We start from the raw sequence: 57,671 nt of genomic DNA, 5'->3' as shown, positions 1-57,671 counted from the left end.
CCAATATGTCCTTAGAAGTTGCTTATCTATTGTATTTACTTTGTCCTTTTTCATCTTACCATCTAAAAATATAAAATAGTTACTCCTACCTAATACAGCTTTAGGTCTGCCATTTCCTTTTAACTCATCATAATCGAAAAACGCTGTATTTTTTTTACGATTTTCACCATAGATGTTTTTAGTTAAAAAAGATTTTAGTTCTTCATAATTTCCATGAACTACACTAAATAGGTCTCTAGTAGGAAAAAAACTATTGATTTCATCTAACTTTATTTCTATTTCTTCTAATGAGTTACCATAGTATTGTCTGTAAGACTCAGCTCCATTTTTTAATAACCATTTTGCAAACTCAATCTTTAAGTTTTCTTTGCTAGTCTTCTTGCTGTTGTCTATAGTGTATCCTAACTTTTCAAAAGGCTTGTTAGCTTTTCCTCCATATAAAGTCGATTCATCTATACTATAACCTTTAAGTTTAGCAATAATCCTAATAAAGTCTTTAGGAGGAAAGGGGTCATCATTTACTAACAAAGAGTACTTAGTTGATGGTTTTAAAACTATGTTGTTGTCTTTAATATGATCATAAGTCTCTTTAATAGAGTCATTATCTATTAGTTTAAAGAACTCTGAAGCTTTTATTGTCTTGAAGGTTTCTGGCATTTATTTCTTGTTTTTACTCAACTCATCTATTAATGTTCCTATCAAAGTACCTCCTGCAGCAGTTACTAAAAATAGAGGTAATCCTATTGCTCCTCCAAGTGCTGCTATTCCTGCACCAGAGCCACTAACTGTAAGTAATGCACCACTAGCTCCAATAACACCTAGTCTTTTAGCCCAAGAAGCATTCTTCCAAGATTTCTTAGTCTTGGTCTTTATTATTTTTCCAAGACTTATAAAAGCTGTTTTATTGTCGAGTTCTTTTAGAGACTTTATCTTGTCTTTAACATTAAGATTTTTATCATTCTGAATCTCTTTAACATTTTTAGCCCAAGCTAAAATTTCTTCTTTCTCTGAGGTGTTTAATTTCTCAACTATAACCAAAGTTTTCTCTTCCTTCATAACTTTAAAACTTAAAATATATATTAATCATCAATGTAATAGTTGTTATCTTTTAGATAATTATCAAATTCCTCTTTAGATCTTAACACATTAGGTTTACCATCTTCTTTTACAAAAAGATACTAACCTCTATTTTCTAAATAAGAAAGTTTTTTTTTCTCTTCTTTACTCATCTTTTAGTTTTATAGACTTGCTACTTGCATCAAAGGTATAATTAACAATATTCCCATTTATAATAAGCTGTACAGCTTCATCAATAACTTCAAAAGGGACAACAAACCATTCTCTAGGGTTTATGCGTTGTCCTTTCTCATTAGTGAATTCAATATCTAAACAAGTACTTGCAAAAAATCTGTGTAACAGGTTCTCAAGTTTATCTGCATTTCTATTATAAACGTTATAGGTTGCTATTTTCTTTACATCTGCATAAAGATAAGTAGCTTCTTTTCTTGCATTTTTTATTCTATCATCAACAGAGTTACTAGAGAAACCAATCTTATATAAATCCTTGATTTTAGAAATTTTTGGGTCTATAGACTTAGACTTTAAAACATAAATCCAACCTGTTTGAACATCCTCCTCTTTTACTAAGCCTGAGTTTACAAACAGTTCATTTTCTGCATAATCATTAGAGTTGGTTATAAGTTTACCATTCTTTTGAATTTGCTTGCCTAAAGACCTGAATAGCATGTTGCTATATGTGCCATTTTCAAAAACAGTTCTTGTTCTACCTTCAAGTCTAATTCTATTCCCAGATTTCAATTCTATTTCTGACTCTTCAAGGTTAGCAGATTCTAAATAAAGTAGAATACCATCCATAATGTAATAGTTGCCTACATGAAGGTTCTTCTCAGTGTTTTTGTAAGGCTTAATTTCTCTCTTGCCTTCTTTTATTTCTTTGTGTACCTTTTGAAACAGACCTTCATAAGGCTTAAAGTCTTTTTCTTTTAAAGGAGTTCTCTGTGCTATAAAGTCTGCATCAGCTCTATCTTCTTGTTTTGGTGTATGTTTAAAAGTGAAAATAGATAGGTCTTTATCTGTGTCTAATAGACCTAAATCATCATCATTTAAAATGTCTTCTAAACTTTGTTTTTCCATTTCTACATAGCCTAACAAATTGTGTCTATCAAATGGCTTTACTATTTTTTTCTTTGTATCGTCTTCTCTAAAGTTTTTAAGTACAGCTAGAAGTCCATATTCAGACATACTAGATTTATTAGGTTCTCTATTATTCTTATCTATAAATATATTAATCTCTTCAAAAGAATCTATGAGTCTGTCTTCTTCAGTTTTTACAGTTGAAGTTTTTGCTTTTGAATCTAATAGTCCAAACTCATCATCATTAAAGATGTCATCTAGTGTTGGCTTCTTTTTACTCATCTTGCATCCTTTTACGTTTCAATTCTCTTAAGAAAATGATAGCTTCTGCCATTCTTTTTTCTTTATGGTCAAAAGCTTGTAGGTTAGGTTGCTCTCCTGTTTTTGTAACCCAATCTTTTATTTTAGGCCATAGTAAAATGGCTTCTTCTTCAGTCATTTCAATTTTAGTAGACTGTATGTGGTCATCTATTAATTTTAAGGTTTGAGCAGTAACAGCTTTAGATAGTATTTCAAAAGCTTTTTGGAATGGATTTACTTGGTCAATTAAGTCTATATGTATATCATCAATGTTGATAAAACTATTAGCCATTCTAATAAACTTTTTATCTCCTTGCTCTTCTATAGTGCTATTTTTAATTACAGAATCTAAAACCACATGTTGTCTCACAGCTTCTAGGTCTTCTTCATCTAAATCAGGATAAACTTCTCTTATTATTTTAGGTATAAGAATGGTGTTTATCGTTTCAGCATTTAAATTACCAGGCATTGCTTTCAGCATTTGGTCATCTTGTAAAATTCTAGCCTTAAGGTCATTTAAATCTGTTTCAATGATATCTTTAGCTCTTTGTGAAGTAGGTAATTTGAAACCTCCATTTTTAGGGTTTATAATTATTGTAAACTCATCATCTTCGCTTTCATCTTCATCATCTCTTTTTAATTTGAACTTAAAATTAGGCGCTAATACTTGTTCCATTAATAATGATGCTGTAATAGCTTTAAGCATATTGTTTACTGCAACTTTCACATCATCATTTTCTGCATCAGGTTCAGCTACTAAATTTGTAAACTGTGCATGAGTTTTGTTATTACTATCTCTAGTTGCTCTACCAATTATTTGTATAATTTCTGTTAATGAACCTCGATAACCAATAGTTAAAGCATGCTGGCAATAAGGCCAATCAAAGCCTTCTTTTGCCATACCTAAAGCAATAATAATGTCTATATCTTCTGGAGCTTTAACCTCTCTTAAATAGGCTGTAATCTTGTCTCTTGATTTTGGGTCATCATTTACTAAGTTGGCAACTTTAAGTGTTCTGTTTGCTTTTTTACTTTTTACATAAATAACTCCAGTTTTTTCATCTTGATAATCTATTTCACCCAATACGTCAATAACATGTGCTACCTCATCATGCTTTTCTTTTGAAGATTCTGCTGAGGTTACACTTGGTATATGAACAATTGTCTTTAAATTAGGGTCTAAAACTTCTTCTAAAGCAGACATTTCTTTATCAGGTTGTTTTTTATAATATCTACCTGTGTAAAAATGATAGCCAATACCTAAAGATTTTAAAAATTCATAACCATTTAACTGTTGGTAATAGTTGTAGGTTACTTTAGTAAACTTTGCTTCATCTTCTGGCATTAGTACAGGTATGTTGTCACCTCTAAAATAAGAACCTGTCATAGCTACAATGTGAGCACTAGATTTAGCCATGATGTTTTTTAAAACTTCACCTAATCTGTTATCGCCTTCAGCAGAAACATGATGAAACTCATCAATAGCCACTAAAGTATTATTTAATTTTTCTTCATCTAAGCCTTTAAAAGCATTCCGTAGAGTAGCATGTGAGCATATAAGGATTTTTTCCTCCGTATCTAAAAATTCTAAAAAAGCAGTTACCTTACTTTTTTCTGGTCCAGGAGTACATAAATTGTATTTAGGATTTGGGGACCAATCTGCAAAGAAGCCATATTTTTTTAATTCTGTAGTACCAAAAGAAGCACCAATAGCTTTTTCTGGAACAGCGACTATCACTTTTTTAATGCCTTGTTTATGTAGCTTTTCTAAAGCAATAAACATTAAAGCTCTAGACTTACCAGAAGCAGGTGGAGCTTTAATTAGTAAATACTGTGCAGAGTTTGCTTTAAATGCTTCTGCTTGCATTTCTCGCATACCAAAAGGATTTGTTTTTTTACTTTGTCCTGTTTGTTTATAGGTTACTTCTACTAAATTAGGCATATCTTATTTTTTACTTTTGGTCTTTCTTTTTTTCTTTTGTTTAGCAAATAGCGTGTCCTTTTTTATCATAGTTTCATAGAGCTTAAAAAGGTACTCTAAACGCTCTGTGTCATTTTTAAATTCTTGCAATCTATAACACTTCTCTATGGCTTCATCTAGGTTTTTATGTGCTTGCTTTAACCCCTCAGGCATGGTGTCTGGGTTGTATAACCAAGCCATAGTTTTACCTGTATGTTTAGCTCTTTCATCTAAAATATCAAATACATATTGATTTAAAGTTTCTTTTTGTTTGTTATTAAGGTCTGGGAAAGGAAATGTATTATAGCACAATTTAGCAGAATATCTATACCTTGTTTCTAATTTGCCTCCAATATTTTTTACCCATACCATATGCATTCTACTTGTTAAAACAGCAAATAGCCATGATTGAGCATTATATACAGCCATTGCAGAATCAGCTATAATAGTTTCAGGGTTTAAAAAGCCAATAGGAATATAATCTCTTGATTCTGATGAATGCCTAGGGATTATTAAAGAATCTGAGTTTTGATGTCTTATTTCACCAAATAAATGAGGTGTTTTAGCTAATCTTTTAGTAGCTTCTCTTTTACTCTTTTCTCTAATTTCTTCAACCTTTTGTATCCTATTCTTTATTTTAGGAATGTTTTTTGCTTCATCTAAATTATTTACCAACCATAAACAATATCTTTTACTTCCTCTTACAAACTCTAAGCTGCCTATAAAGTCTTTAATATATTCTTTTGTCTTTGAATTTTGAGATATTAAATCATCTTTTTCTTCTTTATTTAAAATTAAAAATCCGCCATCATTAGCCATATTTCCAAAATTCATTTCTGGGAAATTTGAAATAGGTTTGCTTCTTCCCTTAACTATTATGTTAGTGGAATCTAATAAGTATGGGTTAATATTTTTCGCAATTTTTTTAAGGTTATCCGTAAAAAGGTGTTTAGTTTCACTAGAAGTATTTCTAAGTGCAACTATGATTACTGTAACACCTGCATTACCTTTTGCATTGTTAGTCCATTTGAAGGATTGGTGAGCAAAGTCTATTTCAATTTGTTCAGAAATTAAATGTGGCCATATTAAAGCCACTTGTTCTCCTTGGCAAATAGAATTAGTAGTAACTAATGCCACTCTAGCATTGAACCCATTTATATATTCCTTTGCTTTATAAAACCAACAAGCTATATAATCCATATTATTATAGCCCTTAATGGAATGAAAAACAATACTCATATCTTTTTTCTGTTCAGCATCTTGGAGTCTTGCTCCTAGATAAGGAGGGTTTCCAATGATGTAAACTTCACTTGCCAAATCAATAGGGCAAACTTCTTTCCAGTTCTCTCTAGTAGCATTTCCTTGTTTTATTTGCCCTGCTTCTTTTAAAGGTAGTATTGGTTCAGACTTACCATAGTCAAATAGCTGTTCTTCAAAGATTCTATTCATTTGGTGTTCTGCAAGCCATAGAGCTAGTATTGCCATTTCATGTGCAAAGTCATCTAGTTCAATACCATAAAATTGAGATAAGCGTATTTGGGTAAACTCTAATTGAGGAGTAGGAGATAAGTCTATAATTTGTTTTAAAATTTCAATCTCTAAAACTCTTATTTCTTTATAGGTAATAATTAAGAAGTTACCACTACCACAGGCAGGGTCAAAAAACTTAATCTTTGAGATTCTATTGATAAGCTTTCTTAATTGTGGTATGCTATTTTGGTGTTTTTCATATTCTTCATAAAGCTCATCTAAAAATAAAGGTTTAATCACTTTCAAGATATTAGGAACAGAGGTGTAGTGCATTCCTAAGTCACTACGATACTCATCTATAACCACAGCTTGAATCATAGACCCAAAAATATCTGGGTTAATGTCTTTCCAGTCTAAATCTCCCAACTCTAAAAGCACTTTTCTTGCTTTAGATGAAAATTTAGGGCTCTTAATAGGGTCTTTAAACAGACCTCCATTAACATAAGGGAAATCTATTAGGTAATCCGGTAAGCCATCTTTTTTTTCAGTATTAAGCCTTTTGAAAAGGTCATTTAAAAAAACATGTGTATCACTACCATTTGGGTTAGTTTGCTGTGCTAAAGTATTAGTAAAAATACTGTCTTCATCAAAAATCTCTGTGTCCTCAGCAAAGAAGCAAAATAATAATCTAGATAAGAAAATATTTAAACTGTGTATGCTCTCTTTTGATTTGTAAATTTCAGGATTTTCATCCCTTAGATAATCATAAAGTAAAGCCATTTTATAAGCAGCATCTCTATCTGCTTGATTGTCGTTACTAGAGTTGTAAACCTCACTACCTGAAAGAGGTAGAAAAAAGCTATGATGATTGGCTAATTCACTTATTTGAATGTCTTTAGTTGTGCCAAACCTTAAATCTTTAGCTACAAGTTGTTTGTAGTCTGTTAGTATAGCAAACTTTGGTTTGTGTTTGAGTATTCTATCTTCTTTAGAAATAGTATCAATGGAACTAAGAAGTTTACCAGATTCTTCAACTTTAAAAAAGACTTTGTTTTTAGATAGGACTTCACCTTCAATTTTAGAAAGGTTGTAATCTCCTTTTTTAAGCATGGTTGTTACGGTTTTAGTAACACCATAAGCCATTAAAAAATCATAGATAAACTCTTCCTTAGAAAAATTATCAACTATAGCTTGAACATTGTTTTGTATTTCTTTACTATTCATAGATTACTCTTCTTCGTTTTTCAATCTTTTTAAAGTCAGTTTAACAGCTTCGATAGCTAAATCTTCTCCTTTTACACCTTCATATACTTTTTCACTTAACCACAACTTTAAAAGTTTACTATGCTCAATATCTAAAGCAATAGCCAATTTGTCTATTTGCTCTCTGGTGGGTTTTCTATCTCCTTTTTCAATTTTACTTATTAAGGCAGTATCTGTGTCTATCATAGAAGCTACTTCTCGCAGTAACAGGTTTTTAGTTTCTCTTTTAGATTTTAGTAATTCAGAGAGTATCATTTGGTAGTCAAATTAGTTCTTGTCAAAGATTGTCTAAATCTAATTAGAAATTTTGTCATAAAAAATTTTTGGAAAATATATTTTTTAAATGCTTTGTGAGAGCTTAAGATACCTTGTGCAAAACCCCCACTAAGTTCTGGGGATAAAGATGCCCCTACCATTTTATATAGTAAAGAAGATTTTCTGGCAGAGTTAATAAATTCAAGGTGATAGTTGAGATTTATATGCTGTTGGTAATTGATTTTCTGTGTGTGGTATACTACAACTCAAAAACTTTTAGAAACATGGTTAGAATCGTAAATTACAAAGAGAGACAGAAAGAGGATGGTACTTCATTCTTCGTTTTGGAACTACAAGGAGGCATTGAAATGGTATTAAGCAAGGTTACAGGTAACTTTTATGCTACTGCCAAGAAAGCTTATATACCTTCAACATTTGATGAGCAGGTATGTACTGGACTTATTGGTACAGAAATGCCAGGAAGCATCATTAAAGAAGACTGTGAGCCTTTTGAATATGTTGTAAAGGAAACAGGAGAGGAAATTACATTATCCCACAGATGGGTTTATGTTACAGAAGATGCTGTAAAGCCAAAGCAAGAAACTTTTGTGCCTAAACATAATATTATAGCTAATTCTGATGTGTTTTCACAGAATGGTATTCTTGAGCATGCAGAGTAAAAATATAAGCCTAGTCTATGTAAATAGATTGGGCTTTTTTTTTTGAGTTTTAAAATACCCTTACAATATTGTGCTTGATTGCTTATACCTTCATAAATAAAAGATAGTCTAACTGTAGCTAGTTTACACTATTAATATAAGGATATATTATTAATCTTGAAGGTCGGTTGAAATACGCCTAATTGATTGAAATGTTAAAGTTCAAGTGTAAATTTCTTTAAGAATAATAGAGTTAAAAATAAAAAATACCACTTGTGTCAAAGTACTATACTATTGCTTGACATAGATGGTAAGTTATATTATGAAACTTTGTAGAAGACTTTCTAAGAAGTATTTGAGAAAGAAGCTTCTTTTTCTAAGGTATATAAAAAAAATAATTATCATGAAAATTTCAGAAATAAGTGTCTCATACTCAAATAACAGGAGTGATAGGCTAAAAATAAGTAATAGTAAGCAGTCTTATGATATTATAAGAGCTTGTTGGAGTGATTCTACTATAGAATTACAAGAGGAGTTTAAGATATTAATGATGAATAGAAGTAACCAGATTTTAGGTGTTTATCCACTTTCTAAAGGAGGTGTTTCTGCTACTGTGGTAGATGCAAAATTAGTGTTTAGTGTTGCACTTAAATGTAATGCTTCAAACATTATTATTGCTCATAATCATCCAAGTGGAAATTTAACACCAAGTGAAGCAGATAAAAATCTCACTCAAAAGCTAAAACAGGCAGGTCAGTATTTAGATATAGTACTGTTAGACCACTTAATAGTAACTAAAGATGATTTTTATAGTTTTAGTGATAATGGATTGATAAAGTAGTCCTCTTTTTTACTTTTCTATATATAGTGAATTGGAAAAAGTGGGACTTTTTGTCTTTTGTTGATGTATGAAAGAGTGTGTGAGTAGACTTTTTAGGTGGAAATTTTCAGTTTGAAAGTCCTATAGATTAGTATTAATAGCTAAATCTTACTTTTTATCCTCTAGGTTTACAATGTCACATAAAGTAATTCCTAAATTATCAGCAATCCTTTTTAAAGTGTATAAAGTAGGATTGGTTCCACCAGCTTCTAAACGACTAAAGTTAGATTTTTCAATATTACATTTAGCAGCAAGGTCTTGTTGAGCAATTCCTTGCTTTTCTCTTAACATTTTAACTCGCTTTCCAATTGCTATTTGAAGTTGGTCTTTATCATCCATTTTAAAACACATATTATGTAGTTGTCAAAAATGATAATTAAGTACAGTGTTTTGGTTATCATAAATGATAAAATAAGTATGTTTGTTAAATCTATTATCTATAAGTGTTTATGGCAATTTCAAAGTTTATAAATAAAATACTATGAAAGTAAAAATTTCAAAATTTCAAAATACAGGAATAACAGAAGCTGATTTTCATTTCAGTTTAGAACATAAATTGAGTAGTATTAAAGAGCAGATAAATTTAGAGTCAGATAGTTTTTGTTCTTATGAACTAGATAGGGGTAAGAGTTCTAAAGATAAGCTAGTTTTTAGAAATGTAAATCATTTAAAAATGTTGCACAAATATCTTATATCTAGTTATTTCTATGTCGCCTTGATTGCATTTCCAGTTTTAGTAGTTTTACATGAGAGCTCTAAGGATGTAGATAGTGATGGTAATCTAACAAGTAATTTTATATACATATTAATTAGTTTAGCATTCCTTTTCGGAACATTTAAAGGGCTTAAAGTTCCGTATAGGATAGTTATTGACCATTTAACCATTTCTGAACAGAACCTTTTTACTAGAAAAGTAGATGTTTTTTTTCCAAAAAGAATACTAACTACAAATGTTAATGAAATAGACTTCGTTGTTATTTCATCAGAAGAACAATCATTATTTATAATGGAGAATGAACAGTTTGAGGTTATTGAATTCCTAAAAAACTATCTCAAAAAATTTCGTTTTGAAAGTCACTTATAAATAAAAGTATAAAAGAGAATGGATGAAATTAGCAAAGATGAAAACAAAGAAAGCACTTCAGAATACAGGAATCATTTAGATGTTTCCAATCCGATTTGTGAATACAATACATTCAGCACTAAAAGTGTTTGTAAAATGAAGACTATAGTGTTATGGCTAGAAAGGTACAGAGGTCTCTGTGAAGATACAGTTACAATACTAGCTGATAAAAGATATGCTTCTAAGCTGAATTCGGTAGAGGTTTTAGTAAAAAAGGATTTTGAGGTCTTATATGGTAAGATGTCGATTTTAAGCAAACTTTATAATAAAGAAACATATTTTAAACAACAACTAAACAATTACAAGTTAGTTCAAGATAATGTTTTAGGAAGAGAAAATTGGTTTGACTATCAGCATAAAAACAAAAATGAATATCAATTATTTTCAGCTGTCTTTTATGATAGTAGAGAGCTTACGCACTTCAATTTAAAGATAGATAAATTAACATTAAACCCTGAAGATTTTAAGTACACACTTAAATATATGAGTATTATAGAGGAAGCTAAAGCTATCCATTTTGAAGGAACAATAAAATCAATTGACGCGCTAGAGATTTTTAAAAAAACGAAAACTAAAAGAGCATACTCAAGACGTGAAATAGTACTGTCTATTGATGATTTCTGTTGTAGTGAACTTCAAGTAGTTTTTACAGATGGAAGGGTAAAACACTTAGAGAATTTATGTGTAGGTCAGTTTGTGAAAGTATTTGCAAGACTAACAGGAGGAGAGCTGAAAAACTCAGAAGGAATTAATGAATATAAACATCATTTATATGGTTGGCGTTTAGAAAAAATTAATGCTAAACGAAATGTAGATGAAAACATAAAGGAGATGGATTTGTATTATAAATACATTTTACCATTACCATTTTAAATAAAAACTATGGAATTAACAGGAAAAATAAAAGTCTTAAATGATGTTCAAAACATAGGGAGCAATGGCTTCAGGAAAAGAGAAGTTGTTATTACCACAGAAGAACAGTATCCTCAACATATTTTAGTAGAGTTCATACAAGATAAGTGTGATTTACTAGATAGTTTTGTCGTAGGTCAAGAAGTGAAAATAGCACTTAATTTAAGGGGTAGAGAATGGATTAATCCTGAAGGTGTAGCAAAATACTTTAATGCTATTCAAGGTTGGAGAATAGAGCTTGTGAATAGTGAACAGCCTACAAATCAAACACAAACACAGCAAGAACCTGTTAGCTTTTTAGATGAAGCAGATAATGACTTGCCATTTTAATAAAAATCAATTAACTAATAAATAATAAATACTAAATTATGAAGAATATCTTTTTAACATTAATAGCGATTTTGTCATTAGTAGGTTGTTCTAGTGATGATGACAATCAGGGAGAAGAACAACACATTAGTCAATCTCATATACTAGAGTTTACAACAGGAACTCTTGAAAGTTGGGTATCTGTAGGGTTAACAACGACATTGACTTTAGAAGATGGTACAGAGTCGACAATTAATTCAGATTTCGATTATACTCAAAATATAGTTAGTGTAGAGATTCCAGAAAATACAGCAAGTTTTGAGTTGGATTTTTATATAGAAGATTCTTCTCAAGCTGAAATGCGTTTTTATGGTTCAGTAGATAGTGTTAATGTTCATCAAGAAACTATAAGCCAACAAAGTTATCAGTATCAATATACTTTTAATTAAGGTATGTGTAATTCCTTATTAAAAGAATTTCGCTTTAAGATTGGGGAACAGTATGAGTTAAACGAATTTAATCTTCAAACTTTAAAATCAACTTTTAGTAATGGATTAGAGTTTGAAAACTACAAGTATATAAAAGGAGATTTTGAAACTCTATTTAGAGTACCTTTTTCAGGTAATCCAATTTTACAATATAATGGAGATATACTCTATAGCGTAATTTGCGAATTTGAGTCATCTCATTACAGTTATCTAAAATCTAAAGTTAATCAGTGTACATTTAAAGAAGTAATTGTTGAGGTCTTAGTAAAAGACAAAAGTAGTTGTCAACTAATATTGATGAAAAAATAAAAGGCACACTTTTAGGCACACTATTTTAAATAGGCTAGAGGTGTACCTTATTTTAAAATCTACGGGCTCTTAGCTCAGCTGGATAGAGCACCTCCCTTCTAAGGAGGCGGTCTCAGGTTCGAATCCTGAAGGGCTCACTTAAAGCTTCACAGAAATGTGAGGCTTTTTTGTTTTATAAGGTTTTGTAATACTTCACAAAGGTTTTCTCTTAAAACTAAAACTTCAGAAGAATCGAGTATGTAATGGATTTATGCTTTTTAAGGCACACTTTTCGGTACACTATTTTTACTTCAGGCGTACGGTTTTTTGAATCTAAATAATCCAATTAATTTTTAATCTGAAATCATCTATTAAAAATCTTCCATACATGGCAATAAAAAAAGCTTTACATTTCTGCAAAGCTTTTACTGTAGTTTTTAAATAGGAGAGTAGCAAAGAATCAAATTGCTTCGCTACTATATTATAATTCGTTTTATTCAATCTCCTTCCTATACGTTTTTCTACGTTTTATAATTTCGGGATCAAAGTGTTTCCAGATTTGTTGAATAGCAATATTATCTGCTAATTCTGGAGTTCTAATACAGTTTTCAATACCTTTATCTTTAAGGGTATCGTAGCACTCATTAAATATGATAGCGGTGATCCCTTTGTTTTGGTATTCTGGAGCAATTCCTATTAAATAGAAAATAATATCCTTGCTCTCTTTTTTAGCTTTTAACATTTTTAAAAAACCGAAAGGGAAAAGTTTCCCTTCAATTTCTTGCAATACTTTAGCAAATGAAGGCATAAGAATAGCAAAAGCAATCATTTTATCGTCTTTATCAAAAACAAATTTTATGTATTCTGGATTTATAAAGCTGATAAACTTCTTTTTAAAATATGCTTTTTGAATGTCGGTAATCTCCACAAAAGAAGCTAACGAGGAATAAGAAGTGTTAAATAAATCAAACATTTCATCTGCATAAGGCATGACATCTTTAGTTTGCGTAAAGTTTCGAACACTTACTTGATAACGCTTTTTAATTAAGGTATTCGCTTTTGTAAAAGAATTGGGGTCAATGTTGCTAAAAGGGAATCTACTTTCTATCCATTCTTTTTCCGGACGATAATTAAGATTTTCTAAATGATTTACGTAGTACGGATGATTGTACCAAGTAATCATAGTACCAATTACATCAAAGCCTTCGGTTAAAACACCAACTTTATCTAAATTAGAAAATCCTACAGGACCTTCCACATATTCCAAATTATGTGCTTTACCTATTTCAGTCACTTTATCCAAAAGCGCTTTTGATACTTCAAAATCATCTATATAATCGAACCAGCCAAAACGCATTTTCTTTTCGCCTTGGTTTTTAACTTCTAACCAATTAATAATAGCTGCAACACGACCTACAATTTCTTCGCCTTTATAGGCTAGAAAAAAATACGCGTCTGCATCGTTAAAAACAGGGTTTTCGTTTTTGTCGAACGTTTTTATTTCTTGCGAAATTATTGGTGGAACCCAATATTTAGAATCTTTATAAAGCTGGAATGGAAATTTAACAAATGCTTTAAACTCTTTCTTTGTATGTACTTGTTTTATGGTAATCATAAAATCAATAGTGCTTTATTCTTCATCAAAATTCTGTTCTTGCTTTTGTCTGTTGTTCTTTTTAGATTTTCTAGACTTTTTATCTTCTTTACTTTTTTTCTTCTTTTTTGCCTTAGAGCCATCACCAAGTTCTCCGCCATTATCAATCTCTTTATCTTGATGAAAATCTAATCGGTAAGAAGCACCAATAGTTACTCCGAAAACAGACGGTGTATCTTTAGTATTTAGCGTTAAAGCGGTATCTAACTGAAAGTTTCTGCTCCAAAGATAAGCACCACCAAAACGGATTAAGTTATCGGCGTAAAAATCACTACTTATTCCTTGTGCTTCTCCAAATACCACCCATTCGGAGTTGATAGACTTGGTAAGTGTTAATATATATGAAAAATCAGATTGGTCTGTTCCAATTCTATCTTTTACAAAGTTCATTACATATACCCAACCGCCGGCAAAGTTATTTTGTGTGGCAATCATTACTTTCGGACTAAAACCTTCCACGCCATAGGCAGTGAACGGATTGTCTTTAGCATCATAATTCGCGCCAGCATAAACAGCAACAGCAGGAATTAAAGATTTCCATTTAAATTTATGGTTTGCATTCCAGCTATAGATGTTCGGTTTTTCTTCTCCTGCTTTTTTGTAAGGATCATAAACCAAATATTTTGCTCCTATAGTTAATGTTTTAAAATTGCTAAATTTGCCTTCATTAGCAACCGTATTTGTAAAAGTTCTTTTTGTGGACTGGTAGGTTCCTTCAATATTAAGTTCTAATTGTTCCCAAAGAAGGCCATATCTCGCAGTGAAATCTACTCCTAAACTTTTATCGTCACGGTTTAAACGCGAATGATTTTCGTTTAACATATATGGACCAGCTTCAAATTGTATCACATTTGTGCCTACAGAAAAGGCGCTTTTAGATACTCCAGGTCTGTTAGAGTTTATTACTTCCGTGTATTGCGAGTAACTGGTTAACGAAACAGAAAAAGCGAAAATTGCTAAGTAGAATTTTAAGAACTTCATGTTTGTGAATTTGTTTGAGTTCAAATATATATATTTTATACTTTTTTTAAGAATTTATACCATAAATTAAGACATAAGAATTGTATTTTTGTTAAAAAAGGATTTTATGTTGCAATTAGCGTCTGTTACTGGAGTTGTAAAAGTTATCTTAATCATACTTTTAATTTATTATGGTGTGAAGATTTTATCTAGATTATTTGCTCCTATATTATTAAAGTTTATCACTAAAAAAGCTGAACAGCGGTTTGGCGAACAGTTTGGTGGTTTTAGAAATCCACAACAAGCTAAAAATGAAGGCGAGATTACTATCGATAAAATGCCGGATAATAAATCTTCCAATAAAAATGTTGGCGAGTATGTAGATTACGAAGAAGTAGAATAAACTTTAATCTATACTTTCTAAAAATAATTAGCTTCCCTAAAATTGGTTAAGTTTAAAAAATTATGATTATTTTTCAGACTTATTGTTATATATACATTTCATGCAATTTTCTATAAAAAAAGTACTTCCTCATTTTCTTGTTTTTATTGGTTTTATACTACTCTCACTTGCTTATTTTAGTCCGGTTTTAAAAGGAAAACAGATTTATCAAAGTGATATTAAGCAGTATATTGGTATGTCTAAACAACAAACCGATTTTAAAACAAATACAGGGGAAGAAACCTATTGGACCAATAGTGCTTTTGGTGGTATGCCAACCTATCAACTCGGTGCAAAATATCCGCATAACTACATAAAAAAGCTAGATTTAGCTTTACGTTTCTTACCGAGGCCAGCAGATTATCTATTTCTATATTTTATAGGTTTTTACATACTTTTACTCGTTTTAAAAGTAGATTATAAACTTGCAGCACTTGGTGCATTAGCCTTTGGTTTTTCTACATATCTCATTATAATTTTAGGCGTTGGTCATAATAGTAAAGCGCATGCTATTGGGTATATGCCATTAGTTTTAAGCGGAATTATTCTCACATTTAGACGAAAATATATCCTCGGTTTTTTACTAACAACGGTTGCAATGGCGTTACAGTTAGTTGCTAATCACCCGCAAATGACCTACTATTTAATGCTATTGGTCATTGTTTTAGGAATTGCCTATTTAGTCGATGCTTATAACAAAAAACTGGTACCTCATTATTTTAAATCTGTTGGATTATTAGTGCTTGCTGTAATGCTAGCTTTAGGATTAAATGCCACAAGTATAATGGCTACCAAAGAGTATGCGAATCAAAGTACACGAAGTAAAAGTGAATTAACTATTAATGCGGATGGTTCACCAAAAGAAGCTAGTTCCGGACTTACCAAAGAATATATAACGGAATACAGTTACGGATTTCTAGAATCTTTTAATCTGTATATTTCACGAATAGTAGGAGGAGGAAACCACGAAGATGTTGGCAAAGATTCTGCATCATATGACTTTTTTATAGGGCAAGGTGTTCCTGCTTTGCAAGCTAAAGAATATGTGAAACAAACACCAACATATTGGGGAAGTCAGCCAATAGTAGAAGCACCAGCATATGTAGGTGCAGTTGTAATATTCTTATTTGTTTTTGCGCTTTTCTTAGTAAAAGGAAGATTAAAATGGTGGCTTGTAGGAGGAACAATACTGTCTTTATTGCTTTCCTACGGAAAAAATCTAGGTTTCCTTACAAACTTCTTTATAGATTATATACCATTATATGACAAGTTTAGAGCGGTAAGTTCTATTCAAGTGATTTTAGAATTATGTATTCCTATTTTGGCAATATTTGGTTTATCACGTTTGTTTAATAGTTTTGAAAAAGACGAAGAAAAACTGAAAGCCTTAAAATATACCGTCGGTATTACTGCAGGAATTGCTGTTTTATTCCTTGTATCTAAATCTGCTTTTAATTTTGCAGGTGCAAATGATGGCTATTACAAACAAAATTATGGTCAGATGTTTATGGATGCTTTGCGGGATGATAGAAAAATGTTATTCACACAAGACACCTTGAGAACACTAGTGCTAGTATTGCTTTCGGCGGGAACTATATTTATGTTCTTAAAGAAAAAACTTTCCGAAACACTTGTAATTGTTGCTTTCGCAGTTTTAATTCTTTTCGATTTGGTTTCTGTAGATAGACGTTACGTGAATAACGATAATTTTGTTTCCGCTTTGCAAGTAAAAAAACCATATCAAGCGAATAAAGCAGATGTAGAGATACTTAAAGATACTACGCATTTTAGAGTTTTCGATATAACAGACGGTACAGCAAGAGCTTCGTATTTTCATAATTCTTTAGGTGGTTATCATGCTGCAAAGCTGAAACGTTATAATGAGCTTTTCGACTTTCATATTGCTAGAAATAATATGAACGTTTTAAATATGCTGAACACCAAGTATATTATTGCCGAAGAGGAAGGTGAAATATTTCCATTTACCAATACAGATGCTAATGGAAATGCATGGTTTGTGGAAGAATTAGAAGAAATGCAAACTGCAAACCAAGAAATTAAAGCTTTAGATAGTTTGAATACCAGTAGAAAAGCGGTGTATCTTAAAACGGAAGCTATTAAAGCAAACAAAGGTTTTAAAGTAGATTCTTTAGCCAATATTACTTTAAAGGAATACAAACCAAACTATATTAAATACCAGTCTAATAATACAAATCCTGGTTTTGCTGTGTTTTCTGAAGTTTATTATGGTAAAGGATGGAATGCCTATATTAATGGAAACTTAGAAGATCACTACCAAGTAGATTATGTATTGCGTGGCATGGAAGTTCCTGTGGGAAAAAACACCATTGAATTTAAATTTGAACCGCAAGTAATACAAACGGGAAGTAGCATAGCACTTGCGAGTTCTATTCTTTTTGGATTGATACTTCTGGGTGGATTGTTTTTTAAGTTTAAGAAGGAGTAAATATCATTCCTGCAAAAGCAGGAATCTAAAGCATAGTTTCAATTTTTAAGATTCCTGCCTTCGCTGGAATAACAAAATGAATAAAAAAAAGGTACTTATTATTAGTTATTATTGGCCACCAGCTGGAGGTCCAGGAGTACAACGTTGGCTAAAATTTATAAAATATTTACCAGATTTTAATGTAGAACCTATTGTTTATATTCCAGCAAATCCAAGTTATCCATTAGTAGATGAAAGTTTAATTAGTGAGGTTTCCAAAGACCTTATCATTATTAAACAACCTATAAGCGAACCTTATAAACTAGCTGGATTTCTTTCTAAAAAGAATACCAAATCTATTAGTAAAGGTCTAATTCCAGAAGTGAAAAAACAAACTTTAATGGAACGTTTGTTATTACTTATTAGAGGGAACTTCTTTATTCCAGATGCAAGAAAAAATTGGGTTAAACCTTCGGTAAGATATCTCTCTACGTACATAAGAGATTTTAAAATAGATACCGTAATTACTACTGGTCCGCCACATAGTATGCATCTTATAGGTAAGCAACTTAAAGAAAGACTAGGAGTGAAGTGGATTGCAGATTTTAGAGATCCTTGGACAACCATTGGCTACCACAAAGAATTAAAGCTAACTAAAATAGCGAAGCAAAAACACATCGATTTAGAGCGAAAAGTTTTGCAAACAGCAGATCAAATTATAGTAACTAGTAAGGTTACAAAAGAAGAGTTTCGAGAAAAAACAGAACAACCAATTACAGTAATTACCAATGGTTATGATGTAGAGAAAACCGAAGTGATTTCTTTAGATAAAAAGTTTACTTTAGCACATATTGGTTCTTTACTGGCCAAAAGAAATCCAGAAATTTTATGGAAAGTACTGCAAGAGTTAACACGTGAAAACGGAGATTTCGGAAAACATTTTCAGTTAAAACTTGTTGGAGCGGTTAGCGAAAATGTTCTGAAAAGCATTAAGCTTAATAATTTAAGTTCCTATTTATGTGAGGTAGGTTATGTTTCTCATAATAAAGCAATTAAATTACAAAAGAAATCTCAGTTATTGTTGTTAATTGAAATCGATTCTGAAGAAACAAAATGCATTATTCCTGGGAAATTATTTGAGTATATGGTTTCTAATAGACCTATAGTTGCAATAGGTCCAAAGGGGTCAGATGTCGAAAAAATTATTATTGAAACCAACACAGGAAACTATTTTGATTATTCGGATTATGAAAACTTAAAAAGTGTAATTTTAGCACACTTTAATGCATTTCAAGAAAATACATTACAATCGCATGCAATAGGATTGCAAAAATATAGTAGGAGAGAACTAACCAGTAAATTGGCCACGCTGATTTAGTTTGAAAATTCTGGATAGTTAATAGATTTTATTATGTTTGTTTAATTCCAAGGCGACCTTTTAGAATTTAGTATTTTATTTATTAAAAATTTATGGGAATAGTTGCTTCACAATCTATTAAAAACACCATCATTACCTATTTAGGTTTTGGTGTTGGAGCAATTAATACCTTATTTTTATATACCGCATTTTTATCTGCAGACTATTTTGGTTTAGTGGTTTTTGTGCTTTCGACAGCAAATTTAATGATGCCAATCCTTATTTTTGGAGTAAACAACACATTAATAAAATTTTACTCATCGTACAAAACAAGAAGGCTTCAGAATAACTTTTTAACCTTCATGTTATTTTTACCTCTATTGGTTATTATTCCTGCAGGTATTTTAGGTTCTCTTTTTTACGAAACGATTGCTAGTTGGTTAGCAAAAGAAAATCAGATTATTAAAGACTATACGTGGTTAATGTTTGTATTAGCCGTAGCCTTTGCTTATTTCGAAATCTTTTTCTCGTGGAGTAAAATTCACTTTAAATCTGTGTTTGGTAATTTTATGCGAGAAGCATTCCATAGGTTAGGTACCATGGCTTTGTTGTTCGCGGTATACTTTAAACAGCTAACTGTAGATGAGTTTATTTACGCAGCAACCATCGTATATATTATACGTATGCTTATCATGATGGTTTATGCTTTTAGTATTCGCTTTCCTAAGTTAAGTTTTACTAAATCTTTTGATTATGTAACCGTTATAAAATACAGTTTCCTCATTATTATAGCAGGTTCAGTTTCTATGGTTTTACTCGATTTAGATAAGTTTATGATTGGCGAATTAATAGAAATAGAAAACATTGCATATTATAGTGTTGCTATTTTTATTGCCACTGTAATTGCGGTTCCTGCTAGAGCAATGCAACAAATTATAAACCCTTTAACCGCATCGTATTTAAACAATAAAAACCATTGGGATTTAGAGCAACTCTATAAAAAGAGTTCTATAAATTTATTTATAATTGGTGGTTTTATTTTTGTACTAATTATAGTAAATATCAACCAGTTATATGCGCTTTTAAAACCAGAATACGGTCAAGGTTTATTTATTGTTTTTGTGATTTCTATGGTGAAATTAATAGATAACCTTTTAGGAAATAATAGTGCGATTATTTTTAATTCCGATTATTACAGAGTCATTTTAACCTTCGGTTTTTGTATTGTAGTACTTGCTGTAGGTTTAAATTATGTACTTATACCTAAGTATGGAATAGATGGAGCCGCTATTGCAAGTCTAATTGCTTTTACTATTTACGATGGTTTAAAACTTTGGTATGTTAGTTTAAAATTCAAAATCCACCCATTTACTAAAAAAACGGGATACACATTAGTGCTTATTATTGCACTTTGTTTAGGTTTTTATTTCTGGGAGTTCCCTTTTCATCCTATTATAAATATAGTAGTAAAAAGTACAATAGTAGCTTTGTTGTACGCATTTGTAATGCTTAAATTTTCTTTATCTGAAGACATTACAGCACTCGTAAAAAAACTATTAAAAATTAAATAATTTTTCCCGTTTTAGTTTATAGATTTTGAAGTTAGCACGTCATTATCTATTTCTCTATTTTTATTTTCCAGCCTCGAATGATTCCTTTAAAATATTAAAAATTTAAGTGCAACCGAAAAATTCCGACTACAAACAACTTGATAGTCCTTAAAAGGTATCCCATAAAGAAAAACCCTATCACATTGCTTTGGGGCAAACGGTGATAGGGTTTTCAACTAACCAAATTCAATATTTTATCTTCCTCTTCTAGTGCTTGATGTAGCCCTTTTAGAGGTTGAAGTTCTTGTGTTGCTAGCAACTTTTCTATTGGATCTAGAAGAAGTACTAGTTACCTTTCTGTTGGATCTTGGAGCATTTGTAGATGCAGTAGATCTTTTTCTAGGTGTAGTTGTTACTCTAGGAGTAGATTTTGTTCTAGGCTTTGTAGAGACCGTAGATCTTGGTCTAGGCGTATTAGTCGTTGTTCTAGGTCTAGTAGTATTAGAAGATGTTGTAGCTCTCTTACTACCAGTGCTTCTAGGTTTTGTTGTGTTTGTTTTTACTCTCGGACTAGAATTATTCGATCTAGGCGTATTGGTTGTAACTCTAGGTCTTGATGTTGTGCTTCTAGGTGATGAAGTAGTTACGCCACTTCTAGGTCTGGTGGTATTTGCACGCACTTTATTTCTAGGTCTATCGTTTCCTCTAGTAGCCAAATCACTTCTTCTGTTAATCGTGTTTCCACGTCTGCTAGCAACTGCAGATCTACGTCTGTAGTTATCTGTAAAAGGTCTAGTGTATTGGTATCTTATTGGTCTGTAATTTTGTCTGTAAGGTCTGTTGAATACAACACAATGGTTGAATTGTGGAATTCTAAAATATGCATGCCAAGGTCTATACACATAAAAACGGTTGTACACATTTATAAAACCAGAGTGATGTGAAAAACGATTATGTCTATTATAATGTATGTATAAACCACCAACTTGTGTAACATAACCAAAGTTGTTATAGTTTACAAATACGTTACCAATTTGATTTACACGACCATAGTAATCGTAAAAAACAGGAACGTGTTCTATTTGTACTATTGCTCCAAACTCATCATATTGCACATAAGCGTTGTAATCATAACCAGAGTTAAAGCTAATGCTTGTATTACCATGATTTACGTTAATATTTACGTTTGGTCCATAATTACGCATGTAAAAATCGAACTGTCCATCAGGAAAGATGGAAAATTCTACACCTTGCTCTTCAAATATGAAAGAATTGCCGTAACCTCTCGAAGCTGTATTGGTGTTAATATCATCTAGTGTGGCGGTTGGGTTTGCGTTTGCAGTAAATCCTGAAAAAAGGAGTGCTGTAAAAATTGCTAATATCTGTTTCATAATTGTAAGTTTTAATGTTGAACTTATCAAGTGAATTACAAGCATCGTGCCAAAAAAGGTTATACCTCTTTAAGGTGTTGATTTACAGTTGTTTTCCGATTTTTTATTTTTTTTTAAATGGATTATTAAATTTGATTATGAAAGATTAAACGGTTAGCTTTGTTTAGCTATCTATCTTAAATAAGGAAATAAATAGGAATAATTAGAGTTCCTACTCCTTGAAAAAAACTACACTTATGAAAAAATTATGCGTTTTTAATTTACTCTTTTTAATTATTGGACTCCATTTGAATGCGCAAGTATTTGAAGTTAGTTTCGCTTCAGAGGAAATAAAAGGAGATTTTTCTGGTAATGTACTATTATATCTTTCCAAAGAAAAAAAAGCACCAAAGAATATTTTTGTCGGATTGGAATTAACGCCTGTCTACAGAGTGCATGTAAAGAATTTAAAAGCAAAGGAAACCGTAACTTTTAATGACGACGCTATTTCGTATCCTGTAGAATTATCCAATATAGAAAGAGGTGCCTATTATGTTCAAGCCGTTTTCGACTTAAATCTTGGCGATGCTAATATTGGCACAAGTACAGGCAATATCTATTCCGAACCCATTCGCATAGATTTAGATAAGAACTTTAAAACGGTTTTTAAAATAGAAGCGAATCAAGTGGTAGCACCTACATTATTTAATGAAACACCTCTTTTAAAAGAATTGCGCGTAAAATCTAAGTTGCTAAGTGATTTTCATAAGAAGGATATGTTTGTAAGTGCAGCCGTAAGTCTGCCAGAAGGCTATTATGAAAATCCGGAAGCTACATATCCCGTTGTATATACCATTTCCGGATTTGGTGGTAATTATAAATATTATAGTGGTAAAGGAAAATCACATATAGGCAATCTAGGAGAACAACCTACAATTGTGGTTTATTTAGATGGAAGTTGCTCTGAAGGTCATTCTACATACGCTAATAGTGATGTGAATGGTCCTTGGGGAGATGCCTTTGTACAAGAGTTAATTCCTGCGGTAAACCAGAAGTACCAAACCAATACCGCTAATTTATTACATGGCCATAGTAGTGGTGGTTGGACCAGTTTATGGTTGCAAATTAACTATCCAAAGGTTTTTGCAGGTGCATGGTCTAGTGCGCCAGATCAGGTAGATTTTAGAAATTATCAGAATAAAAACATCTATGAAACCGATAATATGTTTTATGACGCAGCAGGTAATTTATTAGCAGATGTTACTATAGCAGGAAGATTTCCAGTGATTAGTGCGAAAGATTTTTACAGAACCGAAAACGTGATTTATAGAGGTTCGCAATTGCGTTCTTTTGATGCGGTTTTTGGAGGTTATGATGCGGAAGGAAATAGAATTCGATTGATCAATAATAGTTCTGATGGAACTATTAATAAAAAAGCACTACCCCTTTGGAAAAGATATGACTTGTCGCTTTTACTTCAAGAAAACTGGAAGGATTTAAAAAAAGACCTTAGCGGAAAAATTAGGATTTCGGTGGGTACAAGTGATAACTTTTATTTACATCATGCCGTAAAACTGTTGGAAGAAGAAATGAAGAAAATAGATGCTAAAATAGAATTCACTTATTATCCAGGAGATCATTTTACGCTTTTCACGGAGGACTACAAGAAAGATGGTGTTGCGTTTTTAGAGGCTTGTTATGCAAATTGGTTAGTTGAAAATAAATAAGCCCTTTTGATTTAGTAGAATAAGACAACGAATTAAAAAGCTTACGGTGGAATAAAATATGTAGTAGGCAGAGATTTATAAATCTTTAACAAAAAAAGCACTTACAAATTTGTAAGTGCTTTTTTTTGTTAAAACATATTGATTTAGTATTAAGTAAATTTATAAATCTACAAAACAGCAATACAACTAATCTCTACATTCACAAACTTAGGCAGATTAGCAACTTCTACAGTTTCTCTAGCAGGAGCAGAGTCGTTGTCAAAATACTGACCATACACTTCGTTTATTTGTGCAAAGTTGTGCATATCACTAATAAAGATGGAGGTTTTAATAACGTTCTCAAAAGTCATGTTTGCAGCAGCAAGAACCGCTTTCATGTTTTCCATAACTTGTTTGGTTTCCGTTTTAATATCGTCCATTACCAATTCTCCAGTTTCTGGATGTAATGCAATTTGTCCAGAAGTATATAAGGTGTTTCCAGAAAGAACTGCTTGGTTGTATGGTCCAATAGGAGCAGGAGCGTTTGGTGTAGTAATTATTTTTTTCATATTTAGTACCTGGGAAAGCTGGTATCTCTTTTAATTAAACTTTTATTTATATGGATTCTGAATCCTGTTCAGAATGACAATTGTTTTATAGATTCTTCAACAAGCTCAGAATGATAGTACTAAAGTATTACATTTTACGCAATACAAGTCAAGTATTAGGTTCTTAATCCAGTTCAGAATGACAAATATTTTATAGATCATATGACAAGTTCAGAATGATAAACGAAAATATTCTTCTTCAACTAACAACTAACAACTAACAATTAACAACTAACAACTAACAACTAACAACTAACAACTAACAACTAATTACAACTGATCGTCGGAGTCTTTACGTTTTTCGTATTTGATATCTTTTAATATACTAGATTTAATACCAATAAAGAAATTCCAAGAACTTCGTGTGCTAAAAGGAACCCAAGAAAGATTCATTCGCCAGCTTAATAAATCACGTTCAAATCGCAATTGCGTATAGGTGAAACCTTGATTTTGTAAATCATAACCAGAAGACGCACCAACAGTCCAACGTGGTGCAAACTCAATATCTCCAGAAAACATTAAAGAATGCGATGATATTTCGTTTTGCCTGGCAGCATTAGAGTAATTAACAGCGTAGGCAAGACGCAAGCTCCATGGGATTTTATAATTATAAAACTCGCTTGGTTCTTTATCTTCTTGTTTGTTATTGTTTAATTGTTGATTTGCAAAATCTTCAGTAACACCAAAAAGATCATCTGCTCGTCCACCACTTTTTAACGTTTCTTCTCGACTACTAGTTCTGCTTTCATCTTCTTTGCCATTAAAGGACGAACTATTTAGTGTATAGTTCATGGTCAGATTTGCGCTTGTTAGTCTAAATAAACTTCCTCCGTTATTTATGTTATAGGTATCTACTTTAGCATTATTGTTATCTAAAGCATAAGGATCTAGAACAGCACCAAAATTTATAGACATTTTATCGTTAAGAATCTGTGTACCTCCACTAACTCGCATCGGGCTCCATTGTAACGAGTCTCCTGCAAAATTATAAGAAGTAGAAAAGTTTAAGTTATTCAGTAAAATGATTTTTCTAGCTTCGGTTGCTGTGCTATCTTTATCTCTTACTTTGGCTTCAAAATTATTGGAAAGACTTAAACCCATGGAACTCGAGAAATTTTGATTTGGCGCGCCATAGAGGCTTTCTTCAAAACGAGAAAATTCTACTTCTTCAGCAACATCACCGTCGGCATTTACCACTTCGTATGAATCCCAATATCTATCAAAAGAAGGATTTATATTATAACTTACGGAAGGTCGCATCACATGCCTTATCGCTTTTATTTTTTTATCTTCCCCTTCTTTTTCAAAATTAAACATACCATAAATCGTGGTTCCTAAACTGGTACTAAAATTATAGGTTCTAAAGGAATCAAAACCACTCTTCTCTGTCGTTATTTCTTCTTCTAAATCTGTGTCATAATACTTATTGACGGTTTTAAAAGTCCAATTTTCTTCGTAGTTAGTACTAGCACTTAAACTAAAGTATTTAAAAAGTTTAAAGTTGGTAGATAAAGGAATACTATGTTGAACACCACTTATTGCTTCATCCCACATTTCCTTTTTAAAGAAAAGCGAATCTGTTGTGGTAATTCTGTTTTCTGCACTTAAATTATATTGAAAGTTTATATTTTCAATAATGCCATTTTTGCTTCCTGTTTTGCTTGCAAATGGATAAATTCTACTAACACTTGTTTGTATTGTAGGAAGCGTCATGCTTATGCTTTCTGTATTCGTGTTTTGCGAGTGTGTTGCTGTCGCACTAAAATTTACTTGTGGTTCTCCTTGAAATGTTTTCGAATACGAAATAGAAGAAGATAAAGTGTTATTTAAAAAGTTAGCAACGTTTACTTGGTTGATCGAGTTTTGGTAATATTGACTACTTCCTAAGTTTACAGAGGCGGAGAAACGGGAGTTCGGACTAGCTTTAGTGTCTTGATTGTGTGACCATTGTAAATTGTAAATAGTGGTTTTTGCGTAATCATCAAAGCCACGTTCACTAGTAATTAGGTTTTCGTACCTAAAACCAAGACTACCATTAAATTTATAACGGACTTTATATTTGCTTTGTAAACGCATTCCGTAACTACCATTAGTATAGTAATCACCAAGAACTGCTAAATCTACATAATCACTAAGCGCAAAATAATAACCTCCATTTTGTAAAAAGTAACCTCGAGAGTTTTGTTCCCCAAAACTAGGAAATATAACACCGGAAGTTTGTTTTTTGGTTAACGGAAAATAGGCAAAAGGCAATCCAATAGGAGTAGGTACACCGTAAATAAACATATTCGTTAGGCCGGTTGCTACTTTTTCGTCTGGTACTACTTTTGCTTTACGCAGTAAAAAGTAATATTCTGGATCTTCTCTGTTTTCTGAAGTCGTATATTTTGCGTTTTGTACAAAATAAACGGAATCGTTTTCCTTTTTAGAAATTTCACTGTCAAAAAATCCACCAGCTTGCTCCGTTCTAGAATTAAATATTAATGCTTTTTCCGTTTCTATATTAAAACGGATAGAATCTGGTTCTACTACTTGTGTGCCTTGTTTAAAAACAGGATGCTGTGAGTAAACACCTGCCGAATCTTTAACTCTTCCTGCGTATACTTCGTTTTTACTGTAATCGATAACGATAACACCTGCTTTAATTTCCATGTCTCCATAGATAATTTCTGCTTCATTATATAAGTATAGCTTTTGTTCCTTTTTATTAAAAGAAGTGTAATCTTTAGCTTTGTAGGTTACAATATCGGTAAGAAACTCCGCTTTAGGTTTTACAGAGTCTTTTTTAGTAGAGTCTTGGCCCTTTTCGGTAAGTTCTAGTGTACCATCTTTTGCGTTTGGTTGTAAAACTTGGTTTACATGAACAGCAATGGTATCGCTCTTTTTTACGGGTTCAATCTCTCCTCCAGATTTTGGTCTGTCTTGAGCGAAGCCACACATGTTAATAAGCATGGTAAAACTTAGAGTAAAAAGTATATGAAATTTATTTGTACGCAACGCTTTTAATGTATTTTTGTAAAAGTATGGCTCGGTTTTTGAATTGCCAAAATTACATATATTTTTTATGATTAATTTAATATTAAGCAATTTAAAATAATTCAAGCCTTAAATAGTTATTATCTGTATGCAAACGAATAGATTATTACATTTCTTATCTTTTATAATAGTATTAACAACATTTGTTAATGCAACCGCTGCTTTTGCACAACAAACAGAACCGTTTGTTGTCGTATTAGATGCTGGTCACGGTGGGCATGATCCCGGAAGACCAACAAAAAATGGCTATACAGAAAAAGAGATTGCCTTAAAAGTTGTTCTGCAAGTTGGTAAAAATTTAGCAAACAATAAAAATATAAAAGTTATTTATACTAGAAAGACAGATGTTTTTGTAACACTGCGTGGTAGAGCAAAAATAGCGAATGATGCAGATGCAGATTTATTTGTGTCTATACATTGTAATGCGCACCATACGCAAGCTTCTGGTACAGAAACGTATGTTTTAGGTGTTGGTAATACAGCACGTAACTTTAATGTTGCTAAAGCAGAAAACGAAGTGATCTTTTTAGAGGATAACTACGAAAAACATTACGAAGGTTTTGATCCTAATGCGCCAGAATCCATGATAGGATTAACACTAATGCAAGAAGAATATGTAGACCAAAGTATCATGCTTGCAGATTTGGTAGAGAAAAGTTTTCAAAACAAATTAAAAAGAAAAAGTAGAGGTGTAAAGCAAATTAGCCTTTGGGTTTTGCATAATACCTATATGCCAAGTGTGCTTATTGAAACAGGGTTTATCACTAACACAAGCGAAGGAAAATATTTAAACTCTGCAAAAGGACAACAAGAAATTTCTAAATCTATTAGTGATGCTGTCTTAGATTACAAAGCTACTTTAGATCAAAATATAGGAGCATTTGTTTTTGCGCCTCAAGAAGATTTTCCTAGCGTAACTAATAAGGAGCATGAACAAATCTATGAAAATGTGGTTTTTAGAGTACAAATCGCAGCTAGCTCCAGAAAATTAGCACTAAAAGCATATAATTTTAAAGGTTTATCTGATCTCTCTAGAGAAAAAGAAGGGAATCTTTATAAATATTTTCATGGCTATACATCAGACTATAACAAAGCTAAGCAATTGCAAGTCAGTGCAAAAAACAAAGGATATACGTCCTGCTATATAGTAGCTTTTAAAGACGGAAAAAAAATAGCTCTCGACCAAGCCTTAAAAACAAGTGCTAATTAGAGTCGTTCTTTGTAAATTTATTTCTAATTTTGTTTCATAACCAATCCAATAAACGTTGAAGTTATCTAGAGAAGTTAAAACTGCCATACTTGTTATATCCGGAGTAGTATTCCTTATAATAGGTATTAATTATTTGAAAGGAATAAACATCTTTCAACCTAAAAATGAATTCTACACAGAGTTTGATTACAATGCACTTACAGCATCATCTCCTGTTACTATTAAAGGAAATAATGTAGGAAAGATTAATAGCATTAAATACGACTTTGAATCTGGTAAAACAAGAGTCGCTTTTACCATAGATAAAGGATTGAAATTTTCTAAAGAAAGCAAAATGCGTCTTTATGAATTAGGATTAATGGGAGGAAATGCAATGGCTATCATTCCTGTTGAAGGAGGAACTCCTGCAAAAAGTGGTGATTTCTTAGCTTCAGAAGTAGAAGAAGGCCTAGTGAAAAGCTTAACTTCTAATTTTTCTGGCTTAAGCTCTGGTTTAGATGGAACGTTGCAATCTGCAGATTCCCTTTTGATTAGCTTAAATAAAATAGTAGAAGACGATTCCGATAAAGGATTGAAAAGTGCTATTGGCGAATTAAACGAAACTATAAAATCATTCAAGAATTTATCCTATTCTTTCAACTCTTTAATCGCCAAAAACGATGCGAGTTTAACAGCAGTACTTTCTAACTTTAAAAAAGTAAGTGAAGATTTAGCACTGCTTTCTACCGACTTAAAAGATGTAGAATTATCGAAAACCGTGAAAACTTTAGATCAAACATTACTAAATGTAAATGGCCTTTTAGCAGGTTTAGATAAAGGAGAAGGTACGCTTGGTAAATTGCTAACCGATGATGAGTTGTATACTAATCTAGAGGTGGCATCACAACAACTACAAGAATTATTACAAGACTTTAAATTAAATCCAAGTAGATATATTAAAGTGTCCGTTTTCGGGAAAAACAATAAAGAAGGATACATTAAACCGGAAAGCGAAAGACAATAAACCGACCTATACATGAATTACTTACCAAATATTATTTTTGCCATTGCACTTATTGTAGGCTTTGGTTACTTTGCTAGAAATGTAAAAAAACTTGTTCGTAATATAAAATTAGGGCAAGATGTAGATGTTAGTGATAAAAGATCATTACGCTGGAAAAACATGATAAACATCGCTTTAGGACAAAGCAAAATGGTGAAACGTCCGGTTTCCGGATTTATGCATGTGGTGGTTTATGTAGGTTTTGTTATTATAAATATTGAAGTTTTAGAAATTATAATCGATGGCCTTTTTGGTACGCATCGTATTTTTTCTAGCGTTTTACCAGAAGCTGTATATGGTTTCTTAATTGGTACTTTCGAGGTTTTAGCTGTTTTAGTATTTATAGCTGTCGTTATTTTCTGGATACGAAGAAATGTAATAAAAATAGCGCGTTTCTGGAAAGATGAAATGAAAGGTTGGCCAAAAAGTGACGGGAATATCATTCTGTATTTCGAAATGGTACTAATGACCTTATTTTTAGTAATGAATGCTACCGATCTTCATTTTCAAGAAATGAATTCTGGAAATATAATTAGCCAATATATAACGCCGTTATTCTCCGGAATGTCAGAAGGTTCTATCCATGTAATAGAAAGAGCGGCTTGGTGGTTGCACATTGTTGGGATCTTAATATTCTTAAATTACCTATACTTTTCGAAACATTTACATATTCTTTTAGCATTTCCAAATACCTTTTACGGACGCGTAAATAATAAAGGAGAGTTAAACAACTTAGCATCGGTTACTGCAGAAGTAAAAATGATGATGGATCCAGATGCAGATCCATTTGCAGCAGCGCCAGAAGGAGCAGAAGACGAAGTGCCAGCAAAATTCGGTGCTAGTGATGTGCAAGATTTATCTTGGGTACAATTACTAAACGCATACACATGTACAGAATGCGGAAGATGTACCAGCGAATGTCCTGCAAACCTTACCGGGAAAAAGCTTTCTCCTAGAAAAATTATGATGGATACCAGAGATCGTCTAGAAGAAGTTGGTAAAAATATAGACGCAAACAATGGGGAATTTAAAGACGATGGTAAGCAATTGCTTGGTGACTATATTACCAACGAAGAAATTTGGGCATGTACTAGCTGTAATGCTTGTGTAGAAGCTTGTCCCGTGAGTATCGATCCATTATCGATCATTATAGAAATGCGTCGTTATTTGGTAATGGAAAAAAGTGACGCACCAACAGAGTTGAACAATATGATGACCAATATTGAGAACAACGGAGCGCCTTGGCCATACAACCAACAAGATAGATTAAACTGGAAAAACGAGTAATATAATTTGGGCGTTACCACAAGGGTCGCGCTTTCGGCAGTCGCTTTTTTTGAGAAAAACAAAAAAGAGCTTCAACAAATGCCTCAATCCCTAACGCAGTTTCTCATAGAGAAGGCGGTCTCGTAAAGAGCAAAGGTATAAGTATAAAAAAATATAGAAAAAGTTTCACATGCTAAAGGCTAAAAACCTAAAATTATGAGCGAACAACTTAACGTGCCAACGATGGCAGAACTTATGGCAGAAGGCAAAACACCTGATATTTTATTCTGGGTTGGTTCTGCAGGAAGTTATGATGATAGAGCAAAGAAAATTACCAAAGCATTTGTTAAAATATTAAACAAAGCAGGCGTGAATTTCGCCGTTTTAGGAGTCGAAGAAAGTGCAACAGGTGATTTAGCGAAAAGAGCAGGAAACGAATTTTTGTTTCAAATGCAAGCCATGATGAATATCGAATTGCTAAATGAATACCAAGTAAAACGAATAGTAACTTGTGATCCACATTCTTTTAACTGTTTAAAAAACGAATATCCTGGTTTAGGTGGCGTTTATGAAGTGGTGCATCACACACAATTTATAAAGCAATTAATAGATTCTAATAAATTAGATATTAAAGAAAGTGATTATAAAGGAAAGCAAATAACCTTTCATGATCCTTGTTACCTAGGTCGCGCAAACTCAGAATATGATGCGCCAAGAGATGTTTTAAGTACACTAAACGCCAATTTAGTGGAAATGAAACGTAGCAAAGCAACCGCTTTATGTTGTGGTGCAGGTGGCGCACAAATGTTTAAAGAACCAGAAAAAGGAGATAAAGATATTAATGAGCTTCGTACAGAAGATGCATTAAAAACCAATCCAGATATTATTGCAACTGCTTGTCCGTATTGTATGACTATGATGTCCGACGGTGTTAAGGTTAAAGAAAAAGAAGCGCAAATAAAAGTGATGGATATTGCAGAGTTAATTGCAGATTCTCAAGGGTTATAATTCTTAAAAAAAATCTATGTTAAGAAAAACTATTTTATTCCTTTCTCTTTTTTGTGCCTTGCAATTTGCAAATGCACAAACAGAAGAAAAAGATGCATTACTAAATCAAATCTCCTTAGAAACTTGTGAATGTGTAGAAGACAAAGGCTTAGACTACACTTCTAATAATACCACTAAACTAGAATTAGAATTTGGTTTGTGTATCATGGAAAGCTATGGAAGACATAAAAAAAAGGCAGAAAAACTTTTAAATGTTTCCTTAAATGATGAAGCTTCACTAGAGCAATTTGGGGAAGATATTGCTTTTAAAATGATAGATAATTGTCCAGATGTTATTATGGCGCTTGCAGGTAATTATGCAGCAGAAGAGTTTGAAGAAGTTAAAGATGATTTAACTTTAGAAGGAGAATTCGTAAGTATAGAATCTCTACAATTCAATATGGTAGAGATTAAAGGGGATAATAATAGAACGCAAAAACTAATATGGTTGCAATACTTTGAAGGGGAAGAACTTCTAAATAATACCAAGAAATTAAAAGGAAAAAATCTAGAAGTTATTTATCTTCAAAAAGAACTTTATGATCCTAAGATTAATGAATACCGCAATTTTAAAGTAATCAAAAAAATATCCATTTTATAAATGTTAGTAGACTTTAATACATTACCAGATGAATCTCGCGTTTGGATTTACCAAGCGAATCGCTCTTTTTCAGAAAATGAAATAGAAGAGATTTCTAATAAACTAAATATTTTTGTTGAAAACTGGGCTGCGCATGGTGCGGACTTACAGGCTGGTTATGATGTTGTTTATAAGCGATTTATCGTGATTGGTTTAAATCAAAACATGAATAATGCAACAGGTTGTTCTATAGATGCTTCTGTTAATTTTATTCAGCAATTAGAAAAAGATTACAACGTAGATTTAATGGACAAAATGAATGTTTCTTATAAGCAAGGAGAATTCATTGCATACAAAACATTGATCGATTTCAAAAAAATGGCTAAGGACAAAGCAGTGTCTAAAAACACTATTGTTTTTAATAATTTAGTAAATACAGTAGCCGAATTTAAAGAAAACTGGGAAGTCCCTGCGAGCGAAAGTTGGCATAGTAGATTTTTATAATGTTAAAAGTAGAAAGGAACAATGGCTAATGAAATTTTTTTATTAAACATCTCTGGAACAGATAAACCAGGTTTAACGTCAAGTTTAACAGGTGTTTTAGCAGATTACGGCGCTAAAATTTTAGATATCGGTCAAGCAAATATTCATGACACGCTTTCTTTAGGATTTCTATTTGAAATTGGGACTAAAAAAAAATCAGCAGCAGTTTTAAAAGATTTACTTTTTAAAGCATACGAACTTGGTGTAAAAGCGAAATTTACACCTATATCTCTCGACGATTACGAGAAATGGGTTTCTCTTCAAGGTAAAGATCGCTACATTGTGACCGTTTTAGGAGAAAAACTAGTAGCAGAACAGATTTCTGAAGTTACTAAAGTCATTTCCGAACAAAACTTAAATATTGATGCCATTAAAAGACTTACTGGTCGTACTTCTCTAGTGAAAACAGAAGAGTATCCTAGAGCATCTATCCAATTGTCTATTCGGGGAAGAATAGAAAACAAAGCGGAATTGACCGCTAAATTCATGCAAATCTCTCATGACCTGGATGTAGATATTGCTTTTCAAGAAGACAATATTTATAGACGTAACAGACGTCTAGTTTGTTTTGATATGGATTCGACGCTTATTCAAACCGAAGTTATTGATGAGCTTGCAGATTTAGCAGGAGTAGGAGAACAGGTGAGAGCGATTACAGAATCTGCAATGCAAGGCGAAATAGACTTCAACGAAAGCTTTATAAAACGCATGAAGCTTTTAAAAGGGTTAAAAGAAGAAGTGTTACAAGAGGTTGCAGTGAACTTACCAATAACTAAAGGAGCCAAAAGACTTATTGATACTTTAAAAAAATACGGATTTAAAACAGCCATTCTTTCTGGTGGTTTTACTTATTTTGGACATTACCTGCAAAAAGAACTGGGGATAGATTACGTATATGCCAACCAATTAGAAATTAAAGATGGTGCTTTAACAGGTGGTTATCTTGGTGAAATTGTAGATGGAAACAAGAAAGCAGAATACCTTAAGGAGATTGCAATAAAAGAAGGTATTGATATTAGCCAAACTATTGCAGTTGGTGATGGAGCAAACGATTTACCAATGCTAAATTTAGCAGGATTAGGTATTGCTTTTCATGCCAAACCAACAGTTAAAGACAATGCACAAAGTTCTATATCCAGTATTGGTTTAGATGGTGTTTTATATCTTTTAGGGTATCACGATAGACATATTGATTTAATAGAGTAAAGAGTAAGGGATCTTCTTTTTTTCGACTGTGTAACCATTGTTACAAAATATATTCAAGGCATTTCCGTTATTTACATATTAAAATCTACTAAATGAAAAAGATAATCGTTTTAGCGTTTTTGCTTTTCCTTTCTGGAAATAGTTTTGCGCAAGAATGGATAACAAATTTTGAAGAATCGAAAACGTTAGCTGCTCAGAACAATCAAAAAATAGTTTTAGTTTTTCAAGGTTCCGATTGGTGTGGACCTTGCATAAAATTAGATAAAGAAGTTTGGAGCACAGAAGCATTTCAAACATTAGCAAAAAATAAGTTTGTCATGTTGCAAGCAGATTTTCCTAAACGAAAAGGAAATAGGTTATCTCCAGAACTACAAGAACACAATAATAAGTTAGCAGAAAAGTATAATCCAAATGGCTACTTTCCTTTTGTAGTCGTTTTAAATGCGGAAGGAAAAACTTTGGGAACTGCAGGTTACGAAAAATCTACTCCAGAAAAATACTTTAACAAACTAAATAACTTTTGAAAAATATCCTTTTAATAGTTGCTTGTTTAGTCGTTTATAATGCTTTTTCGCAAGAAGTTTATAGTAAAACAATCAAGCTTATGGGAAGTCGTTTTGATATTTCCGTTGTAGCAAATTCTAAGGAAGAAGGAGAAGCGTTTATAAATATTGCGGTAGAAGAAATTACAAGAATAGAACAACTAATTTCCTCTTGGGATGAGAATTCACAAACGTCATTAATAAATAATCAAGCAGGAATAAAGCCTATAAAAGTAGCTTCCGAATTGTTTCAATTAATAGAACGTGCTTTAAAAATCTCCAAATTAACGAATGGTGCTTTTGATATTAGTTATGCATCTATGGATAAAATTTGGAAGTTTGACGGTTCTATGACAGCTATGCCTTCCGAAGATATAATAAAGCAATCGGTGGATAAAGTGGGATATCAAAATATCCTCTTAAACCACCAAGAGCAAACCGTTTTTTTAAAGCGTAAAGGAATGAAAATTGGCTTTGGTGCAATTGGTAAAGGGTATGCAGCCGATAAAGCAAAGGTTATATTGCAAAGCAAAGGAGTTAAAGCTGGAATAATTAATGCATCTGGTGATTTGAATGCTTGGGGAAAACAGCCTAATAATAAAGATTGGATGGTTGCTATTGTGAATCCGTTAAATAAGGATAAAGTATTTTCGTGGTTACCAGTTAATAATCAGGCAGTAGTAACTTCTGGGAATTATGAAAAATATGTCCGCCTTAATGGGGAATTATACTCGCATATCATAGATCCTAGAACGGGTTACCCGAGTAAAGGAATTTTAAGTGTTTCTATTTTTACTAAATCTGCAGAATTAGCGGATGCTTTAGCAACTTCGGTTTTTGTAATGGGAGTAGAAGTAGGTCTAGATTTTATAAACCAACTAAAAGGTGTAGAATGTATTATTGTAGATGGTAAAAATCAAATTATTACTTCCAATAATATAGCGTTAAAACAAGATAAAGATGATTAAAAAGAGCATATTATTTTTGGGGATAATAGCAACATGTAGTTCATGTGTTGCTGTTAAAGAGTACGAAAAAGTGTATATAAACGATCCGGATATGAATTTATCCCAGAAGAAAGTAGATCGTTTTGAAACCAATTTTCAAGTATATCGTGAAGCTGCTTCTGGCGCAAATGGTGGAAAATCTGGTGGTGGTTGTGGTTGTAATTAAGTGAAACAAGTTTTTGTTTTATAAAAACGTGTAAGTGGAACTTATCCCATTGTAAAATGGGATCTCATTATTTTAAAAATAGTTATGAAAAAAATAATATTAATAGTAATCCTTTTTTCTTTTGGAAGTCTTATTGCACAAGACGCCACAACGGTATATAAAAAGCGAGTTTTAGAAACTACAGAAGTAGATTTTCTTGCTAGTTATTATTCCCAAGATGGAGATAATGCTTCGGTTACAGGAGGAATTGGTACCGAAGAGTTGACCGATTTTACACCAACCATAATTATTAGTTTGCCATTAAGTGCAGATGAAGTTTTAACCATAGACGCAGGAATTTCTACATATAGTTCTGCTTCTTCCAGTAATTTAGATCCATTTGATGGGGCTAGCGAAGGAAGTCCGTGGGTTGCTTCTTCAGGCGCTTCACAACAAGATACTTGGGCAAATATTAACGTTGGCTATTCGCATAGTTCTGAGGATAGAAATAATATTTGGAGTGCAAATGTTTCCTTTGCTAATGAATTTGATTACACTTCTATTGGTTTTGGTGGTGGATTTGCAAAACTCTTTAACGAGAAAAATACAGAAGTAGGAGTAAAAGCTAACGTATATTTAGATACATGGAAGCCTGTGTATCCCATTGAATTGGATATTTATAAACAAACAAATGGCAATTTAAATCAAGGCATTTTTCAAGGAGTAGATATATTAGATCAAAATGGAGATGTAAGTTCTGCTTGGAGTCCAGTAGCTGGTTTTGATTACATAAAGGATAAGTCTAGAAATTCGTATTCCTTGTCTTTTAGCTTTTCACAAATTTTAAGTAAAAAAGCGCAAATATCGTTGTTTTTCGATGTAGTGAAACAAGATGGCTGGTTAGCAAACCCAATGCAACGTGTATATTTTGGGGATGTAGATAATTATTATGTTGGTAATGCAGCAAGTATTGATAATTATACTTCTTCTAGTAATAGGGATGTGTTTCAGTTAGCCGATGCTATAGAAAAACTACCAAATAGTAGATTTAAAATTCCGCTAGGAATGCGTTTAAATTATTACATAAATGAAACAATTTCCTTAAGGACCTATTATCGCTATTACTTTGATGATTGGGGAATTAACTCACATACCGCCAATGTAGAATTGCCAATAAAGATTACTTCCAAATTTACAGTATATCCTTCGTATCGTTTTTATAATCAAACTGCTGCAGATTATTTTGCTCCTTTTGAAGAAAACCTATCTACGAGTGCATTTTATACTTCCGATTACGATTTGTCAAAATTTTCTGCCAATCAATATGGTTTCGGAGTTTCATATACCGATATTTTTACCAAATTTAATATCTGGAAATTCGGATTAAAGAATGTCGACTTTAAATACAATAGCTATAAGCGAAATACAGGATTGTCTGCAAATATTTTTGCAATTGGTTTTAAGTTTGTTTTAAATTAATCTATAGGTTTCTTAGAAAAGCATTCCTAAAAGCTGCTTAACTTGTTGTTTTTAACTATGGAAGTATTATTTTAACCAACACTTTATTTCCTGAAATAATTTTAAAAGAATGGATATAAATGAATGTATGTTAATGTGGATCTGTTTTTAAATGAGTAACAACCTAGTCTATATGCTTGGTTCTAAAAGCAAAGCGATCTGGTGTCTTTTGTTGCACTATAATGATTATTTATAAAGCGGTTAATAATTCTTCTAAAATCTATCATAAAGTCTGTAAAACTTCGTTTTAAAAATGTTATTTTGGCATAGTTTTTATGCTATATTTATTAAACAATTTTATGCGTCGCCACTATACCTTACTTTCCATATTATTTTTCACCATTTTTAGCCATGCACAAGAGAATAATCCGCTGTTGAAAGGAGATGGTATCTCCCAAAACAAATGGGTTGACAGCTTATATAATAGCATGACACTTAAAGAGAAAATCGGACAACTTTTTATGGTTCAGGTTTTTTCTAATCAAGAGGATGCGAACAAATCCAAAGTCGTTTCCCTTATAAAAAATCAAAAAATTGGAGGTATTATTTACTCCAATGGCGGTCCAGTTAGGCAAGCAAAACTAAATAATGAATTGCAAGCGGCTTCTAAAGTGCCATTATTAGTTGGTATGGATGCCGAATGGGGTTTGAGTATGCGTTTAGATTCTACCTATGCTTTTCCTTGGAATATGACCCTTGGTGCTATTAAAGACAATAGATTAGTAGAGCAAGCAGGAAGACAAATAGGAGAGCATTGCAAACGTTTAGGGGTTCATTTTAATTTTGCTCCTGTTGTAGATATTAATACCAATCCTAAAAATCCAATTATTGGAAATCGTTCTTTTGGGGAAGACAGAGATAATGTAACCGAAAAAGCGTTGGCTTTTATGAAAGGGATGCAAAGTGCTGGCGTTTTAGCAAATGCAAAACATTTTCCAGGTCATGGTGATACCGAAAGCGATTCCCATAAAACTTTACCATCTGTGCTTTTTGATGAGAAAAGAATAGATTCTGTAGAGTTATATCCGTACCGTAAATTAATTACAGAAGGATTGTCTAGTGTTATGGTAGCGCACTTAAACGTGCCTAGTTTAGAAGCACGAGAAGATTTCCCATCCTCTTTATCCAAGCATATCGTTACAGATATTTTAAAAGAACGTTTAGGTTTTAAAGGTTTGATATTTACCGATGCTTTAACCATGAAAGGTGCAGCAGATTATATTGAAAAGTCTCTAGACGGAAGTTCTACAATGGAATTAGAAACCGGAGGGGAAATAGATTTGATGTCCTTTTTAGCAGGAAATGACGTGATGCTAATGTCGGAGGATCCTGAAAAAGGAGTAGCTAAATTTATGGATGCTTTTTATAAAGGACAAATTACGGAAGAACGCTTAGCGCATTCCGTTAAAAAAATATTGCAAGCAAAGTATAAAGTAGGCTTAAATGATTATTCGCCAATAGGAACGATGCATTTAGTTGCGGACTTGAATAGAATTAAAGACGATGCGTTATATGAGGAGCTTTTAGAAAATGCAATAACAGTTGCCGAAAATAAAGCGGGTGTTTTACCATTGCAACAACTAGAAACGAAGAGTATTGCGTATGTGAAATTTGGGGATGACGATGGTTCGGTGTTTTTAAAAGAGCTTCAAAAATATACCCAAGTGCATGAAGTGAAAGCAGATAACTTAGAGGAGCTTTTAGGGAAATTAAAATCCTATAATACCGTTATAATTGGTTTGCATAGATCTAATGATAATCCTTGGAAAAGCTACAAATTCACTAAAGAAGAGCTTACCTGGTTGTCTGAAATCTCTAGAAATAATACCGTAATTCTAGATATTTTTGTAAAACCGTATGCCCTTTTAGATGTAGATCCAATTAACAATATTAAAAGTGTTGTGGTTAGTTATCAAAATAGTGATATAGCACAGCAAAAGTCGGCACAAATTATATTTGGAGCATTACCAGCAAAAGGAACTTTGCCTGTTTCAGCGGGTGTAGATTTTAGCGTTGGGCAAGGAGATTTGTATAATGAAATTAGCCGTTTGTCATACACGATTCCAGAACGTGTTGGTATGAGTTCATACCGATTAAAAAAAATAGATTCTATTGCAAACTATGCTGTAAATGGCGGAATGACTCCAGGGATTCAGTTGGTGATTGCTAGGAAAGGAAAAGTGATTTATAATAAAAACTTCGGAAAGCATACCTATGATAAAGATGCGGAAGAAGTGAAATTTAATGACATTTATGACGTTGCTTCCTTGACAAAAATTCTTGCAACCTTACCGTTGTTAATGGAAATGGAAGAACAAGGAATCGTTTCCTTAGAAAGTAAACTGTCTGAAATGCTTCCAGAATATAAGACTTCTAATAAAAAGAATGTGACAATTAAAAGGATGCTTTCGCATTATGCCAGATTAAAACCTTGGATTCCTTTTTATTATGCAACCTTAGACTCGGTAACAAAGCATCCAGATCCTAAATATTATAGAAAGCATTTCGACCCAGAATTTAGTGTGAAAGTTGCGGACGAATTGTACATGCGTAAGGACTATCAAGACTCCATTCAAAAAATAATTAAAGACACAGATCTACTAACTAGACAGCGTTATCGCTATAGTGATTTACCATATTACATTTTAAAGAAATTTATTGAGAAACATTACGACAAACCTTTAGATGAATTGGCTAGAGATCACTTTTATGAGTCGTTAGGTGCAAATCATACCATGTATAATCCGAATAATAAAGTGAGTAATAAGAATATTGTTCCTACGGAGGAAGACGATTATTATAGATTTCAGAAAATTCAAGGATACGTGCATGATATGGGAGCGGCAATGCAAGGCGGTGTTGGCGGGCATGCGGGTGTTTTTAGTAATGCCAATGATGTCGCTAAAATCATGCAAATGTATTTGCAAAAAGGATATTATGGCGGAAAACGTTACTTAAAACCAGAAACGATAGATAAATTTAATACTTGTTATTATTGTGATGATAATAACCGAAGAGGAATAGGTTTTGATAAGCCGCAATTAGGAGATGCGGGTCCTACATGTGGTTGTATTTCTATGACGAGCTTTGGGCATTCTGGATTTACAGGAACCTATGCTTGGGCAGATCCAGAAGAAGAAATTGTATATGTATTTTTAGCGAATAGAACCTATCCGCAGGCAGGGAAGAATCTATTGTTAAGAGAGGATATTAGAACCAATATTCAAGCAGCTATTTACGAAGCTATTATAGATTAAGTGAAAGTTCTTCGTGTTGAAAAGTTATATGTACTTATATTTATAGGTGTTTATAGTTGCAAAGTTAAAACGTATCGTAAGATTTTTAGTTTTAAATAAAAAGTTTAAAACTATTCATAAAAGTTAATTACGCATTGCTCTCCTCTTTTTTTTTAGAGGAGAATGAATTTTGATTTTTCCCAAGGAAGATTAAAAGAAAGAGGAGTTCAATAAAAGTTTAATTAAAAAGATACCTGCTTTTGCAGGCGTAATAATGAAAATAGGAATTGTTTGTTATCCAACATTTGGAGGAAGCGGAGTAGTAGCCACAGAATTAGGTATACAACTATCTAAACGTGGTCATGAAATCCATTTTATAACCTATAACCAACCAGTTCGATTAGAATTGCTTGGTAACAATGTGCATTACCATGAAGTAAATGTACCCGAATATCCTTTGTTTCATTACCAACCTTATGAGTTAGCATTATCTAGTAAATTAGTAGATATGGTGAAGCTTCATAAAATTGAAGTATTGCACGTGCATTATGCGATTCCGCATGCCTATGCTGCATATATGGCGCAAAAAATGTTACGAGAAGAAAATATTTATGTGCCAATAGTTACTACGCTTCATGGTACCGATATTACCTTGGTTGGTTCACATCCTTTTTATAAACCAGCAGTAACTTTTAGTATCAATAAATCGGATGCAGTAACCGCGGTTTCTCAAAGTTTAAAAGATGACACTTTGCGTTTATTTGATATTAATAATGAAATTGATGTAGTTACCAATTTTATAGATATTAGTAAGTATAATCATGGTTTTACAGATTGTCAACGAGGCATGATGGCGAACGAAGATGAAAAAATAATTACGCATATTAGTAATTTTCGTCCGGTAAAAAGGATTGAAGATATTGTGAATATCTTTTATAATATCCAAAAGGAAATTCCTGCAAAACTAATGATGGTTGGCGAAGGTCCTGAGAAAGAAAAAGGAGAGCTACTTTGTGAAAAATTAGGTATTTCGGATAAGGTTGTGTTTTTCGGACAAAGTAATGAGATTGATAAAATTCTTTGTTTTAGTGATTTATTCCTATTGCCAAGTGAAACCGAAAGTTTTGGTCTAGCAGCTTTAGAAGCAATGGCTTCCGGAGTTCCTGTGATTTCTAGTAATACAGGAGGAATACCAGAAGTAAATAAACAAGGAGTTACTGGCTTTTTAAGTGATGTTGGCGATATAGAAGAAATGGCTAAAAATGCAATCTATGTTTTAAGCGATGAAAATCGTTTAAATACCTTTAAACAAAATGCAAAAATAGAAGCCGCAAAGTTTGATATCCATAATATCGTGCCGCAATACGAAGCTATTTATGAAAGAACTTTAAGTCGATGTCTTATTAAAGATTAAATATCTTTTTATAAAAAAAAAATCTTAACAGTACTTTAATTTCTACTTTTAAATTCTCTTGTAGGTCTTTTTGCGTCCATACTAGAATCATTTATATATGCTTCTGCATATTCCGGATCACTTCCGTAATATAAATCTACGAGCTGGTCATTTGTTATAAAGTATAAGGCAGTAGCTATGATTCCTATAAATAGAAACCTAATATAATTCAGTTTTAGAAATATATTTCTGTTTTTTACAAAGTATAAAACCAGAATAATAACAACTAAAAAAGCAAACAGTTTTAAGCCGATTTCCAATCCTATATGGCCATAAGGCCAAAACATTAATTTGAATAAACAATAAATAGTAAGTATTGAAAAAACGAAACCTGTAGCAATAGCTCCATTAATTCTTAATTTAGAAATGCCTGTATAAGATTCTGGTTTTAAAATATTTATTAACCTTATGTTATTAAAAAGTGCAAAACCAAAGCCCAAATAAAGTAAAGATAAAAAAACAGTGCCAAGCGCAATTATTTCTGAATTATAGGGCCAATGCATTAATTTAAAAATAAAGCCCAATAGTATGAAGCCTCCCAAAAGCATTTCTGTTTTCTTCATATTTTAATGGGTCTATATTGGTGGTTTTTTAGAACTAAAATGTATAACGCGCACTAACACCTACATCTAAATCTAGATCGTTATTATTATAAGCGCCATCTCCAAAACCTAGTTCTGGTCTAAGATCTAAAGATAGAAGCAAAGGAAAATCAAATGTATATTCTACGCCAATATCTCCAGATGCAAAAACATAAGCATCTTTATAGTCATTATCTCTATATCTGTAACCATCAAAAGTATAAGACGAAAAACCTGCTCCTGCGCCAAAATACCAATTAAAATCTCCTTGAATCGGTTTTACCCATTGAAATAATCCTACTGCTTTAACGCCGTGATAATCCTTTCCGTTACTCCATCCAAAATCTACTTCTAAACGGTTGTTATCTAAAATAGCACGTTGGTAAGAGATGCTTGCACCTAAACCGTTTGCGTCTCCTAAACGTAAACCAATAGCATTTTCTGCGATTTCCTGGGCTGTTGTGGTTATCGCAAATCCAAATAAAGCAATTCCAATTAAAAATTTAGTTTTCATGTTTCTGTATTTTTATTCTTGGTAAATAATAACGTATTAGTTTTATAATTATTGGCAAACTAACCGTAAATTTAAACCTTAAATACATATACTTTTACTTTCTGAAATTTATAAATGAACAACCTTATTCACATTGCTTTAAAAAATCTACAAACCCAATTACTTGGCGAATTGTTTGTCGATGATTTAATGCGGTCTATTTACGCAACAGATGCTTCTATTTATAGAAAGTTGCCTTTGGCTGTGGCGTATCCAAAAGATGCGAAGGATATAAAGTTACTCATCGCTTTTGCGAAAGAAAATAACACATCACTAATTCCTAGAACGGCAGGGACATCTCTAGCGGGACAATGTGTTGGTGAAGGCATTGTGGTCGATGTTTCTAAATATTTTACTAAGATTATCAGTGTAAACGAAAAGGAGCAAACCGTTACCGTGCAGCCTGGAGTGGTTCGGGATACTTTAAATAATTATTTAAAACCTTTTGGTTTGTTTTTCGGACCAAACACGTCCACGTCAAACCGCTGCATGATTGGCGGCATGGTAGGGAATAATTCTTCAGGAACTACCTCTATTCAATATGGAGTCACTCGGGATAAAGTGGTAGAATTGCATACTATTTTGAGTGATGGTAGTGCTGTTGTCTTTACGGAATTGTCTTCGGAAGCATTTAAAGACAAAACAAAACTAGATACTTTAGAAGGAGGGATTTATAATACTATTTATTCCGAATTAGCTTCGGAAGCCGTGCAAATTCAAATAAAAAACGAATTTCCAAATCCAGAAATACACCGAAGAAATACCGGTTATGCAATAGATGAATTGATAAAAACTTCTGTTTTTTCAACTTCAACTTCAACTTCGAATTTCAACATGTGTAAATTGCTATCCGGAAGTGAAGGTACATTGGCGTTTACAACACAAATCACTTTAAAATTAGATGTGCTTCCGCCAACCGAAAGTATTATGGTTGCTGCGCATTTTAATAGTATTACAGATTGTCTTAAAAGTGTAGAAACAGTGATGCAACATAATTTGCATACCTGTGAAATGATGGATAAAACCATTTTAGATTTAACAAAACATAACAAAACGCAGGAGGAAAATAGACAGTTTATACAAGGAGATCCAGAAGCTATCTTAATGTGTGAAGTAAAAGGAAGTACTATTAGCGTTGCAAAAAACCAAGCAAAAAGCCTTGTAGAAGCCATTGTAAAACAGGGTTTAAGTTACGCAAATCCAATGTTGCTAGGTGAAGATATTGATAAAGCTGTGGAATTGCGAAAAGCAGGTTTAGGTTTGTTGGGTAATATGATTGGTGACAAAAAAACGGTGGCGTGTATTGAAGATACGGCAGTTGCACTACCGGATTTATCAAATTATATTGAAGATTTTACTGCGCTCATGAAAACCTATAACCAAAAAGCAGTGTATTATGCACATGCTGGTGCTGGTGAGTTGCATTTAAGGCCCATTTTAAATCTAAAGGAGAAAGAAGATGTGGTGCTGTTTAGAAAGATAACAACAGATGTAGCCAAGCTAGTTAAAAAGTATCATGGTTCTATGAGTGGTGAGCATGGCGATGGTATTGTTCGTGCAGAATTTATTCCTTTAATGATTGGCGCTGCGAATTATCAAATTTTAAAACGAATTAAGGCTGCTTTCGATATCGATAATATCTTTAATCCTGGTAAAATTGTAGATGCTTATGCCATGGATGAGGATTTGCGTTATGCTCGGGATAGAGAAGAACCGCAGATTGAAACACTTTTAGATTTTTCAAAATCGCAAGGCATTCTTCGGGAAGCAGAGAAATGTAATGGTTCTGGAGATTGCAGAAAGCTTCCGGAATTTGGAGGAACGATGTGTCCCAGTTTTAGAGCAACCAGAAATGAGCAAGATACTACAAGAGCAAGGGCAAATGCGTTACGTGAATTTTTAACCAATTCAGAGAAATCTAATAAATTTAATCATAAAGAATTAAAGCAGGTTTTCGATTTATGCCTGAGTTGTAAAGCTTGCGCAAGTGAATGTCCGAGTAGCGTAGATGTTGCTAGTTTAAAAGCCGAGTTTCAGTACCAATATCAAAAAGAAAATGGCGTCTCTTTACGTACCAAATTATTTGCTTACAACAACCAATTAAACCATCTTGGAAGCCATTTTCCAAAGCTTACAAATTTTGTGTTTTCTAATCGTTTTACGTCTTCCGTATTAAAAAAATCTTTCGGAATTGCAGAAAAAAGAAACCTGCCTTTAATTTCAAATAAAAGTTTAAGTAAGGTGTTTCAGTTGATTGATAATCAAAATATTAATCGTAATTTCATTAAAACAGTTTATTTGTTTAACGACGAGTTTACTAACTTTTTAGACACACCAATTGGTATAGACGCTATTCAGGTTTTACAGCAGCTTAATTACAAAGTAAAGCTTATAAAACATGAAGAATCTGGTCGTACTTTTTTATCTAAAGGATTGTTGCAACAAGCCAAAAATGTAGCAAATAAAAACGTGGTAATTTTTAAGGATTTAATCACAGAAGAAACACCATTAATTGGTATTGAACCTTCTGCAATTCTTTCTTTTAAAGATGAATATATAAAGCTTGTGGACGATAAAGTTTCCGCAGAAAAAATAGCAAAAAACACCTTTCTAATCGAAGAGTTTATTCAGCAAGAAATAAAACTAGGAAACATAACAGCTTCGCAATTCACTAAAGAAGCGAAAACCATTAAGTTTCATGGGCATTGCCATCAAAAAGCACAAACCAATCAACTCTCTAGTTTTGCCGTTTTAAATCTTCCAGAAAACTATAAAGTAACCATTATACCAAGTGGTTGTTGTGGTATGGCAGGTAGTTTTGGATATGAAAAAGAGCATTATGACGTGAGTATGCAAATTGGGGAACAAACCCTATTTCCGGCGGTAAGAAAAGCAAGTAAAGAAACCATTATCGCAGCAAACGGAACAAGTTGTAGGCACCAAATAAAAGATGGCACGCAACGTCAGGCATTGCATCCTATCACTATTTTAAAAGAAGCGCTAATCTGATTTCTTTTTGTTTTGATCTACAATAGTTATTGCGGCAATTAAATCTTTCATTTCCATTTCTTTAATGTCTTCATCTGCAAAAAAAGGGGAGAGTTTATCTTTGTTATAGTGGTAGATTTTCCAACGTTTAAATTGATATTCCAGTGCGGTGAAGTTTTCCACCCAATCTCCAGAATTCAAATACATAGTCTGACCATTCTTATTGGCTTTAATGATCATTTTTGGTTGGTGTATATGTCCGCAAATAACATAATCATAACCATTTTCAATAGCAAGGTCTGTAGCAACTTCTTCAAAATCACTAATATATTTAATGGCCCCTTTTACGCTGTTCTTTATCTTTTTAGACAGGGAATAACGTTCTCTTCCTAAACGTACTAAACACCAATTTACAAAGCGGTTTATAACAATTAGAAGATCGTAACCATAACCACCAAGTTTCGCTAGCCATTTAGCATTTTGTATAGAAACATCAAAAACATCGCCATGAAAAAACCATGCTTTTTTGCCATCTAATTCGGTTACATATTTATCTACAATAGAAATTTTACCAATTTGCGCATCGCTAAATTTTCGTAGCATTTCATCATGGTTTCCAGTAATGTAAATAACTTCGGTACCATTAGAAGCCATGGTAATTATTTTCTTAATTACTTTTAAATGTGCGGGAGGAAAGTAGCGTTTACTAAATTGCCAGATATCTATAATATCTCCATTTAGAATTAATCTTTTAGGTTCAATGCTATTTAGATAGGTTAATAATTGCTTGGCATGACAACCAAAAGTGCCCAAATGTACATCGGATATTACAGCAATTTCTACTTTTCTTTTCGTTTTCAAACTAGTACCGTTTTCGTTTAATTAATGGTACAAATAACACACTTGTATGTTATTTGAATATTACCTGTTAATTATATAATTACTAGTTAATTGTAAATTTTATGTTACGCGTTTTTAAGAAGACAAGACATCTTGCGTTTCGAAAAATAGGAGCCATTAGAAAATATAAAAGCCTCGAATAACGAGGCTTTTAAAGTAAAAATTATGTTTTGTTTGCTTAGTTTATTTGTGCAGTACCACTAATAAGTGCATTTATATTGGTTGTAATGCTTAATACATTCGAGTTAATCCCTTCAGTACCACTGATTGGTTTTAAGAAAAATGGCGTAGTTGCATCTGCTGAAAGATCTGGTTCAATAGAAATAACAACAGGTAAGCCATTAATGTTTCCATCTACACCAGCAGGTAAGTTAGATAAAAAATCTTCACCTGGAAATAAAGGAGCAGGCTCGTTTCCACTATATGGAGAAGCGCTATCTACACCAGAAGCCATGGTGAATTTTCCTGTAGTAACCGGAGTTGCTCCAGTATTAAACACTACCCAACCTTCATATTTCCATCCAGTTGCTAAGGTTGGTAAATTAATTAAACCCGCAGTTGTTGGGTTTTGAATAAACCAAATACCAAAGTCGTTATTACCATTATCAATTCCTCCCGTATTATCTGTAGGAGTCGCTTTTACAAAAGATCCAGAAAAAGGATTTGCAGAATCTACAAAATTACCAACCATAGAAGTAATGCTTAATGTTGCTGCATTAGCAACAAAATTACCGCTCAATATTTTAGTATTTGAAGGCGCTGGATCATCATTTTGAGTTGGCTCAATAGATAGAATAAAAGCAGTTGCTATGTCTAAATCTGCAGTTGCTATTCTAAAACTTTTAGAGGTAGATGCAGAGGTTGTGTTAAACCTTCCTGTAGAAACAGGTAATCCGTCTACCATAATCCAACCTTCATATGTTAAATCGCCATCTAGTGGTTGTATACCATTAAGATTTACTGTTAAAGTAGACTTTGGAGTTGAAGGTGAATCGTCACTACTGCAAGCTGCCATAAGTAAAACAGAAGCAAATAATAAAAGTGTTTTTACATTTTTCATATTAATCAATTTTTTTAAGCGACAAAAATAAGCTTAAATTATTTTAGTCCAAACTAATATTTAGATAATATTTTGAATCTTAAGGCATTAAAAATATTGGTATAATTAATTTTTTTATTTCTCTAATAATAGATTTACATTAGCACAAATAACTATTAGCAATATAATAATGGCTGGAAATTCTTTTGGAAATGTATTTAAAGTAACCACTTTTGGTGAATCACACGGAATTGCAATTGGTGGTGTAATTGATGGTTGCCCTTCGGGATTGCAATTAGATTTGGAAGCTATTCAGAACGAATTAAACCGAAGAAAACCAGGGCAGTCCGAAATAGTAACACAACGTAAAGAACCAGATACGGTAGAGTTTCTTTCTGGTATTTTTGAAGGACAAACCACAGGAACGCCAATTGGTTTTATCATAAAAAATGCCAATCAGAAATCGAAAGATTATACCCATATTAAAGATGTGTACCGTCCTAGTCATGCCGATTATACCTACGATAAAAAGTATGGCGTTCGGGATTATAGAGGTGGCGGACGCAGTTCTGCAAGGGAAACCGCTTGTAGAGTAGTTGCAGGAGCAATTGCAAAACAAGTGCTAAGTAATGTTAAAATTAATGCATTTACCTCTTCGGTTGGTGAGATTTTTATCGATAAACCATATCAAGATTTAGATTTTTCTAAAACGGAAAGCAATATAGTACGTTGTCCAGATGAAGCAATTGCAGAGAAAATGATTGCTAGAATTAAAGAAATAAGAAAAGAAGGAGACACTATTGGCGGAACCGTAACTTGCGTTTTACAAAATGTTCCTGTAGGTTTAGGCGAACCTGTTTTTGATAGATTACATGCAGAACTTGGTAAAGCGATGCTTTCTATAAATGCGGTAAAAGGCTTTGAATATGGAAGTGGATTCTGTGGTGCTAAAATGAAAGGTAGCGAACACAATGATTCTTTTAATCCAGATGGAAGTACGAAAACAAACCTTTCTGGAGGTATTCAAGGCGGAATAAGTAACGGAATGGATATTTATTTTCGTGTGGCTTTTAAACCTGTTGCCACTATTATGCAAAAACAAGAAACCATAAATAACAAAGGAGAAACGGTAGAGATGCAAGGAAAAGGAAGACATGATCCTTGTGTGGTACCTCGTGCTATTCCTATTGTGGAAGCAATGGCAGCATTAGTCTTAGCAGATTATTATTTGCTGAATAAAATGTACTAACAAATTCCTACGAAAGTAGGAATCTCATAAATTTATTATTTGTATTCCGATGAAATCTGAAATTTACTATACTGCCCTAAAAACGTATGATTCAGATAATACCGATGGATTTAGCTGGAAAGAATATATCGATTGGACCGAATTATTTCATGTCAAAGAATTAGTTTCTTTGGATGGTAATTTGAATCGGTTAGCATTTGTATTGGATTTGGATGCTCCCGAAGTATGGGATTTTATTATATCTCATAACGGAATGCTCATGTTCTATTTTAATTCCTTAGATTATGTGTTGAATAATGTGAAAGATATTCCCTTTTTTAATTTGCTAGCTATAATTAAAGAACCGGAAAAAGAAAAAGCAGATTTAAGTGCAACCTATGATTTTATAGGGTATGATTTAATCGAAATAGGAGGAGACACAAGTGCTTTGACTAATAGTGGTGGTTTTGATGAAACGTTTCTGCCAAACGATTTAAATGCGTACGGACTAATTTCTGAATATGATAAAGTGAAAAGAATACAGAAAGAGTTACCCATTAATAATCCAGAAGAACAGCATGCAGGTTGTTATCTTTATGAGGTTTGGAGACATAAAACAATAGGAAGAAAAACGAACTAACGAAGTTTCCGCCTAACGGAAATGAAAAACAAATAACATGAAATTAGCACTACACTGGAAAATAATAATAGGAATGATATTGGGTATCATTTTCGGATTCATAATGAATATGTATGATGGTAAAGATTTTGTTTCCGATTGGATTGCACCTTTTGGTAAAATCTTTATTAACCTTTTAAAGCTAATTGCTGTTCCATTAATTCTAGCTTCGTTAATTAAAGGTATTTCCGATTTAAAAGATATTTCTAAAATTAAATCGATGGGATTACGAACCATTGCTATTTATATTGGTACCACGCTAATTGCTATCATTATAGGATTAACGATTGTAAATACCGTGAAACCGGGAGCGGGAATGTCTCAAGATACAATTGCTAAAATTAAAATGAAATATGAAAATGATGCTGGTGTTACCGATAAATTAGCCAAAGCAACAGCGCAAAATGATGCTGGTCCATTACAATCTTTAGTAGATATTTTTCCAAGTAATATATTCGTTTCTTTAGGAGAAGCAAAAATGCTTCAAGTTATTTTCTTTGCTTTGTTTGTTGGTATTTGCTTATTACTAATCGCAGAGGAGAAAGCAAAACCGTTAATAAATTTCTTTGATTCGCTAAATGAAGTCGTAATGAAAATGGTCGATTTAATTATGTTATTTGCGCCATATGCCGTATTCGCATTAATGGCAAATGTAATTATAGCCTTTGATGATACCGAAATCCTTATAAAACTATTAAACTATGCCGGATGTGTAGTGTTAGGTTTAGCCTTAATGATTGGTTTCTATTTAGTGCTCATAAAGTTTGTGGTAAAGAAATCGCCACTATGGTTTTTAAAAGAAATTTCTCCTGCGCAATTATTAGCATTTTCTACCAGTTCGAGTGCTGCTACTTTACCAGTAACTATGGAACGTGTCGAAGAGCATTTAGGTGTAGATAAAGAAGTTTCTGGTTTTGTATTACCCGTTGGAGCGACGGTAAATATGGATGGAACGAGTTTATATCAAGGAATTGCTGCGGTGTTTATTATGCAGGTAATTTGGCCAGAAGGATTAACATTTACCAACCAATTAGTTATTATTGCCACTGCTTTATTAGCTTCTATTGGAAGTGCTGCTGTACCAAGTGCAGGAATGGTAATGTTAGTTATCGTTCTAGAATCTATAGGTTTCCCAGCGGAATTATTACCTATTGGATTGGCCTTAATTTTTGCAGTAGACAGACCTTTAGATATGTGTAGAACCGTTGTTAATGTAACTGGAGATGCTACGGTTTCCATGATTGTTGCTAAATCTTTAGGAAAGCTTCATGACCATCCGAAACCAAAAGAATGGGATGATAATTATGATGCTGTTAAGTAAGCAGAGAACACATTTTTTTATTTAAAAAAAATGTTGTGAATCGCTTATCCTGAGGAACGAAGGATCTCTTGCTATTTATGAGATCATCAAAGTAAGTGAAGGATCTCTTGCTATTTATGAGATCATCAAAGTAAGTGAAGGATCTCCTGCTATTTTGGAGAGCGTCAAGAGCATGAAAGGATCTCCTGCTATTTTGGAGAGCGTCAAGAGCATGAAAGGATCTCCTGCTATATTGGAGAGCGTCAAGAGCATGAAAGGATCTCCTGTTATTTTGGAGAGCATCAATAGCATGGAAGGATCTCTTGCTATTTTGGAGAGCGTCAAGAGCATGAAAGGATCTCCTGTTATTTTGAAGAGCATCAAGAGCATGGAAGGATCTCCTGTTATTTTGAAGAGCATCAATAGCATGGAAGGATCTCCTGCTATTTTGGAGAGCATCAAGAGCATGAAAGGATCTCCTGCTATTTTGGAGAGCGTCAAGAGCATTAAAGATCTCCTGCTATTTAAAAGAACATCAAAGAAGAAGCTTTATAAATTTGAATTTATTTTTAGTATTTAAATAATTATGGTGCATATTTCTATTTCAAAACCTGTAGTTTCCGTAGGCTGGTTATATAAAAACCGAGCTGCAACTAATCTTGTCATTTTAAATGCTACCATTCCAAAAATAGTAAATGGAAGTGCCGTTTTTCCGGAAGAAACACAAATACCAAATACGCGATTTTTCGATATAAAAAAGAAGTTTAGTAATGTAGAAGATGCTTTTCCTAGCGCATTTCCTTCCGAAGCACAATTTACAGCTTCCGCGCAAGCATTAGGTATTAATAAAGATGCTGCAATTGTTGTTTACGATGAAAAAGGAATTTACTCTAGCGCAAGAGTTTGGTGGTTATTTAAAGCCTTTGGTTATGAAAATGTAGCGGTTTTAAATGGCGGATTTCCAGAATGGAAGGCAAACGAATTACCAATAGAAACAAAACAAGAACACCAAGTAATACCAGGGAATTTTGAAGCAAAACGACAATCAGGTTATATGTTGTTCTTTGATGACATTTTAAAAATTCAAGAAGACGAAAACTATACTATTTTAGACGCAAGATCTGCAGGTAGATTTAATGGAAGTATTGCTGAACCCAGAGAAGGACTGCGAAGTGGAACGATACCAAACTCCATAAATCTTCCGTTTCAGGATCTACTAGAAAATAATAAGCTAGTATCCAAAGAAGAATTACAAGCGGTTTTTAATCAAGCTACCAACAAAAAGGAAAACTTTGTTTTTTCTTGTGGTTCTGGTATTACGGCTTGTGTTTTAGCACTTGGAGCAGATATACTTGGCTATAAAAACACTGCTGTTTATGATGGTTCATGGACAGAATACGGAGCATTAATTACAAAAGAAAATACAATGCATTGGACTAAAAACGAACTCGTTGCTTACACTTTATTATACGCTGCAAATTCTAATTTTGAAGAAGATAATAAAGAGCGAAACCTAATCATTGAAAAAGTAGACATGCAGACTTTTCAGAAAATTCATGATGAATTTGATGCAGATAACGACTATCAAAGTATTGAGAAAATACAAGCAGGTTTAAAAGAACATCATTTCACAGGAGAAGCTATAGATACGTTGTTAGCAGAAATTAAAAGAATGTTTTTTGCCGATGGTGAGTTTGATGTTTACGAACGTACCATGTACAGAAGTTTAAGCAAACTATTACATGTTTAGCGATGTGAAAACTTTCGGTAGCACCAATAATTTCTAATAGTATAGGAAAGCTTTTGCTAACCATAAAAATCGCTTTGTCCTATTTAAATTCTATAGAATCTCTAACAAATAAAGCCTTTTGCGTATCTGTAAAACATAGCGCAGATTCGTGTATGGCCAATAGAAACACGAATAAAACCATCGTTTTTATTTTAAGTAGCTTGAAATAAGCTTGTTGTTTATCGATACTTTTTACATAATTTTTTTACTTATCTAATTTACTCGTTCTATACCGAGTATATTTTAGCATACTAAATACTAGGAGTATATTTATAGTATTAAATTAAAGGTCTCATGAAACTAGTAACTTCCCTCTTTTTATTTTCATTATCTATTTTTGCTGCATCTGCACAAGAATTAGAAATTGTAAATGAATTACATATAACTCCGCTAACTATAGAAAGTATTTCTGTACCATCGATTAATGAAACAGAATTATTCTTTACGGTAGATAAGAATACCATTACTAGAAAAAAATCGTACAAGTACATTATTGAAAATACACTTTCTGGTAGAAAACACTTAATTTTTAAAACGAAGCGAGGTATTAAAACTTGCTAATACGAGATATATCTATAAGTTATTAAAATGAAAAGCACCATAAAATTAAGTTTCGTTATACTGTTAACTATTGTTTCTACCTTATTTTCTTGTAGTAGTGATGCAGACGATAGCCAAGATGAAACCAATGCCTTAATTGGGGAATGGCAGCGTGCGGATTCCAATAGTAGTTTTGCAAATGGCTTTGTTTTTCTTGCGGATAATACTGGAGTTAAATTTACTTCGGAAAACCATGATGATGGAACCGCTATTTCTAATGCAGTATCTTTAGAGTGGAATTCTTCTGCTACCAATTTACAATTAATGATGTACGAAGAGATAAACACACCGTTTTCTTTTAATGAAGAAGGACAACTTATTTTAAGCGCCATTTCAGAAATCCCTTTTAATAGAACCGACTAAGCCATTAGCTTAAAAACTTACCTTTCAATTCTGGAGTCGGAATCATACAATCATCCTTTTTGCCATACCATTTATACCTGTTTTTAGCAATATAATTATATACGCCATTTCTTATAAAGGTTGGCACAATCAAAAACACAGTCATTATATTATTCGGAAAACCTAGATGCTTTGCAATATACAATGCAGCAGTAGATTTTGCTTTTAATCCATTTTCATTGGAATAGAGTAGAATAGAGTCTGTTTTCTCGGTATCGATATTGTATTTAGTTATGATTGTTTGACCAATATCACTTTGTAAGGCAGCAAACCGAAACACATCGTTTTTATCGTGTTTTATCACATATTGTACTGTGCTGTTGCATAGATTGCAAACACCATCAAATAGGATTAGTTGTTTATGTTTTGGTAATTGGTTCATAGTATTATTCCTGCGTAGGCAGGAATCTTTTGTTAGTTATTCTTTCTTTTTTTGAGATTGCCACGTCGTAAACTCCTCGCAATGACATAGCTATTGTTCATTTTGCCAACAGCCAACAGCTACTTCTTCACCGCTTCCACAAGTTCCAACATGCTCACACTAACATTAGTCGTAAAAATACCGTAATTCACAACTGCTTTATTTTTTTCTATTTTATCAATAGTTCCAACGGCACGACCATCTTCCATACGCACGCGATCGCCAACTTTTAAAATGGCTTTCGGTTTTTCGGGAACGATTGCTTTTTTCTTCGCTTCCTTTTTCTTTTCGCGAATGACTTCTACTTTCTTTTCTACTTCTTGTTTGACCTGTATCTCTTTATGTTTAATCGCTTTTTTCTGCTTGACCGTAACTTTTTTACGTTTCGAGTTTTCAATCTGAACCAGTTTAAACAATTCTGCCATTAATTGCTTTTTCTGTTTGTTATCGAAAAACTTTTCGGCTAAATCATTCACCTTAGTTCCTAGATACACCAAACGCTGGTTGCTATCATATAACTCTTGATAGTTTTCTAGCTTTTTTTGCACCTTCGCATTAATTTCTTCTAACTTATCTGCTTCAGCAAGCTTCTTCTTTTCGTTTTCCTTTAAAGACTGTCCGGTTTTTTCTAGTTTACTTCTTTCTTTTTGAAGCTTAGCAATAGTAGCATCAAAACGTACTTTACCACGTTCTATTTTCTTTTTAGAACGGTTGATTAAACTAAAAGGGATACCGTTTTTCTGCGCTACTTCAAAGGTAAACGAGCTTCCTGCATTACCAATAATCAGTTTATAAATAGGCTCTAAACTTTTTTCGTCAAAAAGCATATTTGCATTCTCCATAAAAGGCAACTCGTTGGCTAAAAGCTTTAAGTTGGAGTAGTGTGTGGTGATAATTCCGAAGGCTTCGCGATGGTAAAATTCTTCCAAAAAAGTTTCGGCTAAAGCACCACCAAGTTCTGGATCGGAACCGGTTCCAAATTCATCAATTAAGAAAAGCGTGTTTTTATTACACTTCTTCAAAAAATAATTCATTTGTTTTAGTCGGTAACTGTAGGTACTTAAATGATTCTCTATGGATTGGTTATCGCCAATATCACTTAAAATTCTATCAAATAAACACACAGAACTGCGTTCATGTACAGGAATTAGCATCCCGCTTTGCAACATGACTTGCAGTAAACCAACGGTTTTTAGTGTAATACTTTTTCCTCCAGCATTAGGACCAGAAATTACGATAATCCTGCTGTCTTGTTTTAATTCTATAGTCTGCGGAAAGGTTTTTTCTTTCTTAGCCTTATTATTTAAAAGCAATAATGGATGGTACGCATCGCGTATAAAAAGGGTTCTATTTTCGTTAATTTCCGGAAGAATGGCATCCATAGAACGTGCATATTTTGCTTTAGCAGCAATCACATCAATGGCAATTAAAAACTCCTGATACTTTTCTAATAAAGGTAAAAACGGACGAATAAAACCAGTAAGTGCTTTTAAGATTCTTACAATTTCTTCGGCTTCTTCAAACTCTAAATTATTAAGTTCTCTGGTATGTCTTAAGGTCGCTTCTGGTTCAATATAAACAATACTTCCCGTTTTGCTACTTCCCATAATAGCACCTTTCACCTTACGTCTGTACATGGCTTTTACCGCAAGTACACGCTTATTTTCTACCACCGATTCGCGAATATCATCTAAATATTCTAATTGGTGGTATTGGTTTAAAGCCGAAGAAAAACTGCCATTAATTTTACCTTTTAGCTTATTGATGCTTTGTCTAATTTCATAAAGTAGGGCAGAAGCATCATCTTTAATATCGCCAAAACGATCTACATTGGCATCTACCTTTTCAATAATTTCGGTAGTCACTTCTATATAAAAAGCAAAATCATGTAGTTTGGGATAGTACTCTTGAAACTTTTTAAGGAATTTTACAATTTCATTACAGGTTAAAGAAATAGAAACTATTTTTTTAAGACTATGAATTTCTAAAAAGGTGTTTTCAATTTTTAAAAGCTTCAGTTCTTTGGTAATGGTATCAAAACCATGATTTGGTATGCGGTTATCATTGTGAAAAGACGACAGATATTCGTCTACCAATTGCAAGGCTAATTGTAATTCTTCTTTAGATTTAAAAGGTGTAATTTCTAATGCTCTTGCATTTCCTAAAGGCGTAACACAAAGCTCGCTGACTTGTTGTAAAACGGTAGAAAACTCTAAATCTTGTAATGTTTTTTCTGGAATGTTTATCATGTAATTTCTTTTCCGTGAAGACGGAAAATCCTCAATTCTTTTATTAATCTTTTTTATAGCATAACAAAGTTACGGAATTGCCTTGAGACTTCGAATTTTAGTTACCGCTTTACCGGTTTCTAAAAAATACGTGCTAAGGCATCTTTTTCGACTTCTATAATCAGATCGATAAGGTTTTGCTGGTCTGCTAAAGACAAACGGTTAAAAAGCGCATCGCCTTCGGTAAGCATTTCTAGTCCAATTTCTAATCCTTTAATTTGACTTGGCGTATAGATATTTTCCTTTTTGCGCATCTTTTGAATAAGATATGCAATAATCCCTTTTATTTTGTTGATGAGCACTTTATCGTGTAAGACTTCGAATAACGATTCGGAAATATGAATAAATTTCTCTATTTCTTCTCGTGATAATAATTTTATCAGCGCATCTATTTTTTCTGGATTATAAGGTCCGTCGATCTTGTTTTTAATCGCTTCATCCACCAGGTTATTTTCAAAATTATCTGCAGCTTTAAAAGACTGCATGGCTTTTAATCCGGTATTTAATATTTTAGGAAGATGTCTTCCGTATTTAAAAATTAGTTTGGTAGCATCTAATGCAATGCCGACTAATTTTTTAGGATGTTTCGTAAATTCTTCCAGACTATTAAAAGCGCTATTTAACTCTTGTCGTTTCGAAAATTCGGGATACATATACTTCAGAAAATATTCTCGAAGCTGGTTTACGGTTTCGGCATCAATAGATTCTGGAAGTTGGTAATTGTCTTTAATGTTTTCATATTGATAGCGTTGCTGAATCGTATTTCGATATCCTGCGATGATTGCTTCCAAAACTTTTTCCCTTATCATTTACTTGTGTTTTTTATGCTTTTTTGAGACAACAAATTTACGGAATTGGGTTGGGAATAGGAATGTTAAGAGATAAATTGATTTGTCATTTTTATTAAAAGGATTAGAT

At 32.7% G+C, this 57,671-nt stretch carries 52 protein-coding genes and 1 tRNA gene (1 of these 53 running past the window's edge); 34 read left to right on the top strand and 19 right to left on the bottom strand.

Annotated elements, in window-relative coordinates; translation table 11 throughout:
- From ACVCZW_RS17630 to ACVCZW_RS17605, 6 genes are all read right to left on the bottom strand, one after another.
- Positions 1–657, bottom strand: the beginning of a protein-coding gene (locus ACVCZW_RS17630; RefSeq protein WP_452233055.1) for an AAA family ATPase. 2,457 nt of this gene lie to the left of the window's left edge; 657 of the gene's 3,114 nt are visible here — the first part of the coding sequence; it begins with the start codon at positions 655–657; the stop codon falls past the left edge of the window.
- Positions 658–1,056 (bottom strand): hypothetical protein, encoded by a 399-nt coding sequence (locus ACVCZW_RS17625; RefSeq protein ID WP_452233054.1) that lies wholly within the window; start codon positions 1,054–1,056, stop codon positions 658–660.
- A gap of 165 nt (positions 1,057–1,221) precedes the next feature.
- On the bottom strand, positions 1,222–2,436 hold the full coding sequence (locus tag ACVCZW_RS17620) for a GIY-YIG nuclease family protein (protein WP_452233053.1): 1,215 nt from the start codon (positions 2,434–2,436) through the stop codon (positions 1,222–1,224).
- Positions 2,429–4,396: a DEAD/DEAH box helicase gene (locus tag ACVCZW_RS17615; protein ID WP_452233052.1), complete on the bottom strand. Its 1,968-nt coding sequence runs from the start codon at positions 4,394–4,396 to the stop codon at positions 2,429–2,431. The genes ACVCZW_RS17620 and ACVCZW_RS17615 overlap by 8 nt, the downstream gene beginning before the upstream one ends.
- A 3-nt stretch (positions 4,397–4,399) precedes the next feature.
- Positions 4,400–7,108: a DNA methyltransferase gene (locus ACVCZW_RS17610; protein ID WP_452233051.1), complete on the bottom strand. Its 2,709-nt coding sequence runs from the start codon at positions 7,106–7,108 to the stop codon at positions 4,400–4,402.
- A 3-nt stretch (positions 7,109–7,111) separates the two neighbouring features.
- On the bottom strand, positions 7,112–7,402 hold the full coding sequence (locus ACVCZW_RS17605) for a helix-turn-helix domain-containing protein (RefSeq protein ID WP_452233050.1): 291 nt from the start codon (positions 7,400–7,402) through the stop codon (positions 7,112–7,114).
- Positions 7,403–7,686: 284 nt separating this feature from the next.
- Here ACVCZW_RS17605 and ACVCZW_RS17600 point away from each other — a divergent pair, with 284 nt between their 5' ends.
- Together ACVCZW_RS17600 and ACVCZW_RS17595 are read left to right on the top strand one after the other, a co-directional pair.
- Positions 7,687–8,082 carry a hypothetical protein gene (locus tag ACVCZW_RS17600; protein WP_114677283.1) on the top strand — a complete coding sequence of 132 codons (396 nt, stop codon included), beginning with the start codon at positions 7,687–7,689 and terminating at the stop codon, positions 8,080–8,082.
- Between the two features lie 382 nt (positions 8,083–8,464).
- The gene (locus ACVCZW_RS17595) at positions 8,465–8,902 is read left to right on the top strand and encodes a JAB domain-containing protein (protein ID WP_452233049.1); all 438 of its coding nucleotides are present in this window, start codon (positions 8,465–8,467) and stop codon (positions 8,900–8,902) included.
- Between the two features lie 147 nt (positions 8,903–9,049).
- On the opposite strand, the gene ACVCZW_RS17590 is transcribed toward ACVCZW_RS17595, so the two are convergent.
- The gene (locus ACVCZW_RS17590; protein ID WP_452233048.1) at positions 9,050–9,280 is read right to left on the bottom strand and encodes a helix-turn-helix domain-containing protein; all 231 of its coding nucleotides are present in this window, start codon (positions 9,278–9,280) and stop codon (positions 9,050–9,052) included.
- 142 nt (positions 9,281–9,422) lie between these two features.
- Between ACVCZW_RS17590 and ACVCZW_RS17585 the strand changes: the two genes are divergently transcribed.
- From ACVCZW_RS17585 to ACVCZW_RS17560, 6 genes are all read left to right on the top strand, one after another.
- On the top strand, positions 9,423–10,025 hold the full coding sequence (locus ACVCZW_RS17585; RefSeq protein WP_452233047.1) for a hypothetical protein: 603 nt from the start codon (positions 9,423–9,425) through the stop codon (positions 10,023–10,025).
- 18 nt (positions 10,026–10,043) lie between these two features.
- Positions 10,044–10,937, top strand: a complete 894-nt coding sequence (locus ACVCZW_RS17580; RefSeq protein ID WP_452233046.1) for a hypothetical protein — start codon at positions 10,044–10,046, stop codon at positions 10,935–10,937.
- 9 nt (positions 10,938–10,946) lie between these two features.
- Positions 10,947–11,306, top strand: a complete 360-nt coding sequence (locus tag ACVCZW_RS17575) for a DUF3127 domain-containing protein (protein WP_452233045.1) — start codon at positions 10,947–10,949, stop codon at positions 11,304–11,306.
- A 38-nt stretch (positions 11,307–11,344) separates the two neighbouring features.
- Entirely contained in the window at positions 11,345–11,734 is a 390-nt protein-coding gene (locus ACVCZW_RS17570; RefSeq protein WP_452233044.1) for a hypothetical protein, read from the top strand.
- Between the two features lie 3 nt (positions 11,735–11,737).
- Positions 11,738–12,082, top strand: a complete 345-nt coding sequence (locus ACVCZW_RS17565) for a hypothetical protein (protein ID WP_452233043.1) — start codon at positions 11,738–11,740, stop codon at positions 12,080–12,082.
- Positions 12,083–12,145: 63 nt separating this feature from the next.
- A tRNA-Arg gene (locus ACVCZW_RS17560) sits at positions 12,146–12,219 on the top strand.
- A gap of 335 nt (positions 12,220–12,554) precedes the next feature.
- Here the strand turns inward: ACVCZW_RS17560 and ACVCZW_RS17555 are convergent.
- Together ACVCZW_RS17555 and ACVCZW_RS17550 are read right to left on the bottom strand one after the other, a co-directional pair.
- Positions 12,555–13,676 carry a GTP cyclohydrolase gene (locus ACVCZW_RS17555; RefSeq protein ID WP_452230114.1) on the bottom strand — a complete coding sequence of 374 codons (1,122 nt, stop codon included), beginning with the start codon at positions 13,674–13,676 and terminating at the stop codon, positions 12,555–12,557.
- 15 nt (positions 13,677–13,691) lie between these two features.
- Positions 13,692–14,696 (bottom strand): transporter, encoded by a 1,005-nt coding sequence (locus tag ACVCZW_RS17550; RefSeq protein ID WP_452233042.1) that lies wholly within the window; start codon positions 14,694–14,696, stop codon positions 13,692–13,694.
- A 106-nt stretch (positions 14,697–14,802) separates the two neighbouring features.
- On the opposite strand from ACVCZW_RS17550, the gene ACVCZW_RS17545 reads away from it, so the two are divergent.
- From ACVCZW_RS17545 to ACVCZW_RS17530, 4 genes are all read left to right on the top strand, one after another.
- On the top strand, positions 14,803–15,078 hold the full coding sequence (locus ACVCZW_RS17545; protein ID WP_452230112.1) for a DUF4834 family protein: 276 nt from the start codon (positions 14,803–14,805) through the stop codon (positions 15,076–15,078).
- A 100-nt stretch (positions 15,079–15,178) separates the two neighbouring features.
- On the top strand, positions 15,179–17,584 hold the full coding sequence (locus tag ACVCZW_RS17540) for a YfhO family protein (RefSeq protein WP_452233041.1): 2,406 nt from the start codon (positions 15,179–15,181) through the stop codon (positions 17,582–17,584).
- A gap of 76 nt (positions 17,585–17,660) precedes the next feature.
- On the top strand, positions 17,661–18,941 hold the full coding sequence (locus ACVCZW_RS17535) for a glycosyltransferase (protein WP_452233040.1): 1,281 nt from the start codon (positions 17,661–17,663) through the stop codon (positions 18,939–18,941).
- A gap of 92 nt (positions 18,942–19,033) precedes the next feature.
- A complete protein-coding gene (locus ACVCZW_RS17530; protein WP_452233039.1) occupies positions 19,034–20,491 on the top strand; it encodes a lipopolysaccharide biosynthesis protein in 1,458 nt (485 codons plus the stop codon).
- Positions 20,492–20,724: 233 nt separating this feature from the next.
- On the opposite strand, the gene ACVCZW_RS17525 is transcribed toward ACVCZW_RS17530, so the two are convergent.
- Entirely contained in the window at positions 20,725–21,861 is a 1,137-nt protein-coding gene (locus ACVCZW_RS17525; RefSeq protein ID WP_452233038.1) for a hypothetical protein, read from the bottom strand.
- A gap of 236 nt (positions 21,862–22,097) precedes the next feature.
- Here ACVCZW_RS17525 and ACVCZW_RS17520 point away from each other — a divergent pair, with 236 nt between their 5' ends.
- Positions 22,098–23,567 (top strand): alpha/beta hydrolase-fold protein, encoded by a 1,470-nt coding sequence (locus ACVCZW_RS17520; protein ID WP_452233037.1) that lies wholly within the window; start codon positions 22,098–22,100, stop codon positions 23,565–23,567.
- Positions 23,568–23,734: 167 nt separating this feature from the next.
- Here ACVCZW_RS17520 and ACVCZW_RS17515 read toward each other — a convergent pair whose 3' ends face one another.
- Both ACVCZW_RS17515 and ACVCZW_RS17510 read right to left on the bottom strand, forming a co-directional pair.
- Entirely contained in the window at positions 23,735–24,115 is a 381-nt protein-coding gene (locus ACVCZW_RS17515; protein ID WP_452230106.1) for a RidA family protein, read from the bottom strand.
- Positions 24,116–24,424: 309 nt separating this feature from the next.
- A complete protein-coding gene (locus tag ACVCZW_RS17510) occupies positions 24,425–27,106 on the bottom strand; it encodes a putative LPS assembly protein LptD (RefSeq protein ID WP_452230105.1) in 2,682 nt (893 codons plus the stop codon).
- Between the two features lie 172 nt (positions 27,107–27,278).
- Between ACVCZW_RS17510 and ACVCZW_RS17505 the strand changes: the two genes are divergently transcribed.
- The 13 genes from ACVCZW_RS17505 (at position 27,279) to bshA (ending at position 41,946) form a co-directional block, all read left to right on the top strand.
- Positions 27,279–28,400 (top strand): N-acetylmuramoyl-L-alanine amidase family protein, encoded by a 1,122-nt coding sequence (locus ACVCZW_RS17505; RefSeq protein WP_452230104.1) that lies wholly within the window; start codon positions 27,279–27,281, stop codon positions 28,398–28,400.
- 55 nt (positions 28,401–28,455) lie between these two features.
- The gene (locus tag ACVCZW_RS17500) at positions 28,456–29,403 is read left to right on the top strand and encodes an MlaD family protein (protein ID WP_452230103.1); all 948 of its coding nucleotides are present in this window, start codon (positions 28,456–28,458) and stop codon (positions 29,401–29,403) included.
- Positions 29,404–29,415: 12 nt separating this feature from the next.
- On the top strand, positions 29,416–30,729 hold the full coding sequence (locus tag ACVCZW_RS17495) for a 4Fe-4S dicluster domain-containing protein (protein WP_452230102.1): 1,314 nt from the start codon (positions 29,416–29,418) through the stop codon (positions 30,727–30,729).
- A gap of 195 nt (positions 30,730–30,924) precedes the next feature.
- Positions 30,925–31,716, top strand: a complete 792-nt coding sequence (locus ACVCZW_RS17490; RefSeq protein WP_452230101.1) for a (Fe-S)-binding protein — start codon at positions 30,925–30,927, stop codon at positions 31,714–31,716.
- A gap of 16 nt (positions 31,717–31,732) precedes the next feature.
- The gene (locus tag ACVCZW_RS17485; RefSeq protein WP_452230100.1) at positions 31,733–32,356 is read left to right on the top strand and encodes a hypothetical protein; all 624 of its coding nucleotides are present in this window, start codon (positions 31,733–31,735) and stop codon (positions 32,354–32,356) included.
- Entirely contained in the window at positions 32,357–32,839 is a 483-nt protein-coding gene (locus tag ACVCZW_RS17480) for an ABC transporter ATPase (protein WP_452230099.1), read from the top strand.
- Positions 32,840–32,860: 21 nt separating this feature from the next.
- Positions 32,861–34,084, top strand: coding sequence for a phosphoserine phosphatase SerB (serB, locus tag ACVCZW_RS17475; protein ID WP_452230098.1), 1,224 nt, complete (start codon positions 32,861–32,863; stop codon positions 34,082–34,084).
- 92 nt (positions 34,085–34,176) lie between these two features.
- Complete coding sequence (locus ACVCZW_RS17470) at positions 34,177–34,608, top strand: thioredoxin family protein (protein WP_452230097.1); 432 nt, start codon at positions 34,177–34,179, stop codon at positions 34,606–34,608.
- Positions 34,605–35,594 carry an FAD:protein FMN transferase gene (locus ACVCZW_RS17465; RefSeq protein ID WP_452233036.1) on the top strand — a complete coding sequence of 330 codons (990 nt, stop codon included), beginning with the start codon at positions 34,605–34,607 and terminating at the stop codon, positions 35,592–35,594. Before ACVCZW_RS17470 ends, ACVCZW_RS17465 begins: the two co-directional genes overlap by 4 nt.
- Positions 35,587–35,799: a DUF4266 domain-containing protein gene (locus tag ACVCZW_RS17460; protein ID WP_452230095.1), complete on the top strand. Its 213-nt coding sequence runs from the start codon at positions 35,587–35,589 to the stop codon at positions 35,797–35,799. Before ACVCZW_RS17465 ends, ACVCZW_RS17460 begins: the two co-directional genes overlap by 8 nt.
- 84 nt (positions 35,800–35,883) lie before the next feature.
- Positions 35,884–37,257 (top strand): DUF3570 domain-containing protein, encoded by a 1,374-nt coding sequence (locus ACVCZW_RS17455; RefSeq protein ID WP_452233035.1) that lies wholly within the window; start codon positions 35,884–35,886, stop codon positions 37,255–37,257.
- Between the two features lie 338 nt (positions 37,258–37,595).
- Positions 37,596–40,553 (top strand): glycoside hydrolase family 3 N-terminal domain-containing protein, encoded by a 2,958-nt coding sequence (locus ACVCZW_RS17450; protein WP_452233034.1) that lies wholly within the window; start codon positions 37,596–37,598, stop codon positions 40,551–40,553.
- Positions 40,554–40,806: 253 nt separating this feature from the next.
- Positions 40,807–41,946, top strand: a complete 1,140-nt coding sequence (gene bshA, locus ACVCZW_RS17445; RefSeq protein ID WP_452230092.1) for an N-acetyl-alpha-D-glucosaminyl L-malate synthase BshA — start codon at positions 40,807–40,809, stop codon at positions 41,944–41,946.
- Positions 41,947–41,981: 35 nt separating this feature from the next.
- Here the strand turns inward: bshA and ACVCZW_RS17440 are convergent, their stop codons facing one another.
- Positions 41,982–42,548 carry a hypothetical protein gene (locus tag ACVCZW_RS17440; RefSeq protein WP_452233033.1) on the bottom strand — a complete coding sequence of 189 codons (567 nt, stop codon included), beginning with the start codon at positions 42,546–42,548 and terminating at the stop codon, positions 41,982–41,984.
- Positions 42,549–42,582: 34 nt separating this feature from the next.
- Entirely contained in the window at positions 42,583–43,080 is a 498-nt protein-coding gene (locus tag ACVCZW_RS17435; RefSeq protein ID WP_452230090.1) for a hypothetical protein, read from the bottom strand.
- 114 nt (positions 43,081–43,194) lie between these two features.
- Here ACVCZW_RS17435 and ACVCZW_RS17430 point away from each other — a divergent pair, with 114 nt between their 5' ends.
- Positions 43,195–46,128 carry an FAD-binding and (Fe-S)-binding domain-containing protein gene (locus tag ACVCZW_RS17430; protein ID WP_452233032.1) on the top strand — a complete coding sequence of 978 codons (2,934 nt, stop codon included), beginning with the start codon at positions 43,195–43,197 and terminating at the stop codon, positions 46,126–46,128.
- Here ACVCZW_RS17430 and ACVCZW_RS17425 read toward each other — a convergent pair.
- Complete coding sequence (locus ACVCZW_RS17425) at positions 46,120–46,968, bottom strand: UDP-2,3-diacylglucosamine diphosphatase (RefSeq protein ID WP_452230088.1); 849 nt, start codon at positions 46,966–46,968, stop codon at positions 46,120–46,122. The two genes, ACVCZW_RS17430 and ACVCZW_RS17425, sit on opposite strands and share 9 nt — an antisense overlap.
- 217 nt (positions 46,969–47,185) lie before the next feature.
- Positions 47,186–48,067 (bottom strand): hypothetical protein, encoded by an 882-nt coding sequence (locus ACVCZW_RS17420; protein WP_452230087.1) that lies wholly within the window; start codon positions 48,065–48,067, stop codon positions 47,186–47,188.
- 169 nt (positions 48,068–48,236) lie between these two features.
- On the opposite strand from ACVCZW_RS17420, the gene aroC reads away from it, so the two are divergent.
- The 7 genes from aroC to ACVCZW_RS17385 all read left to right on the top strand — a co-directional run bounded on the left by aroC (position 48,237) and on the right by ACVCZW_RS17385 (position 54,005).
- Positions 48,237–49,295, top strand: a complete 1,059-nt coding sequence (gene aroC / locus ACVCZW_RS17415; RefSeq protein WP_452233031.1) for a chorismate synthase — start codon at positions 48,237–48,239, stop codon at positions 49,293–49,295.
- Positions 49,296–49,344: 49 nt separating this feature from the next.
- Positions 49,345–49,914, top strand: coding sequence for a hypothetical protein (locus ACVCZW_RS17410; protein ID WP_452230085.1), 570 nt, complete (start codon positions 49,345–49,347; stop codon positions 49,912–49,914).
- Between the two features lie 37 nt (positions 49,915–49,951).
- Positions 49,952–51,274, top strand: a complete 1,323-nt coding sequence (locus ACVCZW_RS17405; protein WP_452230084.1) for a dicarboxylate/amino acid:cation symporter — start codon at positions 49,952–49,954, stop codon at positions 51,272–51,274.
- A gap of 172 nt (positions 51,275–51,446) precedes the next feature.
- The gene (locus tag ACVCZW_RS17400) at positions 51,447–51,833 is read left to right on the top strand and encodes a hypothetical protein (protein WP_452233030.1); all 387 of its coding nucleotides are present in this window, start codon (positions 51,447–51,449) and stop codon (positions 51,831–51,833) included.
- Between the two features lie 6 nt (positions 51,834–51,839).
- The gene (locus tag ACVCZW_RS17395) at positions 51,840–53,003 is read left to right on the top strand and encodes a sulfurtransferase (protein WP_452233029.1); all 1,164 of its coding nucleotides are present in this window, start codon (positions 51,840–51,842) and stop codon (positions 53,001–53,003) included.
- A 333-nt stretch (positions 53,004–53,336) separates the two neighbouring features.
- Entirely contained in the window at positions 53,337–53,603 is a 267-nt protein-coding gene (locus ACVCZW_RS17390) for a hypothetical protein (protein ID WP_452230081.1), read from the top strand.
- 27 nt (positions 53,604–53,630) lie between these two features.
- On the top strand, positions 53,631–54,005 hold the full coding sequence (locus ACVCZW_RS17385; RefSeq protein WP_452233028.1) for a hypothetical protein: 375 nt from the start codon (positions 53,631–53,633) through the stop codon (positions 54,003–54,005).
- Between the two features lie 4 nt (positions 54,006–54,009).
- Here the strand turns inward: ACVCZW_RS17385 and ACVCZW_RS17380 are convergent, their stop codons facing one another.
- From ACVCZW_RS17380 to ACVCZW_RS17370, 3 genes are all read right to left on the bottom strand, one after another.
- The gene (locus ACVCZW_RS17380; protein ID WP_452233027.1) at positions 54,010–54,426 is read right to left on the bottom strand and encodes a thiol-disulfide oxidoreductase DCC family protein; all 417 of its coding nucleotides are present in this window, start codon (positions 54,424–54,426) and stop codon (positions 54,010–54,012) included.
- Positions 54,427–54,545: 119 nt separating this feature from the next.
- Entirely contained in the window at positions 54,546–56,714 is a 2,169-nt protein-coding gene (locus ACVCZW_RS17375) for an endonuclease MutS2 (RefSeq protein ID WP_452233026.1), read from the bottom strand.
- 119 nt (positions 56,715–56,833) lie between these two features.
- A complete protein-coding gene (locus ACVCZW_RS17370; protein WP_452233025.1) occupies positions 56,834–57,562 on the bottom strand; it encodes a hypothetical protein in 729 nt (242 codons plus the stop codon).
- Positions 57,563–57,671 lie beyond the last annotated feature (109 nt).

Source organism: Lacinutrix sp. MEBiC02595 (genome assembly GCF_053601555.1).
Note: the sequence above shows the minus strand (reverse complement) of the source record. Positions and strands in the feature narration are given on the sequence as shown.

Coding starts and splice junctions, on each gene's coding strand:
- ACVCZW_RS17625 (WP_452233054.1), bottom strand. CDS start 1,056: ATGAAGGAAGAGAAAACTTTGGTTATAGTTGAGAAATTAAACACCTCA.
- ACVCZW_RS17620 (WP_452233053.1), bottom strand. CDS start 2,436: ATGAGTAAAAAGAAGCCAACACTAGATGACATCTTTAATGATGATGAG.
- ACVCZW_RS17615 (WP_452233052.1), bottom strand. CDS start 4,396: ATGCCTAATTTAGTAGAAGTAACCTATAAACAAACAGGACAAAGTAAA.
- ACVCZW_RS17610 (WP_452233051.1), bottom strand. CDS start 7,108: ATGAATAGTAAAGAAATACAAAACAATGTTCAAGCTATAGTTGATAAT.
- ACVCZW_RS17605 (WP_452233050.1), bottom strand. CDS start 7,402: ATGATACTCTCTGAATTACTAAAATCTAAAAGAGAAACTAAAAACCTG.
- ACVCZW_RS17600 (WP_114677283.1), top strand. CDS start 7,687: ATGGTTAGAATCGTAAATTACAAAGAGAGACAGAAAGAGGATGGTACT.
- ACVCZW_RS17595 (WP_452233049.1), top strand. CDS start 8,465: ATGAAAATTTCAGAAATAAGTGTCTCATACTCAAATAACAGGAGTGAT.
- ACVCZW_RS17590 (WP_452233048.1), bottom strand. CDS start 9,280: ATGGATGATAAAGACCAACTTCAAATAGCAATTGGAAAGCGAGTTAAA.
- ACVCZW_RS17585 (WP_452233047.1), top strand. CDS start 9,423: ATGAAAGTAAAAATTTCAAAATTTCAAAATACAGGAATAACAGAAGCT.
- ACVCZW_RS17580 (WP_452233046.1), top strand. CDS start 10,044: ATGGATGAAATTAGCAAAGATGAAAACAAAGAAAGCACTTCAGAATAC.
- ACVCZW_RS17575 (WP_452233045.1), top strand. CDS start 10,947: ATGGAATTAACAGGAAAAATAAAAGTCTTAAATGATGTTCAAAACATA.
- ACVCZW_RS17570 (WP_452233044.1), top strand. CDS start 11,345: ATGAAGAATATCTTTTTAACATTAATAGCGATTTTGTCATTAGTAGGT.
- ACVCZW_RS17565 (WP_452233043.1), top strand. CDS start 11,738: ATGTGTAATTCCTTATTAAAAGAATTTCGCTTTAAGATTGGGGAACAG.
- ACVCZW_RS17555 (WP_452230114.1), bottom strand. CDS start 13,676: ATGATTACCATAAAACAAGTACATACAAAGAAAGAGTTTAAAGCATTT.
- ACVCZW_RS17550 (WP_452233042.1), bottom strand. CDS start 14,696: ATGAAGTTCTTAAAATTCTACTTAGCAATTTTCGCTTTTTCTGTTTCG.
- ACVCZW_RS17545 (WP_452230112.1), top strand. CDS start 14,803: ATGTTGCAATTAGCGTCTGTTACTGGAGTTGTAAAAGTTATCTTAATC.
- ACVCZW_RS17540 (WP_452233041.1), top strand. CDS start 15,179: ATGCAATTTTCTATAAAAAAAGTACTTCCTCATTTTCTTGTTTTTATT.
- ACVCZW_RS17535 (WP_452233040.1), top strand. CDS start 17,661: ATGAATAAAAAAAAGGTACTTATTATTAGTTATTATTGGCCACCAGCT.
- ACVCZW_RS17530 (WP_452233039.1), top strand. CDS start 19,034: ATGGGAATAGTTGCTTCACAATCTATTAAAAACACCATCATTACCTAT.
- ACVCZW_RS17525 (WP_452233038.1), bottom strand. CDS start 21,861: ATGAAACAGATATTAGCAATTTTTACAGCACTCCTTTTTTCAGGATTT.
- ACVCZW_RS17520 (WP_452233037.1), top strand. CDS start 22,098: ATGAAAAAATTATGCGTTTTTAATTTACTCTTTTTAATTATTGGACTC.
- ACVCZW_RS17515 (WP_452230106.1), bottom strand. CDS start 24,115: ATGAAAAAAATAATTACTACACCAAACGCTCCTGCTCCTATTGGACCA.
- ACVCZW_RS17510 (WP_452230105.1), bottom strand. CDS start 27,106: ATGCTTATTAACATGTGTGGCTTCGCTCAAGACAGACCAAAATCTGGA.
- ACVCZW_RS17505 (WP_452230104.1), top strand. CDS start 27,279: ATGCAAACGAATAGATTATTACATTTCTTATCTTTTATAATAGTATTA.
- ACVCZW_RS17495 (WP_452230102.1), top strand. CDS start 29,416: ATGAATTACTTACCAAATATTATTTTTGCCATTGCACTTATTGTAGGC.
- ACVCZW_RS17490 (WP_452230101.1), top strand. CDS start 30,925: ATGAGCGAACAACTTAACGTGCCAACGATGGCAGAACTTATGGCAGAA.
- ACVCZW_RS17485 (WP_452230100.1), top strand. CDS start 31,733: ATGTTAAGAAAAACTATTTTATTCCTTTCTCTTTTTTGTGCCTTGCAA.
- ACVCZW_RS17480 (WP_452230099.1), top strand. CDS start 32,357: ATGTTAGTAGACTTTAATACATTACCAGATGAATCTCGCGTTTGGATT.
- serB (WP_452230098.1), top strand. CDS start 32,861: ATGGCTAATGAAATTTTTTTATTAAACATCTCTGGAACAGATAAACCA.
- ACVCZW_RS17470 (WP_452230097.1), top strand. CDS start 34,177: ATGAAAAAGATAATCGTTTTAGCGTTTTTGCTTTTCCTTTCTGGAAAT.
- ACVCZW_RS17460 (WP_452230095.1), top strand. CDS start 35,587: ATGATTAAAAAGAGCATATTATTTTTGGGGATAATAGCAACATGTAGT.
- ACVCZW_RS17455 (WP_452233035.1), top strand. CDS start 35,884: ATGAAAAAAATAATATTAATAGTAATCCTTTTTTCTTTTGGAAGTCTT.
- ACVCZW_RS17450 (WP_452233034.1), top strand. CDS start 37,596: ATGCGTCGCCACTATACCTTACTTTCCATATTATTTTTCACCATTTTT.
- bshA (WP_452230092.1), top strand. CDS start 40,807: ATGAAAATAGGAATTGTTTGTTATCCAACATTTGGAGGAAGCGGAGTA.
- ACVCZW_RS17440 (WP_452233033.1), bottom strand. CDS start 42,548: ATGAAGAAAACAGAAATGCTTTTGGGAGGCTTCATACTATTGGGCTTT.
- ACVCZW_RS17435 (WP_452230090.1), bottom strand. CDS start 43,080: ATGAAAACTAAATTTTTAATTGGAATTGCTTTATTTGGATTTGCGATA.
- ACVCZW_RS17430 (WP_452233032.1), top strand. CDS start 43,195: ATGAACAACCTTATTCACATTGCTTTAAAAAATCTACAAACCCAATTA.
- ACVCZW_RS17420 (WP_452230087.1), bottom strand. CDS start 48,067: ATGAAAAATGTAAAAACACTTTTATTATTTGCTTCTGTTTTACTTATG.
- aroC (WP_452233031.1), top strand. CDS start 48,237: ATGGCTGGAAATTCTTTTGGAAATGTATTTAAAGTAACCACTTTTGGT.
- ACVCZW_RS17410 (WP_452230085.1), top strand. CDS start 49,345: ATGAAATCTGAAATTTACTATACTGCCCTAAAAACGTATGATTCAGAT.
- ACVCZW_RS17405 (WP_452230084.1), top strand. CDS start 49,952: ATGAAATTAGCACTACACTGGAAAATAATAATAGGAATGATATTGGGT.
- ACVCZW_RS17400 (WP_452233030.1), top strand. CDS start 51,447: ATGAAAGGATCTCCTGCTATTTTGGAGAGCGTCAAGAGCATGAAAGGA.
- ACVCZW_RS17395 (WP_452233029.1), top strand. CDS start 51,840: ATGGTGCATATTTCTATTTCAAAACCTGTAGTTTCCGTAGGCTGGTTA.
- ACVCZW_RS17390 (WP_452230081.1), top strand. CDS start 53,337: ATGAAACTAGTAACTTCCCTCTTTTTATTTTCATTATCTATTTTTGCT.
- ACVCZW_RS17385 (WP_452233028.1), top strand. CDS start 53,631: ATGAAAAGCACCATAAAATTAAGTTTCGTTATACTGTTAACTATTGTT.
- ACVCZW_RS17380 (WP_452233027.1), bottom strand. CDS start 54,426: ATGAACCAATTACCAAAACATAAACAACTAATCCTATTTGATGGTGTT.
- ACVCZW_RS17375 (WP_452233026.1), bottom strand. CDS start 56,714: ATGATAAACATTCCAGAAAAAACATTACAAGATTTAGAGTTTTCTACC.
- ACVCZW_RS17370 (WP_452233025.1), bottom strand. CDS start 57,562: ATGATAAGGGAAAAAGTTTTGGAAGCAATCATCGCAGGATATCGAAAT.